The sequence below is a fragment of the Micromonospora sp. NPDC047134 genome (assembly GCF_040643455.1).
GTDB lineage: Bacteria > Actinomycetota > Actinomycetes > Mycobacteriales > Micromonosporaceae > Micromonospora.
In genome coordinates, this window is the sequence record NZ_JBEYUI010000002.1 from 292078 (window position 1) to 349360 (window position 57283).

Annotated in this window: 50 protein-coding genes, 3 tRNA genes and 2 pseudogenes (2 of these 55 running past the window's edge); 28 read left to right on the forward strand and 27 right to left on the reverse strand. The window is 70.8% G+C overall.

The features are described 5' to 3' along the window. The 3 genes in view from ABZ795_RS04190 to rdgB are tightly spaced (at most 56 nt apart) and all read left to right on the forward strand, a layout consistent with a single transcriptional unit that may run on beyond the window. Positions 1-624, forward strand: partial view of an MBL fold metallo-hydrolase gene (locus tag ABZ795_RS04190; RefSeq protein WP_357528710.1) — the 3' portion only. 123 nt of this gene lie to the left of the window's left edge; 624 of the gene's 747 nt are visible here — the last part of the coding sequence; its start codon lies off the left edge, out of view; the stop codon is at positions 622-624. A gap of 56 nt (positions 625-680) precedes the next feature. Then, positions 681-1412, forward strand: coding sequence for a ribonuclease PH (gene rph / locus ABZ795_RS04195; RefSeq protein WP_327022470.1), 732 nt, complete (start codon positions 681-683; stop codon positions 1410-1412). A gap of 38 nt (positions 1413-1450) precedes the next feature. Continuing rightward, the gene (gene rdgB, locus ABZ795_RS04200) at positions 1451-2056 is read left to right on the forward strand and encodes an RdgB/HAM1 family non-canonical purine NTP pyrophosphatase (RefSeq protein ID WP_327022469.1); all 606 of its coding nucleotides are present in this window, start codon (positions 1451-1453) and stop codon (positions 2054-2056) included. A gap of 73 nt (positions 2057-2129) precedes the next feature. Here the strand turns inward: rdgB and hutH are convergent, their stop codons facing one another. The 6 genes from hutH to ABZ795_RS04230 all read right to left on the reverse strand — a co-directional run bounded on the left by hutH (position 2130) and on the right by ABZ795_RS04230 (position 10007). Continuing rightward, positions 2130-3665: a histidine ammonia-lyase gene (gene hutH / locus ABZ795_RS04205; protein WP_357528713.1), complete on the reverse strand. Its 1536-nt coding sequence runs from the start codon at positions 3663-3665 to the stop codon at positions 2130-2132. Further along, positions 3662-4855: an imidazolonepropionase gene (gene hutI / locus ABZ795_RS04210; protein ID WP_357529016.1), complete on the reverse strand. Its 1194-nt coding sequence runs from the start codon at positions 4853-4855 to the stop codon at positions 3662-3664. Before hutI ends, hutH begins: the two co-directional genes overlap by 4 nt. Before the next feature lie 65 nt (positions 4856-4920). Continuing rightward, positions 4921-6273: a formimidoylglutamate deiminase gene (locus ABZ795_RS04215; RefSeq protein WP_357529018.1), complete on the reverse strand. Its 1353-nt coding sequence runs from the start codon at positions 6271-6273 to the stop codon at positions 4921-4923. After that, positions 6270-7490: an allantoate amidohydrolase gene (locus ABZ795_RS04220; RefSeq protein WP_357528715.1), complete on the reverse strand. Its 1221-nt coding sequence runs from the start codon at positions 7488-7490 to the stop codon at positions 6270-6272. Before ABZ795_RS04220 ends, ABZ795_RS04215 begins: the two co-directional genes overlap by 4 nt. An 11-nt stretch (positions 7491-7501) precedes the next feature. Beyond that, the gene (hutU, locus tag ABZ795_RS04225; protein WP_357528717.1) at positions 7502-9145 is read right to left on the reverse strand and encodes a urocanate hydratase; all 1644 of its coding nucleotides are present in this window, start codon (positions 9143-9145) and stop codon (positions 7502-7504) included. Between the two features lie 13 nt (positions 9146-9158). Next, complete coding sequence (locus ABZ795_RS04230) at positions 9159-10007, reverse strand: MurR/RpiR family transcriptional regulator (RefSeq protein ID WP_327022464.1); 849 nt, start codon at positions 10005-10007, stop codon at positions 9159-9161. Positions 10008-10171: 164 nt separating this feature from the next. Here ABZ795_RS04230 and ABZ795_RS04235 point away from each other — a divergent pair, with 164 nt between their 5' ends. Beyond that, entirely contained in the window at positions 10172-12103 is a 1932-nt protein-coding gene (locus ABZ795_RS04235; RefSeq protein ID WP_357528719.1) for a trypsin-like peptidase domain-containing protein, read from the forward strand. A 71-nt stretch (positions 12104-12174) separates the two neighbouring features. Here ABZ795_RS04235 and ABZ795_RS04240 read toward each other — a convergent pair whose 3' ends face one another. The 7 genes from ABZ795_RS04240 to ABZ795_RS04270 form a co-directional block, all read right to left on the reverse strand. Next, a complete protein-coding gene (locus ABZ795_RS04240; RefSeq protein ID WP_357528721.1) occupies positions 12175-14259 on the reverse strand; it encodes an acyltransferase family protein in 2085 nt (694 codons plus the stop codon). After that, entirely contained in the window at positions 14249-15550 is a 1302-nt protein-coding gene (locus ABZ795_RS04245; protein ID WP_357528723.1) for an O-antigen ligase family protein, read from the reverse strand. The genes ABZ795_RS04240 and ABZ795_RS04245 overlap by 11 nt, the downstream gene beginning before the upstream one ends. 1 nt (position 15551) lies before the next feature. After that, positions 15552-16886: a lipopolysaccharide biosynthesis protein gene (locus ABZ795_RS04250; protein WP_357528725.1), complete on the reverse strand. Its 1335-nt coding sequence runs from the start codon at positions 16884-16886 to the stop codon at positions 15552-15554. Continuing rightward, positions 16883-17947 (reverse strand): glycosyltransferase, encoded by a 1065-nt coding sequence (locus ABZ795_RS04255; RefSeq protein WP_327022459.1) that lies wholly within the window; start codon positions 17945-17947, stop codon positions 16883-16885. Before ABZ795_RS04255 ends, ABZ795_RS04250 begins: the two co-directional genes overlap by 4 nt. After that, entirely contained in the window at positions 17947-18909 is a 963-nt protein-coding gene (locus ABZ795_RS04260) for a glycosyltransferase (protein ID WP_327022458.1), read from the reverse strand. Before ABZ795_RS04260 ends, ABZ795_RS04255 begins: the two co-directional genes overlap by 1 nt. Before the next feature lie 115 nt (positions 18910-19024). Then, on the reverse strand, positions 19025-20572 hold the full coding sequence (locus ABZ795_RS04265) for a sugar transferase (RefSeq protein WP_357528728.1): 1548 nt from the start codon (positions 20570-20572) through the stop codon (positions 19025-19027). 115 nt (positions 20573-20687) lie between these two features. Further along, positions 20688-21755, reverse strand: coding sequence for an LCP family protein (locus ABZ795_RS04270; protein ID WP_357528730.1), 1068 nt, complete (start codon positions 21753-21755; stop codon positions 20688-20690). Positions 21756-21869: 114 nt separating this feature from the next. On the opposite strand from ABZ795_RS04270, the gene ABZ795_RS04275 reads away from it, so the two are divergent. After that, entirely contained in the window at positions 21870-22703 is an 834-nt protein-coding gene (locus tag ABZ795_RS04275) for a class I SAM-dependent methyltransferase (protein WP_357528732.1), read from the forward strand. 4 nt (positions 22704-22707) lie between these two features. Continuing rightward, positions 22708-23526, forward strand: a complete 819-nt coding sequence (locus ABZ795_RS04280) for an MOSC N-terminal beta barrel domain-containing protein (protein WP_357528734.1) — start codon at positions 22708-22710, stop codon at positions 23524-23526. A 135-nt stretch (positions 23527-23661) separates the two neighbouring features. On the opposite strand, the pseudogene ABZ795_RS04285 reads toward ABZ795_RS04280, so the two are convergent. From ABZ795_RS04285 to bcp, 3 genes and pseudogenes are all read right to left on the reverse strand, one after another. Beyond that, positions 23662-24177 (reverse strand): annotated as a pseudogene (locus tag ABZ795_RS04285) (GNAT family N-acetyltransferase); the annotation flags it as partial. Positions 24178-24248: 71 nt separating this feature from the next. After that, positions 24249-24334: transfer RNA gene (locus ABZ795_RS04290), tRNA-Leu, on the reverse strand. 64 nt (positions 24335-24398) lie between these two features. After that, positions 24399-24875: a thioredoxin-dependent thiol peroxidase gene (gene bcp, locus ABZ795_RS04295; RefSeq protein WP_357528736.1), complete on the reverse strand. Its 477-nt coding sequence runs from the start codon at positions 24873-24875 to the stop codon at positions 24399-24401. A gap of 169 nt (positions 24876-25044) precedes the next feature. Between bcp and ABZ795_RS04300 the strand changes: the two genes are divergently transcribed. The 4 genes from ABZ795_RS04300 to ABZ795_RS04315 are packed head-to-tail and all read left to right on the forward strand — an operon-like array spanning position 25045 to position 27715. Beyond that, positions 25045-25761, forward strand: a complete 717-nt coding sequence (locus ABZ795_RS04300) for an energy-coupling factor ABC transporter permease (protein ID WP_357528738.1) — start codon at positions 25045-25047, stop codon at positions 25759-25761. Next, on the forward strand, positions 25758-26177 hold the full coding sequence (locus ABZ795_RS04305) for a PDGLE domain-containing protein (RefSeq protein WP_357528740.1): 420 nt from the start codon (positions 25758-25760) through the stop codon (positions 26175-26177). Before ABZ795_RS04300 ends, ABZ795_RS04305 begins: the two co-directional genes overlap by 4 nt. 3 nt (positions 26178-26180) lie before the next feature. Then, positions 26181-26954, forward strand: a complete 774-nt coding sequence (gene cbiQ, locus ABZ795_RS04310; protein WP_357528742.1) for a cobalt ECF transporter T component CbiQ — start codon at positions 26181-26183, stop codon at positions 26952-26954. Beyond that, complete coding sequence (locus ABZ795_RS04315) at positions 26954-27715, forward strand: ABC transporter ATP-binding protein (protein WP_357529020.1); 762 nt, start codon at positions 26954-26956, stop codon at positions 27713-27715. Before cbiQ ends, ABZ795_RS04315 begins: the two co-directional genes overlap by 1 nt. Here the strand turns inward: ABZ795_RS04315 and ABZ795_RS04320 are convergent. Genes ABZ795_RS04320 through ABZ795_RS04335 form a run of 4 tightly spaced genes read right to left on the reverse strand, consistent with a single transcriptional unit; the run spans position 27696 to position 30652 of the window. Beyond that, positions 27696-28856: a hypothetical protein gene (locus ABZ795_RS04320; protein WP_357528744.1), complete on the reverse strand. Its 1161-nt coding sequence runs from the start codon at positions 28854-28856 to the stop codon at positions 27696-27698. The genes ABZ795_RS04315 and ABZ795_RS04320 overlap by 20 nt on opposite strands. Next, the gene (locus ABZ795_RS04325; protein ID WP_327022448.1) at positions 28853-29569 is read right to left on the reverse strand and encodes a thioredoxin domain-containing protein; all 717 of its coding nucleotides are present in this window, start codon (positions 29567-29569) and stop codon (positions 28853-28855) included. The genes ABZ795_RS04320 and ABZ795_RS04325 overlap by 4 nt, the downstream gene beginning before the upstream one ends. Further along, the gene (locus tag ABZ795_RS04330) at positions 29562-30050 is read right to left on the reverse strand and encodes a MauE/DoxX family redox-associated membrane protein (protein ID WP_327022447.1); all 489 of its coding nucleotides are present in this window, start codon (positions 30048-30050) and stop codon (positions 29562-29564) included. The genes ABZ795_RS04325 and ABZ795_RS04330 overlap by 8 nt, the downstream gene beginning before the upstream one ends. Next, on the reverse strand, positions 30047-30652 hold the full coding sequence (locus tag ABZ795_RS04335; protein ID WP_327022446.1) for a sigma-70 family RNA polymerase sigma factor: 606 nt from the start codon (positions 30650-30652) through the stop codon (positions 30047-30049). Before ABZ795_RS04335 ends, ABZ795_RS04330 begins: the two co-directional genes overlap by 4 nt. Before the next feature lie 144 nt (positions 30653-30796). Between ABZ795_RS04335 and ABZ795_RS04340 the strand changes: the two genes are divergently transcribed. The 3 genes and pseudogenes from ABZ795_RS04340 to ABZ795_RS04350 all read left to right on the forward strand — a co-directional run. Further along, positions 30797-32452, forward strand: a complete 1656-nt coding sequence (locus ABZ795_RS04340) for a copper resistance protein CopC (protein WP_357528748.1) — start codon at positions 30797-30799, stop codon at positions 32450-32452. 14 nt (positions 32453-32466) lie between these two features. After that, positions 32467-33246 (forward strand): YcnI family protein, encoded by a 780-nt coding sequence (locus ABZ795_RS04345; RefSeq protein ID WP_357528750.1) that lies wholly within the window; start codon positions 32467-32469, stop codon positions 33244-33246. Between the two features lie 656 nt (positions 33247-33902). Beyond that, positions 33903-34142, forward strand: a pseudogene (locus ABZ795_RS04350) (hypothetical protein); the annotation flags it as partial. 80 nt (positions 34143-34222) lie between these two features. Here ABZ795_RS04350 and ABZ795_RS04355 read toward each other — a convergent pair. Further along, positions 34223-35533 carry a glycosyltransferase 87 family protein gene (locus ABZ795_RS04355; protein WP_357528752.1) on the reverse strand — a complete coding sequence of 437 codons (1311 nt, stop codon included), beginning with the start codon at positions 35531-35533 and terminating at the stop codon, positions 34223-34225. 66 nt (positions 35534-35599) lie between these two features. On the opposite strand from ABZ795_RS04355, the gene orn reads away from it, so the two are divergent. The 12 genes from orn (at position 35600) to ABZ795_RS04415 (ending at position 47487) form a co-directional block, all read left to right on the forward strand. Next, the gene (gene orn, locus ABZ795_RS04360; protein WP_357528755.1) at positions 35600-36196 is read left to right on the forward strand and encodes an oligoribonuclease; all 597 of its coding nucleotides are present in this window, start codon (positions 35600-35602) and stop codon (positions 36194-36196) included. An 83-nt stretch (positions 36197-36279) separates the two neighbouring features. After that, positions 36280-36355: transfer RNA gene (locus ABZ795_RS04365), tRNA-His, on the forward strand. Positions 36356-36666: 311 nt separating this feature from the next. Continuing rightward, positions 36667-37869 carry a membrane dipeptidase gene (locus ABZ795_RS04370; protein WP_327022441.1) on the forward strand — a complete coding sequence of 401 codons (1203 nt, stop codon included), beginning with the start codon at positions 36667-36669 and terminating at the stop codon, positions 37867-37869. 2 nt (positions 37870-37871) lie between these two features. After that, complete coding sequence (locus tag ABZ795_RS04375) at positions 37872-39494, forward strand: ABC transporter substrate-binding protein (protein WP_357529022.1); 1623 nt, start codon at positions 37872-37874, stop codon at positions 39492-39494. Positions 39495-39525: 31 nt separating this feature from the next. Continuing rightward, a complete protein-coding gene (locus ABZ795_RS04380) occupies positions 39526-40479 on the forward strand; it encodes an ABC transporter permease (protein ID WP_327022440.1) in 954 nt (317 codons plus the stop codon). Between the two features lie 91 nt (positions 40480-40570). Continuing rightward, positions 40571-41452 (forward strand): ABC transporter permease, encoded by an 882-nt coding sequence (locus tag ABZ795_RS04385; protein WP_357528758.1) that lies wholly within the window; start codon positions 40571-40573, stop codon positions 41450-41452. 3 nt (positions 41453-41455) lie between these two features. Further along, positions 41456-42637, forward strand: coding sequence for a Xaa-Pro peptidase family protein (locus tag ABZ795_RS04390; RefSeq protein WP_357528760.1), 1182 nt, complete (start codon positions 41456-41458; stop codon positions 42635-42637). Further along, complete coding sequence (locus ABZ795_RS04395) at positions 42634-43470, forward strand: alpha/beta hydrolase (RefSeq protein WP_327022437.1); 837 nt, start codon at positions 42634-42636, stop codon at positions 43468-43470. The genes ABZ795_RS04390 and ABZ795_RS04395 overlap by 4 nt, the downstream gene beginning before the upstream one ends. Continuing rightward, on the forward strand, positions 43467-44450 hold the full coding sequence (locus ABZ795_RS04400) for an ABC transporter ATP-binding protein (RefSeq protein WP_327022436.1): 984 nt from the start codon (positions 43467-43469) through the stop codon (positions 44448-44450). Before ABZ795_RS04395 ends, ABZ795_RS04400 begins: the two co-directional genes overlap by 4 nt. Further along, the gene (locus ABZ795_RS04405) at positions 44434-45423 is read left to right on the forward strand and encodes a dipeptide ABC transporter ATP-binding protein (RefSeq protein ID WP_327022435.1); all 990 of its coding nucleotides are present in this window, start codon (positions 44434-44436) and stop codon (positions 45421-45423) included. Before ABZ795_RS04400 ends, ABZ795_RS04405 begins: the two co-directional genes overlap by 17 nt. 33 nt (positions 45424-45456) lie before the next feature. Then, complete coding sequence (locus ABZ795_RS04410; protein WP_327022434.1) at positions 45457-46659, forward strand: membrane dipeptidase; 1203 nt, start codon at positions 45457-45459, stop codon at positions 46657-46659. Positions 46660-46740: 81 nt separating this feature from the next. Further along, positions 46741-47487, forward strand: coding sequence for a GntR family transcriptional regulator (locus ABZ795_RS04415; protein WP_327022433.1), 747 nt, complete (start codon positions 46741-46743; stop codon positions 47485-47487). Between the two features lie 48 nt (positions 47488-47535). Here ABZ795_RS04415 and ABZ795_RS04420 read toward each other — a convergent pair whose 3' ends face one another. Both ABZ795_RS04420 and ABZ795_RS04425 read right to left on the reverse strand, forming a co-directional pair. Then, positions 47536-48810 (reverse strand): Ig-like domain-containing protein, encoded by a 1275-nt coding sequence (locus ABZ795_RS04420; protein ID WP_357528763.1) that lies wholly within the window; start codon positions 48808-48810, stop codon positions 47536-47538. Positions 48811-48935: 125 nt separating this feature from the next. Continuing rightward, complete coding sequence (locus ABZ795_RS04425; RefSeq protein ID WP_357529024.1) at positions 48936-49964, reverse strand: Ig-like domain-containing protein; 1029 nt, start codon at positions 49962-49964, stop codon at positions 48936-48938. On the opposite strand from ABZ795_RS04425, the gene ABZ795_RS04430 reads away from it, so the two are divergent. Next, positions 49930-50076 carry a hypothetical protein gene (locus ABZ795_RS04430; protein ID WP_327027477.1) on the forward strand — a complete coding sequence of 49 codons (147 nt, stop codon included), beginning with the start codon at positions 49930-49932 and terminating at the stop codon, positions 50074-50076. The two genes, ABZ795_RS04425 and ABZ795_RS04430, sit on opposite strands and share 35 nt — an antisense overlap. A gap of 299 nt (positions 50077-50375) precedes the next feature. Beyond that, positions 50376-50451: transfer RNA gene (locus ABZ795_RS04435), tRNA-Lys, on the forward strand. Positions 50452-50675: 224 nt separating this feature from the next. Here ABZ795_RS04435 and ABZ795_RS04440 read toward each other — a convergent pair. Genes ABZ795_RS04440 through ABZ795_RS04455 form a run of 4 tightly spaced genes read right to left on the reverse strand, consistent with a single transcriptional unit; the run spans position 50676 to position 55127 of the window. Further along, complete coding sequence (locus tag ABZ795_RS04440; protein WP_357528765.1) at positions 50676-53132, reverse strand: NB-ARC domain-containing protein; 2457 nt, start codon at positions 53130-53132, stop codon at positions 50676-50678. Between the two features lie 2 nt (positions 53133-53134). Next, positions 53135-54271 carry a hypothetical protein gene (locus tag ABZ795_RS04445; protein ID WP_357528767.1) on the reverse strand — a complete coding sequence of 379 codons (1137 nt, stop codon included), beginning with the start codon at positions 54269-54271 and terminating at the stop codon, positions 53135-53137. Further along, positions 54265-54957: a TauD/TfdA family dioxygenase gene (locus tag ABZ795_RS04450; RefSeq protein ID WP_357528769.1), complete on the reverse strand. Its 693-nt coding sequence runs from the start codon at positions 54955-54957 to the stop codon at positions 54265-54267. Before ABZ795_RS04450 ends, ABZ795_RS04445 begins: the two co-directional genes overlap by 7 nt. Next, positions 54957-55127, reverse strand: coding sequence for a hypothetical protein (locus ABZ795_RS04455; protein ID WP_357528771.1), 171 nt, complete (start codon positions 55125-55127; stop codon positions 54957-54959). The genes ABZ795_RS04450 and ABZ795_RS04455 overlap by 1 nt, the downstream gene beginning before the upstream one ends. Positions 55128-55265: 138 nt before the next feature. Here ABZ795_RS04455 and ABZ795_RS04460 point away from each other — a divergent pair, with 138 nt between their 5' ends. Beyond that, a protein-coding gene (locus ABZ795_RS04460; RefSeq protein WP_357528773.1) for a TIR domain-containing protein crosses the window boundary here: on the forward strand, positions 55266-57283 show its 5' portion. 868 nt of this gene lie beyond the right edge of the window; the window shows 2018 of its 2886 coding nt (coding positions 1-2018); the start codon lies at positions 55266-55268; its stop codon lies off the right edge, out of view.

The following is a 57283-nucleotide window of genomic DNA, read 5'->3' on the forward strand; positions in this document are numbered from 1 at the left end:
ACCCTGCAGCGTTACGCCGGGCTGCACGCCCCCGACGCGATCCTGCTGTCCCACCTGCACTGCGATCACATCCTCGACGCCGCCTCCTACGTGGTGGTCCGCCGGTACGCCCCGGACGGCCCCTACCCGCCGTTGCCGGTGTACGCCCCGGCCGGTGCCCCGGAGCGGCTGGCCGCCGCGTACGGGCAGGGGGACGGCGCGGTGGAGGACGTCTACCAGTTCTACGCCCTGGAACCCGGCACCTTCCCGATCGGCCCCTTCACGGTCACGGTCGACCGGGTGCAGCACCCCATCGAGACCTACGGGGTACGGCTGGAGCACGAGGGCAAGGTGCTGTGCTACTCCGGGGACACCGCCCCCTGCGAGACCCTGGTGCGGCTGGCCCAGAACGCGGACACCTTCCTCTGCGAGGCCAGCTACCTGGACGGGGTGGACAACCCACCGGATCTGCACCTCACCGGCCGGGAGGCCGGCGAGGCGGCGGCCAAGGCGGGGGTCGGGCGGCTGCTGCTGACCCATCTGGTGGCCGCCTGGGGCAGCGAGGCACACACCGTGGCCGCCGCCGCTGGCGCCTACTCCGGGCCGCTGGAAGTGGTCCGCCCGGGCGCCACGTACGACATCTGAGCCGTCGGGCGGGCACCCGGGGACGCTTCGATCACGACACCGCATAGGGTGCAGGGATGGCGCGACCTGATGGGCGGCAGCCCGACCAACTCCGTCCGGTGACCCTCACCCGAGGCTGGAGCACCCACCCCGAGGGATCGGTGCTGGTGGAGTTCGGTGCCACCCGGGTGCTCTGCACGGCCAGCGTCACCGAGGGGGTGCCCCGCTGGCGGCGCGGTTCCGGGCTGGGCTGGGTCACCGCGGAGTACGCGATGCTGCCCCGGGCCACCAACACCCGCTCGGACCGGGAGAGCATCAAGGGCAAGGTCGGTGGGCGCACCCACGAGATCTCCCGACTGATCGGTCGCAGTCTGCGGGCGGCCATCGACCTCAAGGCCCTCGGCGAGAACTCCATCGTGCTCGACTGCGACGTGCTCCAGGCCGACGGGGGCACCCGGACCGCCGCGATCACCGGGGCGTACGTGGCCCTGCACGACGCGGTCAGTTGGCTGGCCGCGCGCAAGGCCCTGACCGGCACCCCGGAGAAGGTGATGCACCGGTCGGTGGCCGCGATCAGTGTCGGGATCATCGGCGGCGAGCCCCGGCTGGATCTGTGCTACGAGGAGGATGTGGCCGCCGAGGTCGACATGAACGTGGTCTGCACCGGCACCGGGGACTTCGTCGAGGTGCAGGGCACCGGTGAGGCCGGTGTGTTCGCCCGAGACCAGTTGGACGCCCTGCTAGACCTGGCCGTCCTCGGCTGCCTGGACCTGGCCGAAGCCCAGCGGAAGGCTCTGTCCCTCCTGTGAAGCTTGCGAGCCCCGCAGTCGCGAACGAAAGGTGACTCATGAACAAGGTGCTGCTCGCCACCCGGAACCGTAAGAAGCTCATCGAGTTGCAGCGCATCCTCGACGGTGCCCTGGGCGCCCACCGGATCGCCCTGATCGGGCTGGACGACGTCGAGGCGTACCCGGAGTTGCCGGAGACCGGGCTGACCTTCGGGGAGAACGCGCTGATCAAGGCGAGGGAGGGGTGCCGCCGTACCGGCCTGCCGACGATCGCGGACGACTCCGGGCTGGCGGTGGACGCCCTGAACGGGATGCCGGGGGTGTTCAGCGCCCGCTGGGCCGGTCGGCACGGCAACGACGAGGCCAACCTGCAACTGGTGCTGGACCAGGTAGCCGACGTGCCGGACGAGCACCGGGGGGCCTCCTTCGTGTGCACGGTGGCCCTGGTGCTGCCCGGTGGCAAGGAGCATCTGGTGGACGGCCGGCAGCAGGGTCGGCTGCTGCGTGCCCCGCGCGGCGACGGTGGCTTCGGGTACGACCCGATCTTCCTGGGCGACGGCCAGGACCGCACCAACGCCGAGCTGACCCCGCAGGAGAAGGACGCCATCAGCCACCGCGGCAAGGCCCTGCGCGAGCTGGCCGCCCTGGTGGCCAAGGTCCTCTGACCCCGCTGAGCACCGAGATCTTGGTACGAACCCGCCCCCGGAAGGGCGCTTTCGTACCAAGATCCAGCTCGGGCTAGTCGAGGTCGCCGATCTCGCGCTCGATGGTGGTGCGGAGGGCGGGGGTGGCGACCACCTCGCGGGCGGCCTCCATCACCGGCGCGAGGAAGACGTCCGGGCCGGGCGGGCCGGCGATCTCGCCCAGGGCGGCGATGGCCGCCCGGCCGGCGGGCGAGGGGGTCAGCGGGGCCCGCAGTTGCAGTCCGCGTACGGCGGCCAGCAGTTCCACCGCCAGCAGGCTGGTCAGGTTGTCCAGCACGGTACGCAGCTTCTTGGCCGCCGCCCAGCCCATCGAGACGTGGTCCTCCTGCATCCCACTGGTGGGCAGGGAGTCCACCGAGGCCGGTGCGGCCAGTCGACGGTTCTCCGCGACGATCCCGGCCGCGGTGTACTGGGCGATCATCAGCCCGGAGTTCACCCCGGCATCGGGGGACAGGAAGGCCGGCAGGTCACGGGAGCGGGTCACGTCCAGCAGCCGGTCCACCCGGCGTTCGGCGATCGCACCGACCTCGGCGGCGGCGATGGCCAGGAAGTCCGCAGCGAAGCCGAGCGGGGCGCCGTGGAAGTTGCCGGTCGACTCGACCCGGCCGTCCGGCAGCACCACCGGGTTGTCCACCACCGACAGCAGTTCCCGGGCAGCCACCGTACGCGCGAAGTCCAGGGTGTCCCGGGCCGCGCCGGCCACCTGCGGGGCGCACCGCATCGAGTAGGCGTCCTGCACCGCGTGGGTCACGTCGGCGCGGTGCGAGTCCATCACCGCCGAGTCCTGCAACAACCGGTGGATGTTGGCCGCGGAGAGGCCCTGCCCGGGGTGCGGGCGGATGGTGTGCAGTTCCGGCAGGAAGGGCCGGTCCGAGCCGAGCATCGCCTCGATGGCCAGCGCGGCGGTCACGTCGGCCATGGTGAACAGGTGGGCCGCGTCGTGGATGGCCAGCAGCAGCATGCCGAGCATGCCGTCGGTGCCGTTGATCAGCGCCAGCCCTTCCTTGGCGGCCAGCTCGATCGGGGCCAGCCCGGCCCGGCGCAGGGCCTCGGCGGCGGGCTGCCGCTGACCCTCCGGACCCAGCACCCAGCCCTCGCCGAGCAGCACCAGCGCGCAGTGCGCCAGGGGGGCCAGGTCACCGGAGGCGCCCAGCGAACCGTGCTCCGGCACCCAGGGGGTGACCTCGTGGTTGAGCAGGTCCACCAGGGCGGAGGCGACCAGCGGGCGGACCCCGGAGTGCCCCAGGGCCAGCGAGCGGACCCGCAGCAGCATCATCGCCCGCACCACCTCCCGGGGCATGGGTTCGCCGATGCCGGCGGCGTGCGAGCGGATCAGGGCGTGCTGCAACTCGGCCCGCCGTTCGGGGGCCACGAAGGTGTTGGCCAACGCCCCGAAGCCGGTGGAGACGCCGTACACCGGGCGGCCGGCGGCCTCGATGCCGTCCACGATGGACCGGCTGGTGGCCATGGCCGCCAGGGTGGCCGGGTCGAGGACGACCTTGGCGGTGCCCCGGGCCACGGCGAGCACGTCGGCGGGAGAGATCCCGGTGGGCTGAATGGTCACGGTCATCGCGGTACTCCGTTGTGCAGGACCTGGCGGATCAGAGGCACCCCTGGCCGGTAGGCCAGGTGCAGGTGGGACGGGGCGTCGAGAATGATCAGGTCGGCTCGGGCGCCGGGCCGCAGCACCCCGATGTCGTCGCGGCGCAGGGCCCGCGCGCCACCGGCGGTCGCCGCCCACACCGCCTCCGCCGGGATCATCCCCATCTCCCGTACGGCCAGCGCGATGCAGAACGGCATCGAGGAGGTGTACGACGAACCGGGGTTGCAGTCGGTGGCCAGCGCCACCGTGACCCCGGCGTCGAGGAGTCGACGGGCGTCCGGGTAGGGCGACCGGGTGGAGAACTCGGCACCCGGCAGCAGGGTCGCGACGGTGGTGGTGTGTCCGCCGTCGTGGCACATGCAGTCGAACCGGGTCGAGGCCAGGGCCTCGATGTCGGCGTCGGTCAGGTGGGTGCAGTGGTCCACACTGGCCGCTCCGAGCTCCACCCCCAGCCGTACCCCCGGGCCGGGACCCAGCTGGTTGGCGTGCACCCGTACGCCGAGTCCCAGAGCCTGTCCACAGGCGAGGATCGCCCGGGCGTGGTCGGCGTCGAAGGCGCCCCGCTCGCAGAACACGTCGATCCAGCGGGCGTACGGCGCGGCGGCGGTCAGCATCGGCCCGCACACCAGCCCGACGTACTCGTCGGGGCGGTCGGCGTACTCGGTCGGCACCACGTGCGCGCCGAGGAAGGTGGTCTCCTCGCTGAACTCGGCGGCGATCCGCAGGGAGCGGGCCTCGTCGGCGACGGTCAGGCCGTACCCACTCTTGATCTCGATCGTGGTGGTGCCCTGCCGCAGCGCCTCGGCGTGCAGCCGGCGCACGGTGGCGCGCAGTTCCTCGTCGGAGGCGGCGCGGGTGGCGCCCACCGTGGTGCGGATGCCCCCGCCGGTGTACGGCTGCCCGGCCATCCGGGCGGCGAACTCGGCGGCCCGGTCCCCGGCGAAAACCAGGTGGGCGTGGCTGTCCACGAACCCGGGCAGCACGGCGGCACCCCCGGCGTCGATCCGCCGGTCGGCGTTCGGGGCGTCGCCGTCGGGCCCCACCCAGACGATCTCCCCCTGCTCGATGAGCACGGCCGCCCGCCGCCGCAGCCCCAGCGGCCCGCCCTCACCGGTGCCGGCCACATTGGTGACCAGCTCACCGATGTTGTGGACCAGCAGGCTGCCTGGGCTGTGCCTGCCTCTGTTCGCGACTGCGGGGCTCGCAAGCTCACTCCTCGCGCTCACGGTGTCACCTCCGCTATGGCGTCGGCCAGTTCCTGCGGTACGTCGACCGTCAGGTGGCGGCCGTCGCGGACCACTACCCGCCCCTCCACCACCACCTGCGTGATGTCGGCTGCCCCGGCGGCGAACCAGACCCCGGCCGGAGCCACCCCGGCGGTGCGTACGCTGTCCAGCCGTACGGTGACCAGGTCGGCGCGGTCACCGACCGCGATCCGCCCGGCGTCGGTCCAGCCCAGTGCGGCATGTCCGGCCGCACTCGCGGCGTGCATCAGCTCCGCCGGGGTGAAATGCCCCCGCTTGCGGGTCCGCAGCCGCTCGTCCAACTCGACCGCGCGGGCCTCCTCGAAGAGGTCGATCACGGCATGGCTGTCGCTGCCCAGGCTCAGCGGGGTGCCGGCGTCGGCCATCCGGCGGGCCGGGCCGATGCCGTCGGCCAGGTCCCGTTCCGTGGTCGGGCAGAGGCAGACCCCGGTCCGGCTCTCCCCGAGCAGGCTCACATCGCCGCTGGTCGGATGGGTGGCGTGCACCGCCGTGGTGGCCGGACCGAGGATCCCGTGGTCGGCCAGCAGCCCGGTCGGGGTACGCCCGTGCACCGCCCGGCAGGCGTCGTTCTCAGCCGGCTGCTCCGACAGGTGCACATGCAGCGGCGCGTCCCGCCGGTGCGCCCAACCGGCCACGGTGGCCAGCTGCTCGGCGGGTACCGCCCGCACCGAGTGGATCGCCGCCCCGAGCCGGGCGTGCTCCCCCTCGGGGGTGAAGGCGGTGACCCGGTCGGCCCAGCGCAGCGCGTCCCCGTCGCCGAAGCGCAGCTGGGCCCCGGTCAACGGCCGGCCGTCCACCGAGGCGGTCAGGTAGCAGGTGTCCAGCAGGGTCAGCCGGATCCCGGCGTGCGCCGCCGCCTCGACCAGCGCCGCGCTCATCGCGTTCGGGTCCTCGTACGGGGTGCCCCCGGGGCCGTGGTGCAGGTAGTGGAACTCCCCGACGCAGGTGATCCCGGCCAGGGCCATCTCGGCGTAGACCGCCCGGGCCAGGGCCAGGTAGGAGTCCGGGTTCAGGCGGGTGGTCACCGCGTACATCCGGTCCCGCCAGCTCCAGAAGTCGCCCCGCCCACCGTGGGTGTGCCCGCGCAGGGCCCGGTGGAAGGCGTGCGAGTGGGCGTTGGCCAGGCCGGGCAGGGTCAGCCCGGGCAGCCGTACCGCGTCGGCCAGCACGTCCACCCCGGCGTGCGGCGGGCCGCCCGGCGACAGCGGGGTGACCCCGGTGATCCGACCCTTCACGGTCTCGATCAGCACCTCCGGGGTGGGTTCGGCCTGCTCGGGCAGCCAGGCGTACTCCGCCAGCCAGCGCATCACCGACATGCCAGCTCCTGCAACACCCGGGCCAGGGCGACCACCCCGGCGGCGCAGTCGGGGTCGTCGGCCGACTCGGCGGGGGAGTGCGAGACCCCGGTGGGGTTGCGGACGAAGAGCATCGCGGTCGGCACCTGGGCCGCCAGCACCCCGGCGTCGTGGCCCGCTCCGGTGGGCAGCACCGGGGCCTCCAGCAGCCGGGCCAGCCGGTCGGTCAGCCCGTGGTCGAAGGCCACCAGGGGGGTGGCCGACTCCTCGGTCAGGGCCACCTCGGTCCCGTCGCGGCGGGCCCGCTCGACGGCCTTGGCCCGGACCGCCTCCACCAGACCGGTTAGGGTCTGCGGCTCGGCGGCGCGGGCGTCCAGCCAGCCGGTCACCCGGGAGGGGATGGCGTTGGTGGCGTTCGGTTCGACGGTCACCCGGCCCACGGTGGCGTGGGCGTCGCGCAGCCGGGCCTCCTTGTTGGCGGCCAGCACCGTGAAGGCGTACGTCAGCATGGGGTCGCGGCGGTCGGCCATCCGGGTCGTACCGGCGTGGTTTCCCTCGCCGGTGAAGTCGAAGCGCCAGCGGCCGTGCGGCCAGATGGCGCTGGCCACCCCCACCGGGGCGTCCTGCTCGACCAGGGCCCGGCCCTGCTCCACGTGCAGCTCCACGAAGGCGGCGAAGCGACCCACCAGGGCCGGGTCGGCGCCCGCTGGGCGGGCCCCCAGCGCCTCGGCGAAGCTCACCCCGGCCGCGTCCCGCAAGGCAGCCGCCCGCTCCACGTCGATCTGCCCGGTGAGCAGCCGGGACCCCAGGCAGGGTACGCCGAATCGGGCCCCCTCCTCCTCGACGAAGGCGGCGACGACCAGCGGCCGGTCCGGGGTGACCCCGGCGGCCCGCAGCTCGTCCACGGCCAGCCAGGCGCTGACGATGCCCAGTGGCCCGTCGTAGCCCCCGCCGTGCGGCACGGAGTCGAAGTGGCTGCCGGTCAGCACGGCCTCGCTGCCGTCGGGATCCCCCCACCAGGCGAACAGGTTGCCGTTGCCGTCCTCGGCGACCGGCATGCCCCGCTGGTCGGCCTGGGCCCGGAACCACTCCCGCAGCCGCAGCTCCGGCTCGGCCAGGGCGTAGCGCAGGTAACCCCCGCTGCGCGGGTCGCGGCCGATCGGCGCGATCTCGTCCCACAGCCTGCGGAACCTGTTAAGAAGGGGCCCTTCCTCTACCGTATGCGTTAACAAGGGGCCCTTCCTTACTCCGCCATCGGGATGCGGACGTCGGTGTGCGGGGTGGGGTAACCGGCGTCGACGTGCCGGATCACCCCCATCGCCGGGTCGTTGGTCAGCACCCGCTCGATCTTCTGCCCGGCCAGGGCGGTGCCGTCGGCCACACAGACCTGACCGGCGTGGATGGAGCGGCCGATGCCCACCCCGCCGCCGTGGTGGATGGACACCCAGGAGGCGCCGCTGGCGGTGTTGACCAGCGCGTTGAGCAGGGGCCAGTCGGCGATCGCGTCCGAGCCGTCGGCCATCGCCTCGGTCTCCCGGTAGGGGCTGGCCACACTGCCGCAGTCCAGGTGGTCCCGGCCGATCACCACGGGGGCGCTCAGCTCACCCGAGGCGACCATCTCGTTGAACCGGACCCCGGCCTTGTCACGCTCGCCGTAGCCCAGCCAGCAGATCCGGGCCGGCAGGCCCTGGAAGGCCACCCGTTCGCCGGCCATCCGGATCCACCGGGCCAGGGACTCGTTCTCCGGGAACAGGTCCAGGATGGCCCGGTCGGTGGCGGCGATGTCCGCCGGGTCGCCGGAGAGGGCCGCCCACCGGAAGGGGCCCTTGCCCTCGCAGAACAACGGCCGGATGTACGCCGGCACGAAGCCGGGGAAGTCGAAGGCCCGCTCGTACCCGCCCAGCCGGGCCTCGCCCCGGATGGAGTTGCCGTAGTCGAAGACCTCCGCACCGGCGTCGAGGAAGCCCACCATCGCCTCGACGTGCCGGGCCATCGACTCCCGGGCCCGGTCGGTGAACTCGGCCGGCTTGGCCGCCGCGTAGTCCCGCGCCTCGGCCGGTTCCACCCCCACCGGCAGGTACGACAGGGGGTCGTGGGCGCTGGTCTGGTCGGTGACGATGTCGATGGCCACCCCACGGCGCAGCAGCTCCGGGAAGACCGTGGCGGCGTTGCCGACCACCCCGACGCTGAGCGCCCGGCGGTCCCGCTTAGCGGCCAGGACCCGCTCGACCGCGTCGTCCAGGTCGTCGGCGACCTCGTCCAGGTAGCGGTCGTGCACCCGGCGGTCCAGCCGGCTGCGGTCGACGTCCACGATCAGGCAGGCACCGCCGTTCATGGTCACCGCCAGGGGCTGGGCCCCGCCCATCCCGCCGCAGCCGCCGGTCAGGGTCAGGGTGCCGGCCAGGGTGCCCCCGAAGCGCTTCTCCGCCACGGCCGCGAAGGTCTCGTAGGTGCCCTGGAGGATGCCCTGGGTGCCGATGTAGATCCACGATCCGGCGGTCATCTGCCCGTACATGGTCAGCCCCAACTGCTCCAGGCGGCGGAACTCCGGCCAGGTGGCCCAGTCACCGACCAGGTTGGAGTTGGCCAGCAGCACCCGGGGGGCCCACTCGTGGGTGCGCATCACCCCGACCGGTCGGCCCGACTGCACCAGCATGGTCTCGTCGTCGCGCAGGTCCGTCAGGGTGCGGACCAGGGCGTGGTAGGAGGGCCAGTCCCGCGCGGCCTTCCCGGTGCCCCCGTAGACCACCAGGTCGTCCGGGCGTTCCGCGACCTCCGGGTCGAGGTTGTTCATCAGCATCCGCAGGGCGGCCTCCTGCGGCCACCCTCGGGCGGTGCGTTCCGGGCCTCGGGCGGCCCGGATAGGGCCGGGGGCTACGTGGGTCATGGTGTGTCTCCTCCTAACCGAGGAACAACTGGCGACGAGCGGCGGAGGCTTCGAAGGCCTCCAACCGCCGCTGGGTCTCGGCCGGGGCGGCGTCGCAGATCGCCTGGAGCAGCACCATGGCCAGGGTCATCGGAGCGGTGTGCAGGTCGAACACGAGCTGGGTGCCGACCGCCGCCGGCAACACCACATCGGCCAGTTCGGCGGCCGGGCTGACCGGGGAGTCGGTGATCGCGACCACGGTGAGCCCGGCGGCGCGGGCCTCCCGCAGGGCCTCCAGGGTCTCCCGGGGATAGCGGGGCAGCACCAGGGCCAGCAGGGCGCTCGCCCCGGCCTCGGCGGCCTGCTCCAGGCGGTCGGTGAGCAGGCTGCCCCCGTCGTCGAGCACCCGCACGTCCGGGTGCACCTTCGCGGCGAAGTACGCGAAGTAGGCGGCCAGGGGAGCGGCGGCCCGCAGCCCCAGCACCGGCAGGGGACGGCTGGCCGCCAGCAGCCGGCCGGTCTCGGCCAGCCGCTCCCGGTCGCTCAGCTGCTCGGCCAGCCGGTCCAGGTTGCCGATCTCGGCGCGTACCGCCTGCTGGAGTTCGTTGCCGGCGGTGGCCGGACCGGGCGCGGCGGCGGTCAGTTCCCGCAGCCGTCGCCGCAGCGCGGGATAACCGTCGTGGCCCAGGGCCACCGCGAAGCGGGTGACCGAGGGCTGGCTGACCCCGGCCAGTTCGGCTACCTCGGCGGCGGAGAGGTAGCCCACCGCGGGGGCGTGCTGCACCAGGCAGTGCGCGATGCGCCGCTGGGTCGGGGTGAGTCGGACGCCGTCGAACAGGCCGACGACCCGTTCGGTCGGCGCCTTGGTATCCCCGTCATTCATCCTTTGACTCTATGCATCAAAACTTTCAGCAGGCAAGTGGTCAACCTCATTGACCGTTCTGACCAGCGAATTCACGAGGATGAGGCGATGCGGGCCGACCGGCGGGCAGGGCTAGGTGCGGTGGCTCGGTAGGATCCGCACGGCGGTTGAGCAGAGGAGTTGCCATGCAGCCGGAAGGCCCCTACCGGTACACCCATCTGCTGGGGGGTTCACCGGTCGGCAAGGCATGGGCAGCCCTCGATCAGCAGGGCCGGTTCGTGACCGTGGCCGTCCTGGACGCTACTGTGGCCGCCGCCCCGGGCTGGCGGGAGGCCTTCGCCGGGATCGTCAACAACCTGGCCCAGGGGCCCGCCGGAACCCCCTTTGTGTACGCCGACTTCTCGGCGGCCGCCCCCTGGGTCGCGTACGGCCCGGAGGCCGGCCCGGCTGCGGAGAAGCTGTTCCGGGCGCTCGGTGTGGAGTACCAACCCGTACCCTCCTCGGCCCCGCCGCCGGTTTCCCCACCCGTCTCCGGCCCACCCCAGCCGATCTCCGGCCCCCCGCAGCCGGTCTCCGGAATGCCGCAACCTGTGTCTGGGATGCCCCAGCCGGTGTCCGGGATGCCCCAGCCGATCTCGGGGATGCCGCAACCGGTGCCCGGGATGCCGCAGCCGGTTTCCGGGGCGGCGCAGTCGGCGGGGCCGGTACCCACCCAGCCGGTCTACCCGGATCCGGTCTCGGGCACCCCGGCCTCGCCCGGCTTCGGCCCGGCCCCGGACGACCCGCTGCGGCACGACCCCTTCAGCTCTCCGGCCCGGCGGATCCAACCCTCCACCGCGCCGAAACGGCAGGGTGGCCTGTGGGTGGCGATCGCCGCGCTGCTGCTGGTCGCCGCCGTCGGTGGGGGTGCCGGCATCTGGGCCATCTCGGCCAGTGACGGACAGAACCCGCCGGCGGTCACCGCGCCTACCGCGCCCCCGCCCCCGCCGGGGCTCAAGCCCTGGGCCGAGGCCGCGCCGCGCAGCCCGCAGGAGCACGCCCTGGCCAAGGTGGCACCCGCGATGGTCTTCCTGGAGGCCATCTACACCGGGTACGTCCGCAACAAGCAGGACGGTGCCTTGCTGCACCCCGATCCCTTCACCTTCAGCCGCCGCTGCACCGGGGTGGTGGTCAACCACGACGGGCATCTGCTCACCAACGGGCAGTGCGTCGCCCCCACCTCGGAGATCCTGCTCGAACACGCGCTCGGCTCGCTGGCCGACACCCTGGTGGCCCGGGGCACCCTCAAGGCCGGGGAGGTCGGCGGCTACGTCAAGGGTCGACTGCCCAGCAGTGCCTTCACCGGCCCCGAGCGGGACACCGACCCCGCGGTCGTGCTGCACGGCCAGATGAACGTGGCCAAGGGTGACCTCAAGGCCAGCCCGGCGATCCCCGGCACGGTCGTCAAGGTGCTCCCCCTGGAGGAGGGCAACCTGGCCCTGGTCAAGCTCGACCAGGCCAACCTGCCCACCGCCGAACTGAACACCTCCGCCACGATCGCCCCGGGAACGGCACTGAACGTGCTCGGCTACGCCACCACCGATGCGGAGTACCGCTCCGCCACCTACACGGTGAGCACCAAGGCCGCCGAGGTGACCGAAGTGGACCCGGAGACCTCCTTCTACCGGGTCAGTGAGGATGTCGGCGCCTACTCCCGGGGCGGCATCGCGATCGACCCCCAGGGCCAGGTGGTCGGGATGCTGGACAACGACCCGCTGGCCCCCAAGCGACCCAACCGCCTCGTGGTACCGGTGGCCCGGCTGACCGGACTGCTGGACTCCGCCGACGTCGACAACAAACTCGGCGAGACGGACGCTCTCTACCGCAGCGCCCTCGAGGCGTACTTCACCGGGGACGAGGGGAAGGCCGCCGCACAGTTCGCCCAGGTCGTCGAGCAGGCCCCCGCGAACGCCCTGGCCCTGGCGTACCGCGACACGGCGGTCGCCTTCGGCGGTAAGCCGGAACCGGACCGGCCCGCCTGGGCGGTGCCGGTGCTCATCGGCGCCGGTGTCGCCCTGGTCGCCGGGCTCGGCGTGCTGCTCTGGTCTCGGCTCCGCGGACCAGGTAGTCGCCGGTAGCTGCTGGCCGGTGGTCGTCAGCCGGCGGCGCGGCTACCGGCACGCCGGTGCTGGCCAGCCTGGCGTGCGGGTCAGTCCGAGGGGCCGCGTAGGACCGGGGTCAGGGCCTCGTCGAACATCGGGGCCAGCTTGCGGGCGTACTCGGCCGTGACATGGTTGCCGTCGCGGCGGACGATGACCCCTCCGACGAAGATCGGGCACTGTCCGCCCTGGCAGAACCAGTCCGTGGTGGCCACATGCCAGGCCCGCTTACCACTCCAGACCCGTCCGTCCACCTCGGCGTAGGAACGGTACTCGTCGTCCAGTTGGGAGACGCAGTCCTGCGGGGCGGAGAAGCGGGTGATGCAGCTCTTCGGATCCGGGCCCAGGGGCGGGGGTTGCAGGGCGACGATCTTCCCGGCGGGGGCCAGCCAGTTCTCCCGGGCGGTGCCGGCGGCCCGCTCCCATTCGGCCAGCGCCGACCGGCCGCCGGTGTCGGTGAACCGCTGACGGTAGGCGTTGCTCACGATCACCAGGTCCGGCCGGTTCTCCTCGATGATGCGCCGGACGATCTGCTGGTGACCGGGACAGGACCGGGTGATGGAGTTGATCGGCGAGGTCGTGCCCGAGGCCAGGAAGGGGCAGCCGGCGTAGGTCAGGTCCCGTACCGCCCAGCCCTGGGGCTCCAGGACCCCGCGGACCAGCGGCAGCCAGGCGGTGGCGATGGAGTCCCCGACGACCACGGCCAGCCGGGCGGGGCGGGGTGACCCGATGACACAGTCGTTGCCGTCCGGGATCGCCGGCCGGCAACCCTGCCCGTGCCCCTGAGTGAAGCCTCGGCGGCCCAGTTCACCGGGGGCCGGGGTCAACACCGGCCAGTCCTTGGCCGCCAGCGCCGTACCGATCTGGGCGCTCAGGTCGCTCTGTGAGGTGACCGCCGCCGTCTCGGCCGGGGCCTGCGGCGGCGGGATCAGCACCGCCACCGTGGCCGCCACCACCGTGGTGGCCACCGCCGCCACGGTGGCGTACCGGCTGATCCGGGCGACCCTGCTCTCCGGTGGTCTTCCCGGCGCGCGCGGCTCCAACCAGGAGGATCGACGGATCGGATCCTCCACCAGGTGGTAGCTGAGCATCGAGAGCAGCACCGTGCCGACCAGGGTGAGCACCGCCACGGTGGGTCCACTGTCGGGCAACGCCGCGCCGAGCAGGATCAGCAGCGGGAAGTGCCACAGGTAGAGCGAGTACGAGATGTCGCCGAGGTACCGGACCGGCCGGTTGGTCAGGGGCAGCATCAGATGCTGCCCGCCGACCCCTCCGGCGATGACCAGGGCGGTCGAGATCACCGCCAGGAAGGCCCCGGGCACCGGGAAGGGGGACTGGGCGGTGATGGCCAGCACGGAGACCAACAGACCGATCAGACCCGCCCACTGGTACGCCGGCCGGGCCGGAGCCGGTATCCGGGCCAGCAGGGGTGCCGCCAGGGCCAGCAGGGCACCCACCCCCAGCTCCCAGGCCCGGGAGAAGGTCGAGAAGTAGGCGACCGTGGGGCGGTGGCTGACCTCCCAGAGGGCGAACAGGATGGACCCCGCCACGACCGCACCGAGGACCAGCCCCACCGCCCAGCGGGCGCTGCCGCCGTACCGGCCCCGCCGGGCGGCCAGGCTCAGCACGACCACCAGCAGCACCGGCCAGACCAGGTAGAACTGCTCCTCGACGGCCAGGGACCAGTAGTGCTGCAACGGGGAGACCGGGCTGTCGGTCTGCCAGTAGTCCGTGCCGGTGAAGGCGAACCGCCAGTTGGCCCCGAACAGGGCGGCCCACAGGGTGTCCCAGGCCGTCGATCGCGCCCGATCCCCGAGGAAGAGCAGCGCGGAGGCCAGGTAGGTGAGCACCAGCACCAGGATCGCCAGCGGCAGGATGCGTCGGGCCCGGCGGCGGTAGAAGTCCGCGAAGGAGATCCGGCCCCGCCGGTCGTACTCGGTGAGCAGCAGGCCGGTGATCAGGAAGCCGGAGATGACGAAGAAGACGTCGACCCCGACGAATCCGCCCGCCGGCCAGCCGAGGACATGGTCCAGGATGACCACCACGACGGCGAAGGCGCGCAGGCCCTGGATGTCCGGGCGGAACCCGAGACCCGGGGGCGGCGGTCGCCGGACGGTGGCCTGGTCAACCGGCATCGTGCGGGAGCCTGACGACATCACCGGTGGTCACCGAGGTGTCCACCTGGTTGCCATCGGTCGATCCTAGCGTGCATGCGGTAACCACCAGCAGAGCGAAGATCCAGGTCAGCCCGTCGGCCGAGAGGGGGTTCCAGACCACCTCGGTGAAGGAGTAGATGATGAACAGGGCCACCGGCGCCTTGGCGGAGAAGGCCCGGCCGTCGATCACCGGTGCCCGCAGCAGGGTGGCGATCAGCAGGCCCCACAGGGTCAACGCGATGAACCCTCCGGAGAAGATGGCCAGCACGTAGCCGGAGTGGAAGAAGTGGTGCGGGGCATCGCCCTGGTCCCGCAGCAGGTACCACTTCGAGACGCCGACCCCGGTGGCCTCCGAACCCGCGATGTACTCCCGGGCGTGGATCCAGATGTTGCCCCGGTTGCTCAGGGTGTTCTTCGCCGCACTCCAGGTCAGATAGGTGGCCGTCGCCAGCGCCCCGATGACCACTGACACGCAGAGGGCGAAGTTGATCTGCTGGTACGGCCTACGCCACTCCAGCAGCATGGCCCCGAGCACCCAGCAGGCCACCGCGGCCAGGGCCAGGTAGCTGGTCCGGGAGCCGGTGGCCACGATGACCAGCAGACCGAAGGCCACCACCGCCCACCGTTGCGCCCTCCGCAGCGCGCAGACCGCGGCCACCAGGGTGAAGGAGGTGATCAGGGCGATGTAGTTCTCGGAGTCGTAGAAGCTCTTGAACAGCCCACCCGCCAGCGAACACTTCTCCAGTTGCCCGCCGGTGCAGGCCCGCCAGGCCTGTCCGTAGAAGGCGGTCGGGATGGTCAGCAGGGACAGCACGGCCAGCCCGGTGTAGGCCATCGCGGCCAGGCTGATCGGGGCACCGGCCGCCAGCAACCACACCGCCACCAGCAGCAGACCCGCGGCGGCGTACGCCGGCATCCGCGACCCGTACACCCCCTCGCCGGTGAGCAGGTCTACCGCGACGCACCAGAGGAGCAGGGCGGCGGCCAGGCACAGGCAGATCCGACGCCAGATGTCCGCAGGACCGGCCAGACCACCATGGCGTACGTAGAACAACCAGGCGACCAGGGCGAACACCAGCAGGCCGATGAGCGCGGAGGAGTTGTCCCCGGCGAGCACCGGCGCGGCGTTGGCCAGGACGGCGAATCCGATCAGCCCGATCGCGATCCTCCCACCGCCGAAGGCGGCGGCCACCGTCCGGCGCTGGTGGATCAGCCACCCGGCTACCGCGAGACCTCCCGCAGTCAGCAGGACACCGAAGAGTGTGGTCACCTCAGACCCTTTCCATGGAACGTGGCTGTGCGGGTGCGTCGCCCGGGTCGCGGCGGACGGCGGCGGCCAGGCTTCCCCAGAGCAGTACGGCCAGCAGCGCGTCGCAGAACAGGCTGGAGGCGATGGCCCCCTGCCAACCGTAGGCCGGGATCAGCCACAGGTTGAGTAGCACGTTGAGCACCCCGACGCCGATCTGGCAGACCGTCCGCCGGCCCTGCATCCGGGCACCGGAGAGCGCGTCGGCGGCCAGGTAGTGCAGCGATTTGAGCACCAGCAGGGCGCTGAGCCCCTGCAGGGCCGGTATGGCCGCCTCGAAGTCGGCCCCGAACACCAGCGGCATCATCCAGGCGAAGGCCACCAGCAGCAGGCTCACCGGCACACTGAAGGCCAGGAAGCGTGGCAGCAGGCCACGGGCCATCCGCATGGCCTGGCGGGGACCGTGCCGTCCCGCCTCGAAGAACCGGGGGTAGGCGATCGCGCTCATCGACCGGGCCGGGGTGTACGCGAGGTCGACCACCCGGTACGCCGCGGCGTAGATGGCGGCGCCCTCCGGGGTGCCGAGCCGGGACAACATGACCTTGTCGACATCGTTGTAGATCGACTGGGCCGCCAGCCCCACGGCGAAGAGCATCCCGGTGCGGGCCTGCCGGACCGCGCCCCGGAGACCGATCCCGCCCCGGCCGCCACCGAGCAGGCCACCGGCGATCACGGGCAGGCAGACCAGGGTGGACAGCACCGCCGAGGTCACCGCCCAGTCGTGCAGGGTGACCGGCCCGTCGGCGGCGGCCAGCACGACCGCACCGGCCAACCGGCAGAGGTGCAGTAGGGCGGGGATCAAAGCGGCGAGCATGATCCGACCACGGACCTGGATGGACGCCGCCACGGCCTCGATGAGTCGCCAGGCCACCAGGTCGGCGAAGGCCAGACAGAGCAGGTCGACCAGCGGGACGTCCGCACCCCAGATGGCCAGGCCGGCGGCGGTCACCAGCACGGTGGCGGCGGTGCCGAAGATGGTGGAGAGGAACAGCCCGCGGACGAGGTGCCGGAGCCAGTCGCCCGGGGCGTCCGCGTAGTTCTGCATGATCAGGCTGGGCGCCCCGGCCGACGCGAAGGGCGAGATCACCGCGATCAGGGCGGTGACCCCGACGAACAGGCCGTACGTGCTGAGCGGCATCTCCCGCGCCAGCAGCACGAACAACGCCCCCTGGGCGAGGGTACGCAGCAGGGTGCCGGCGAAGAACTTGCCGGACTTGCGGAGGAAGCCGTCACCTCGCCCGACCCCGGCCGACGAGCCGGCCGGCTGCTCGGCCATCGGCCGCTCGGGGACCGCCGTCATGTCAGGGCCTCCACCCACCGGGCGCTGACCGTGGCCGGGTCGAGTTCGGTGCAGCGGGCGTGCCAGGCCTTCTCGAAGTCCGCCACCCCGGGGCGCCCCTCGCCGGTCAGGGTAACGATCGCCTGGGCCAGGGCCGCCGGGGAGGTGTCCGCCGCCAGGGCGCCCGGTACGAAGGTCGGGATCATCTCGTCCAGGGCGGGAACCGGCAGGGCGGCCACCGGCAGACCGGCCTCGGCAGCCTCCACGAGACTGAAGCCGAAGGTCTCGGCCCGGGAGGGGTGCACCAGCACGTCGGACTCCGCCAGCAGCCGGGCCACCCCGGGCACCCGGCCCAGGAAGGTCACCCGGTCGGTGAGCCCCAACTGGCGGGTCCGCTCGTGCAGCAGGTCCCGCTCCTCGCCGTTCCCGGCCAGGGTCAGGTGATGGTTCGGCGGCAGCAGGGCCAGCGCCTCCAGCGCGCAGGAGTGGTTCTTGTACGGGCGGAAGGCCGCCGTGGTGAGCAGCCTGATCCGCTGCCGGTCGGCCACCGGACGCGGGGCTACGAAGGCCCTGGGCGGCATCGGGTTGGTGATCGTCACCACCGGCTGGCCGGGGGCGAGTCCCCGGACGGTGCGGGCCACCCCCTCGGAGACGGCCACGACCAGGCTGGGGCGCAGCCCGCGAACCCGGGCCAGCCGGGCCAGGGTGCGGACCCGGCGGTCGATGCGCAGCCGCTCCGGCAGCAGCGAATGCTCCCAGGCGACGTAGTCCCGGCCGGTGCCGGCCAGGGCGGTGCCGACCGGCACGCTGCCCCACAGCCCGCTGGCCACGATCCGTACCTCTGCCGGCAGCCGGTGCAGTCGGCGTCGCAGCGGCGGCACCGCCTCCGCCAGCCGGGTGATCCGAGTGCCCAGCCCCAGGGTGTCGATGGCCAGGTCACCCAGGGTGGGCGGGACCTTTCCGGACAGCACCGTAGCGGAGACCTCGACCCCCTGGTCGTGCAGACCCCGCAGGAGCAGCGCTGCGGCCAGTTCCATGCCGTACAGCGGATCCAACTGGGGGAGTACGAAGTGCAGCCGCATCAGCGGCCCCCGCCCGTGGGCAGGGCACCGTTGTCACCGGTGCTGCGGGAGCCGCGCATCGCCACCCGCTCAAGAGCCGACCGGGGCACCAGCCCCAGGGCCGCCAGGACGGCGTTGCGGGCCGAGGGGGCCCGGTTGCGGCGGATGGCGCGCACCATCTCGCGTACCCCCTCGCGGTCGCGGGCCTGCACGGCGTAGCGCAGGGTCTGGGCGGCGATGAAGTCGGAGAAGGTCTCCGGGGCCCACACCCCCTCCCAGCGCCGGGCCCAGTCCCAGGAGGTACGCCAGTCGGCCCCGGCCGAGATCGATCCCGGGCTGCCGACGGTGTAGACCGCGGTGGCCTGCTCGATCTGCACGATCTTCGCTCGCGGGAGCCGGGCCGCCCGCACCAGCCAGTCCCAGTCCTGGTGCCGGGGCAGGGACTCGTCCCACGGGCACTGCCGGGCCAGTTCGGCCGTGGTCAGCAGGGTCGAGGTGGGCAGGGACTGCCGACCCACCCCGAGGTGCCGTCGACGGAAGAGGTAGTCCTCCGGCAGGGTGCCCTCGGTGATCAGGGCGGTCGGTACGGGGGTCGGCAGCGCGGCGCCCCCCGCCTTGCGTTGCAGGGTGCGGGAGGATACCACCGGCAGCCAGCCCTGGCCGGCCAGGCCTTCCAGGACGGGCAGTTGGGCGGCGAGCTTGCCGGGTAGCCAGGCGTCGTCGTCGTCCAGGAAGGCGATGTGGCTGCCCGGGGCGGCATGGCGTACCCCCAGGTTGCGGGCGTACGAGCCGCGCCGTCCCCCGCCGGTGCAGACGATCTCGTCGATCTGGTCCCGCAGTCGGGCGACGCCGGGCGGCACCTCGGCCAGGTCACACACGACGACCACGTGTACGGACACGCCCTGCTGGTCGCGGGCGGTGGCGACCGCCTCCGCGAGGCTGGGCCGGCCCGTGGTCGGGATGACTACCGAAACATCCGGCATCGGTTACTCCAAGCAGTTCGGCTGAGGGGTTCCCCGGGCTAGCCGGCGGTGGGGGAACGGCGGTGAGGGGCGGTGCCGGCGGAACCGGTCCGGTGACGGACCTGGCGCAGGTCGCTCAGCGACCACCACCACGGAACACCTCGGCCACGGTCCGCAGGAGCACCTTGGCGTCCAGCCACAGTGACCAGTTCTCGATGTAGTAGTTGTCGAACCGGGCCCGATCGGAGATCGGGGTGTCCCCGCGCAGGCCGCTGACCTGGGCCAGCCCGGTCAGCCCTACCGGCACCCGGTGCCGCATGGCGTAGCTCGGGTACTCGGCGGAGAACTTCTCGACGAAGTACGGCCGCTCGGGGCGGGGGCCGACCACACTCATGTCGCCCCGCAGGATGTTCCACAGTTGGGGCAACTCGTCCAGGGAGGTCCGGCGCAGGAAACGACCGATGGGCGACACCCGCCGGTCGTGCGCGATGGACCAGTTGGTCTGGGACTCGTGCTCGTTGACCGGGCGCATGGTGCGGAACTTGATGATGTCGAAGGGCTTGCCGTGCCGGCCGATGCGCTCCTGCCGGAAGAAGATGCCCCGGCCCCCGTCCAGGAAGGCCAGCCCCGCGCAGAGCAGCAGGATCGGGCTGAGCAGCAGCAGGGCCACCGCGGCGAAGACCACGTCGGAGGCCCGCTTGAGGGCCCAGTGCGGCCCGGACAGGGTGGTGTCCCCGACCTTGACGATCGGGATGGCGCCGATGTGGTCGCCGTGCGACCTGGAGCCCCAGAGCCGGGGGGCGGCCCACAGGTCGCAGGTGGCGACCTTCGGCTGGCGGAGGATCTCCATCAGCACCAGTTCGGGGCACTCCGGGTCGGCGATGATCAGCACGTCGCACTCGGTCAGCCGGACCAGGTGTTCGAGCTGGTCCAGGGGGCCGATCAGGGGGGTGGTGGCCGAGGCCGTCGGCGGGGGAGTGTCCACATGCCCGACGAACCGCAGCCCGTACCGGGGATAGCGGCGCAGCAGCCGGGCCAGTTCCACCGCGGTCGGACCGCTGCCGATGATGATGGCGTTGTGTTCCACCCACCGTTGCCGCCGGGCCAGGGTGGCGATCTCCCGGGTCAGCAGGCGACCGGCGAGCACCAGGATGGCGGCGATGGCCAGGCCGCGGATGAACTCGACCAGGTACTCCGCGGAGTCGTGACGCAGGGCGGCGATGATGACCACGATGGCGGAGGAGGCCAGCAGTCGGCCGCAGAGGCTGGGCAGCTCATCGAGGATGCTCACGTGCCGACGGGCCTGATAGAGCCCGCCGGCGGCGAAGACGGCCACCGTCAGGACCGTCATGACCAGGGTGCCGCGCCAGTACCGTTGATCCAGCAGCAGGGGGGAGAGCAGGGCGGCCACATCGACCGGCGCGGTCAACATCCAGGCGCGCAGCCCCCGGGTACGGGTGGAGGTGCGGGAACCGGGGTAGGGCAGGACCGCGGTGGCGTCCAGCCCCGGGCGGGTGTCCTCGCCGCCCGTCGGGGTGGACTCCGCCCCGGCGGTGGTCTGTGGGTTCGGAGGCTCCGCCTCCTCCTCGGACTCCGCTGACCGGGAACGCTGCGTCGGAGCCGATACCTCACCCTCGTCGGGCACATTGGTGGCCGGGTAACCCATGACAGGTTGCCTCGACATCTGCTGTTCCTCCCCCGTGGAGTGACATCCAGTGACGCTGCCAAAGCCACCGGAGCGAACGCAGGATACGGTGGCCCTGGCGACAGCCGCCAGAGCCACCGGGACAATTCATGCCCTACTTTCCTGCGCTGAGCACTTCCTTGACCGCGTCCCGGCGAAGGGCGTCGTAGAACTTCGAGGCCTTCTCCGGGTCATCGAAGACGACACTCTCGCTGCCCACCCGGCCGGTGCCCTTGGTCGGGTTGGTCATGAAGGTCAGGTCGTTGCCGCGCAGGCCGCGAAGCTCCATCGCCATGTCCACCAGGGACATCTTCTTGTCGACCGATACGGCATTCGAGGTGGCTCGGACGAAGGAATTGAGCTTGGTGGGACTTGTCAGAATTCCGCCGGAGGTGGCTCTGTCCAGAATGGCCTTGATGACCTGCTGCTGATGTTTGATCCGGGTGAAGTCGCCGTCGGCGAACTGCTTGCGTTGCCGCGAGAAGTCCAGTGCGGTGGCCCCGTCCATCTTCTGCCGACCCCGCTCGAAGGTGCGGAAGGGGGGATGGATCGAGGTGAACCGCTTCTCCGAGTTGACCTCGATGCCGCCCAGGGCGTCGATGATCTCGGTGAACCCGGCGAAGTCCACCATCAGCACGTGATCGATCCGGATCTTGGTGTACTGCTCCACGGTCTGCACCATCAGCGGCAGGCCACCCCAGGCGTACGCTGCGTTGATCTTCGCCTCGCGGCCCCCACGGCCCTCCTTGGTGCGGGGGATCGCCACCCAGGTGTCCCGGGGTATCGAGACGAGTTGCGCGCCGGAGCGGTCCTTCGACACATGCGCCAGGATGATGGTGTCCGCCCGCGAACCCCCGGTGCTCTCCGGATCCCGCGAGTCGCTGCCGAGGATCAGCATGTTCAACGCGCCCTTGGCGACGACCTCCGGCCGGCTCTCCTCGGGTATGCCCTCGAAAGCGTCAAGGCGCTCGATGTCGGACTCGACCGACTTGAGATAGAAGCCGGCCCCTACCGCGCCGCCCACCCCGATCAGGGCCAGCACCAACACGCTGATCAGCGTGATCCGCAGCCACCGTCGGCGTGGTCTTCTCGCCGGGGCCGCCGTTGTCTCCGACCCGTCGGTGTCCCCCGCCGGCAGTGTCTGCTCCGGAACGGTCGTCCCGGCCTGCTCTCCACTCGACATGGCGCGATGCTACTTAACCCCACCCACGAGCAGGGTCCCGGCGGGCCGGGAACCGGCCAGATCAATCTTCATCGTGTTTCCCCAATGTTTCGGTCCGTCTGATAGAACCCACGGGTGGACGCCGTCAAGCTGCGTCGGGCCATCGCCCGCACCCGCCTAGCCCCCGTCGCCGCCTTCCCCAAGCGGCTGGTAACGGTGGCCCGCCATGACGTCAAGGTGCTGCGCACCTCGGCCCGATGGCTGCTCGCCTCCCGCGAACACCACAACTACACCTACGAGCTGACCAAGCTCAGCCGCAGCCACCTGGCCTGGTTCGTCAGCGTGGTGTGTGACCTGCCGGTGACGCAGGTCCGCAGCTATCTGGAGGAGATCGAGTCGGACGAGGCCCTGCGCCAGCACATCGCCTCGGCCACCGGCAGCGCCGCCCGCCGGGGCCTGGCCGACAAGCAGGTCCGCTACGCCCGGCGCATCGGGTGGTACGCCATCGTGCGCGCCCGTCGACCCGGCCACATCGTGGAGACCGGTGTGGACAAGGGGCTGGGCAGCTGCGTACTGGCCGCCGCCCTGTTGCGCAACGCCGCCGAGGGCCACCCCGGCCGGGTCAGCTCCATCGACATCAACCCCGAGGCCGGTTACCTGGCCCGGACCGCCCCCTGGTCCGAGGTGATCGACCTGGTCATCGGAGACTCGGTCGAGTCGATAACCGCCCTGGACCGGCCGGTCGACCTGTTCCTGCACGACAGCGACCACAGTCGAGCGTACGAGAAGCGGGAGTTCGAGGCCGTCGAGCCGAAGCTGGCCCCCGGGGCGATGCTGCTCACCGACAACGTCACCCACACCAACGTGCTGGCCCGGCACGCCGAACGCACCGGCCGGAAGTTCCTCGCCTACCGGGAAACCCCGGCGAACCACTGGTACCCCGGGGACGGCATCGGCGTGGCATGGTGACCGGGTGCGGGTCAGCGAGATCAACACCTATCCGGTCAAGGGTTGTCGCGGCCTCAACCACTCCGAGGCCGAGGTACGACCCTGGGGGCTGGACGGCGACCGGCGGTGGATGCTCGTCGACCCCGAGGGGGTGGGGATCACCCAGCGGGAGACGACCGCCCTGGTCCGGGTGCACGCCCACCCCGAGACCGGTGGCCTGTGGCTACGCGCCGCCGACCGACCCGACCTGTGGGTACCGCAACCGTCCGAGGTCACCCCGGTGCAGGTGCGTACCTTCCGGCGCCGGGCACTGCGGGTAGCGGCCCTGCCCGCCGGTCCGGCCGCGGACACCTGGCTCAGTCAGTTGCTCGACCGGCCGGTGCGCCTGGTCTGGCTGGCCGAGCCGGCCCGGCACATCGAGGCGGGCCGCAAAAAGCACGACCCGGGCGATCAGGTCAGCTTCGCCGACGCGTACCCCGTCCTGCTGACCAGCACCGCCTCCCTGGCCGCCCTCGGCGACTGGCTGACCGAGGCCGGTGCGGACCCGGTCCCGATGAGCCGGTTTCGGCCCAACCTGGTCATCGAGGGGGCACCCGCCTGGGCCGAGGACGACTGGGAAGGGCGCAGCATGCGCATCGGCGGGGTGGCCTTCCGGGCCGCCGGGCCCTCGGCCCGTTGCCTGGTCACCACCACGGACCAGCAGACCGGGGTACGCGGCCGGGAGCCGCTGCGCACCCTGGCCCGGCATCGCAATGTCGACCGGCAACTGCTGTTCGGGCTCAACCTCGTACCGCTGGAGTCCGGCCGGGTACGCCTGGGTGACCCCGTCTTAGCTTTCGCTTAGGTCGCTTGTCCGGCTCGGCCGTCGTCCGGCAGCATCGGTGCGCGTGACCGACGGAACCGATGGCCCCGCCGCACGGACAACAGCCCGGCGTCCCTCCCCAGGGGTAGCCGGCTGGCTGGCGGGGCCGTGGTCCTCGGTCAGTCCGAGCCACATCAGGATCTCGTCCCGGTCGTCGCCGGGGGCCACCCGGATGGCGCCGGGCCAGCGGCCTACCTCGCGGTATCCGAGTCGCCGGTAGAACCGGTCCAGCCCCAGCCCGTCGCGTACGGTCACGTGCAGCGCCGACAGGCCCAGGTCCCGCCCGATCTGGGCGGCCGTACGCATCAGCGCCTCACCGACCCCGCGTCCCTGGGTGTCCGGGTGGACCATCACCCGGGTGAGGGTCCGCAGGTGCGGCTTCAGGTGGAACCGGGGATCGGTGAAGATCGCCATGGCGACCAGTCGGTCGTCGTCGTAGCCGAGCAGCAGTCGGTCGGGGCCCTCGGCGATGCCGGCCAGGGTCGGGTCGGCGATCGTCCGTACCTTCTCGGCCGTTACCGGTGCCACGAAGCCGACCGCGCCGCCCGCGTTGGTGACCTCCACCCAGAGGGCGACGATGTCGGCGCGCAGCTCAGGGGTCAGTTCGGGATCGAGGAGGAAGCGCAGGGTCACCCGGACATCCTGCGCCGGGCCGCCCGCCGGATGCCCGTGATCGTGATGGGCCCGACAGGGGAACAGGGTGTTGGTGCGGGAGGGGGGATTCGAACCCCCACGTCCTTTCGGACAATAGGACCTAAACCTACCGCGGCTGCCATTACGCCACTCCCGCCGGCCCTGAAGAGTCTAGGGTGTCGCCCCGGCCCGCTGTCGAGGCCTCCGACGATCACATCTGGTCAGTCCAGCCCGAGGTCTCGGCGCAGCTTGGCGACATGGCCGGTGGCCTTGACGTTGTAGAGCGCCCGCTCGATCTTGCCGTTCTCGTCGATCACGAAGGTCGAACGGATCACCCCGGTGACCGTGCGCCCGTACGACTGCTTCTCGCCGTACGCCCCGTAGGCGGTCAGCACGGCCTTGTCGGTGTCGGCGACCAGCGGAAAGGTGATCGCGTCGCGCTCGCGGAACTTGGCCAGCTTCTCCGGCTTGTCCGGGGAGATGCCGATCACCTCGTAACCGGCGGCCTGGAGGGAGCCGAGCGAGTCGCGGAAGTCGCAGGCCTGCTTGGTGCAGCCGGGGGTCATCGCCGCCGGGTAGGCGTACAGGATGACCTTGCGGCCGCGCAGGTCGGCCAGGGTGACCTGCCCGCCGGTGTCGGTGGGCAGGGTGAACTCGGGCGCCGGGTCACCGGGAGAGAGACGAGCGGGTGCGGTCATGGGCCGACCATACCGGCGTGCCAGCGACCATGACGGCGGGCTCCGGAGGGTGTCCGATGTGTCGGCAGGCGGCAGGAATTTGCTGTTGCCAGATATTGGCAACAGCAGGGGCCGGGAAATACGCTCACCCTGCCGGCGAGCGCGGGCCCGCCGTCACGTGGGAGGTCACGTGGAAAACCTGGCCATGCACATCTCCAACGGCATCATCGACGGTCCGGTCGCCGCGATCTTCGCGGTGATCGCTCTGGCGGCTATGGCACTAGCCGTCCGCCGGGCACGGCAGGACCTGGACGACCGACTCGCCCCGATGGCCGGCCTGGTCGCCGCCTTCATCTTCGCCGTGCAGATGCTCAACTTCCCGATCTTCACCGCCGGGGTCAGTGGCCACCTGCTCGGTGGGGCCCTGGCCGCCATGCTGGTCGGCCCCTGGGTCGGCGCACTGTGCATCGCGGTGGTGCTGGTGGTGCAGGCCCTGGTCTTCGGCGACGGTGGGGTGGCCATGCTCGGGCTCAGCATCACCAACATGGGTGTGATCGCGGTCGGGGTGGCGTACCTGCTGATCGCGTTGCTGCTGCGGGTGCTGCCGCGTACCCCGGCCGGGTTGGCTGTCACCGCGTTCGTCGCCGCGCTGGTCAGCGTGGTGGTCGCGGCGATGGGCTTCGTGTTGCAGTACTGGCTGGGCGGCACCGCCGACCTCGGCGGCAACCTGGCCGGGCTGGCCGGGACGATGGCGGTGTCCCACCTGTTCATCGGTATCGGCGAGGGCCTGATCACGGCCGTCACGGTGGTCACCGTGGCTAAGGTCAGACCCGATCTGGTGTACGCGCTACGCGCCCTCAAGCCGGTCGCCCCGGCGGCCGTCGCCCCCCTCGGGGGTGTCCGGTGAAGCGCCTCTGGGGTTTCCTGGTCGGTGGTCTGCTGGTGGCCCTGCTGCTGGCCGGTGTGGTCAGCAACTTCGCCTCGCCCCATCCCGACGGGCTGGACTCCTCGCTACGCGAGGGCTGCACCTTCGACGCCGAAGGCGAGATCACCGGGGGCAGTTGCCCGGCTCAGCAGGAGAAGGACCATGAGATCGGCGGGCCCCTGGCCGACTACGGCATCGCCGGCATCGACAACGACTTCCTCTCCACCGGCCTGTCCGGGGTGCTGGGTGTCCTGCTGACCTTCGCGGTGGCCGGCGGGGTGTTCTGGCTGGCCCGTCGGCGTGACGCGGGACCGACCCCACCAGCCGACCGCTCGGACCCGCCCGCACCCAGCCAGGAGGCCGAGCAGTCGGGCACATCCGCGTCGAGCCAGGGGTAGCCGGTGGGCGCCGGGCACGCCCATGTGCTCTACCGGGAGTCCGACTCACCGGTGCACCGGCTGCCGCCGGAGGTGAAGATCGCGGCGATGGTGGCCTTCACGATCGCCGTGGTCGCCACCCCCCGGACGGCCTTCTGGGCCTTCGGCGCGTACGCCCTGTTGGTCGCGGGGGTGGCGGTGCTGGCCCGGGTGAGCCCCGGCTGGCTGCTGGCCCGCACGGTGATCGAGGTGCCCTTCGTGCTGTTCGCCTTCGCCCTGCCGGTCATCGGCGCGGGCGAGCGGGTCGAGGTGCTCGGGCTGGGCCTGTCCGTCGAAGGGCTGCACGGTGCCTGGAACATCCTGGCCAAGGGCACCCTGGGGGTCTGGGCCTCGCTGCTGCTGGCCGCGACCACCACCACCCGTGACCTGATCGTCGGGCTGGACCGGCTGCGCTGCCCCCAGGTCATCACCCAGATCGCCACCTTCATGCTGCGCTACCTGGACGTGCTGGTCGACGAGGCCCGTCGGATGCGGGTGGCCCGCATCTCCCGGGGCGACGACCCCCGCTTCCTGTGGCAGTTGCGGGGCTTCGCCGCCGGTGTCGGGACCCTGTTCCTGCGCGCCTTCGAGCGCGGCGAACGGGTCTACCTGGCGATGTTGTCACGGGGCTACACCGGCCGGCTGCCGACGGTGTGGCAGGGCGCGGGTGCGGCCGCCACCACCGGGCAGTGGCTGGTTGCGGCGACCCTGCCGCTGCTGGCCGGCACGGTCGCCGCCACCGCCGTACTGCTGGCATGATGCACCTCGTGCCACCCACCGCACCCAGCCTGGAGGTCCGGGGCGTCCGGTACGCATACCCCGACGGCCACCTGGCCCTGCACGGGGTGGACCTGACGGTGGCCCGGGGCGAACGGGTGGCCCTGCTAGGCCCCAACGGTGCCGGCAAGACCACCCTGGTGCTGCACCTCAACGGCATCCTCACCCCCGCCGAGGGCCACATCAGTGTGGGTGGGCTGCCGGTGACCACCGACCGGGCTCGGCTGGCCGAGATCCGGCGGCGGGTCGGCATCGTCTTCCAGGACCCGGACGATCAACTCTTCCTGCCCACGGTCGCCGAGGATGTCGCCTTCGGACCGGCCAACCTGGGGCTGCGCGGAGCGGAACTGGCCGCCCGGGTGGATGAGGCCCTGGCCGCGGTGGGCATGTCCGAGCATCGCGAACGGGCCCCGCACCACCTGTCCTTCGGTCAGCGGCGCCGGGTGGCGGTCGCCACCGTACTGGCAATGCGACCGGAGATCCTGGTGCTCGACGAGCCCTCGTCGAACCTCGACCCGGCCGCCCGCCGGGAACTGGCCACCATCCTGCGGGCCCTGCCGGTGACCCTGCTGATGGTCACCCACGACCTGCCGTACGCCTTCGAACTCTGCGACCGGTCGGTGATCCTGGACGGTGGGCGGATTGTGGCCGACCGGCCCACCGCCGACCTGCTCGGCGACACCGACCTGCTGGCCCGGCACCGCCTGGAACTGCCGTTCCCGTTCAGTCCCGCTCGGAAGTGACCGCATCCGCTGATGCGCCGACCCCGTCACCACCGGCGGCAGTCCGGCCGGAGGCAGCCGTGCGTCCGGCGGCGGCCCGGCTGGCCGTGCGTCCGGCGGCGTGCAGTCGCAGCACGGCGGCGGCCAGGGCCCCCGCCCCGGCTCCCACGGCCAGCACCACCAGCACCCGGGCCAGGGTCGGTGGCCAGGGCACCGGCACGACCGACCGGGCCAGCAGGGCAGCATTGGTCACCCCGGCGAACAGGGCCAGGCAGGCCCCTGCCAGGGCCACCGGAAAGTCGACCCCGGCCCTGCGGCGCAGCACCCACCAGGCGGCGGCGATCGCGCCGAACCCGGCCAGCAGGGTCCACACCGGCCCGGTCAGCAACCCGACCAGCACCCCGCCGACCCCGGTCGCCCCGGCGTCCAGCACCCGACCGACCGCGAGCAGTACGGCGGCCAGCCCGCCGAGGGCCAGCACCCCACCGACCCCGGCCAGGGCCCGACGCCCCGCGACGGTGGCCGCCGGGAGCAACCCCAGGGCACCCACCGCCAGGGTGCCGAGGACGGCCGCCACCCACCAGGGGTACGCGTCCGGCGGCGGCACCCAGTGCAGGGTGCCCCGGATCTCCGCCGACCCGTTCGGATCGCGCAGCGGCACCACCCAGTCGCGTACCCGGTGCTCCCGGTCGGGGGCGGCGCGGACCTGGGCGGGCGGACCGGCCTCCCGCCACAGCGCCCGCTGGTCGTGCCAGCGGGCGGTCGAACCCGACTCGACCCGACGCCACTGCGGGGCGGCGGCCGGATCCGCCTCCGGCGGCAGGCGGGTCTCCCCGGCGATGGTGCGATTCAGGTACGTCGCGGGGGAGCGGGTGTTCTCGAAGACCCCGTCCGGGCCGACCCGCAGGTACGGCTCACCCGAGTAGCCGATCACCTCCACCGGCTGGTCACCGGTGTTGGTCAACTCCAACCGGGCACCCGCCTCGATCACCCGTACCCGAAGCTGCGGGCGGTCCGGGGTCACGGCGGTGACCTCCACCCGGTAGTCCGTCCCGTTCGGGGCGTCGGCGCCGTGCGCCACCGCGGGAGCGGCGGTGGCGGTCAGCGTGGTGACCATGCCGGCTAGCAGCAGCCCGGCCCGGGTCAGCAGGGCACGGCTCACCGCCCGGCCGCCTCCACCGCGGCGGTGATGTTCTCCGGGGTCCACTCCCGCACCTGCTCACCGTTGACCAGGACGGTCGGGGTGCCGGTGACGTTGGCCTTGGTCGCCTCCTGGCTGACGTGCGAGGTCCACGGCTTGTACTTGCCGTCGCGCACGCAACTGCCGAAGCTGTCGCGGTTCAGGCCGACCTCGGCCCCGATGTCGATCAGCTCGTCGTTGCTCAGCTGCGCACCGTTCTCCGGCGGCTGCTTGTCGAACAAAGCCTTGCTGAACTCGGTGAACTTGCCCCCCTCGGCGGCACAGCCGGCGGCGGCCGAGGAGCGGGTCGAGTACTCCGTGCTGGAGAAACGGTTCAGGAAGGCCACCGGGTGGTACACCACCCGGGCCTTGCCGTCACTGACCAGCTGCTCCAGGGTGGGGCCGCTGGTCTGCTCGAACTGCTTGCAGGCCGGGCAGAGGTAGTCCTCGTACACGTCGATCGTCACCGGCCCGCTGCCGACCGCGATGCCGGTGCCGTCCTGGGTCGCGCCCGGCGGGGCGGTGAACTCCCCGGAATCCTGGCTGGACCAGACACCCCAGCCGATCAGACCCGCGATCACCAGCACGGACACCGCGCCGATCGAGGTCCAGAGGGTCCGCTTGCGCCGCCGTTCCCGGGCCAACTGCTCCCGGACCACGCGGGCCGCGTCTTTGCGCCCCTTGCGACTACTCATCTTCGTCCTCCACCGGTTCGCCCGTCAGCGCGCCGTCCACCGAGACGGCCGTGCGGGGCCAGATCAGTAGGAACCCGGCCAATGCCAGGAAACCCAGGTCCCGGAGGATCTCCGGGAAATAGCTCGGACTCTCCCCGGCCGGCAACTCACCGCCGGTGCCGAAGCAGCCGCAGTCGATCGCCAGGCCCCGCGACCAGGCCGAGATGATGCCGGCGATGAAGACCACCAGCAGCGCCGCGGAGACCCCGGCGGAGAGCCGGGTGGCCAACCCGAGCAGCAGCAGTACGCCGAGGGCCAGCTCGACGAAGGGCAGCACCGCCCCGACGACCATGGAGACCTCGTACGGCAGCACCTGGTAGGCGTGCACCGCCCGGCCGGAGCCGGCCAGGTCACCGACCTTCGTGGCGCCCGCGTACAGCCAGACGGCGGCCAGTCCGAGCCGGACGGCCAGCCCGATCCAGGGCAGCAGTTTCCTGTTCATCCGGCTTGCGCCTGTCCGACGGCCTCGACCAGTTCGCTGCGCGCCCGGGCCACCCGGGACCGGATGGTGCCCACCGGCACCCCCTCCACGGCGGCGGCCTCCGCGTACGACAGGCCCAGCAGTTGGGTGAGCACGAAGGCGCCGCGCCGCTCGGTCGGCAGCCGGCGGACCAGGTCGGCCGCGCCGAACTGCCCGGCCGGGTCGGGGTGCGGCACATCGGTGTACGCGTCCGCGGTGAGTCGTTGGGCCAGCCGGCGGCGCCGGACCACCGTACGCAGATGGTCGGCGCAGGTCCGCCGGGCGATGCCGAGCAGCCAGGTACGGGCGGTGGAACGCCCCTCGAAGGCCGGCAGGGCCCGAAAAGCCCGGAGATAGGTCTCCTGGGTCAGGTCGTCGGCGCTGTCCGGATCGACCAGGGCTGCCGCGAATCGCCACACCTCGGCCTGGGTGGCCCGGACGAAGTCGGCCTGGGCGGCGGGGTCGCCGTCCCGTGCGGCCAAGGCGGCGAGGGTGGCGGGATCGGCCGACGCCGGGCAGTCTTGACCACGGTCGTCGGCCGCTTGGGGGTGAGCGGCGGCGATGTCGCGCGGGGCGGGGATCACGACAACCCAGGTTACGCGGCGGCGTGCTGAGCAGCAGGGTCCTTCGGCCCTTCCAATGCAATGCGCCACGCCGGGAACTTTTTTACCTCAGCGTCCGACTATCCGAGCATGACTCCCGGCCCCGAATCGGCGAGCATGGCCAGCATGACTGCCGCCCCTCGCCGCCGATTCGCGCGGCTGACCGCCGCCGCCGGTCTGCTGGTGACCGTCGTCGCGCTGCTGCTCGCCCCGGCGAGCCCGGCCGCGGCGCACGCCGTGCTCTCCAGTTCCAGTCCCGCCGCCTCCTCCGTGGTGCCGAACGCACCGACCGAGGTGGTGCTCACCTTCAGCGAGCCGGTCCGCAAGGTGCCGGACAAGATCCGAGTGATCGCCCCGGACGGCTCACGGGTCGACCGGGGTGAACCCACCTTCGCCGACAGCCTGGTGAGCATCCCGGTCGACACCTCCGGTGGCAACGGCACCTACCTGGTCACCTACCGGGTGATCTCCGCCGACAGCCACCCGGTCTCCGGGGCGTTCACCTACTCCGTCGGCGCCCCCTCCGAGCCGCCGGTGGACTCCGGCGACGACAGCCGGGCCGACCCGGTGGTCAGCAACGCGGTCAAGGTCATCAAGTTCGTCGGGTACGCCGGACTGCTGCTCCTGGTCGGCGCGAGCCTGGTGCTGGCCGTGCTCTGGCCGCGTCGCCTGCCCCGCACCGGCCCGACCCGGCTGGCCTGGACCGGTCTGGGACTGGTCGCCCTGGCCACGGTCGCGACGACCCTGTTGCAGGTGCCCTACACCAACGGTGGTGGCCCCTTCGACATCACCGGGGCCGGCCTGGGCCTGGTCCTGGGCAGCACCTTCGGCGCCGCCCACCTGGTCCGGCTGGGGCTGCTGGCCGCCGCAGCCGTGCTGCTGCGGCCCCTGTTCGCCGGGTCGGCGGGCCGTACCGACCTGATCATCCTGGGTGTGCTCGGCGGGGCGGCACTGCTCACCTGGCCGTTGTCCGGGCACCCGGCGGCCTCCCCCGCCCCGGCCGTGTCGGTGCTCGTCGACGCGGTGCACCTGGGCAGCATGGCCGTCTGGCTGGGCGGCCTGGTGATGCTCGTGGTGTTCCTGCTGCCCCGGGCCGACGAGCGGGAGTTGGGGGCGATCCTGCCGATCTGGTCGCGGTGGGCGGCCCTGGCGGTCTCCGCGCTGCTGCTCGCCGGCATCGTCCAGGCCCTGATCGAGGTGGCCACCCCGGCGGCCCTGGTGAACACCACCTACGGCCGGTTGGTGCTGGCCAAGGTCGGGTTGTTCGCGCTGGTGATCGGGGTGGCCGCGTACTCACGGCACCTGGTCCGCAAGCGGATCGCGGCCAGCCGACCGGCACCGATGCGCCGGGCGGTCTGGGTCGAGCTGGCCGTCACCGCGGTCGTGCTGGCGGTGACCTCGGTGCTGGTGCAGACCCCGCCGGCCCGTACCGCCGGGGCCGATGTGGCCGGGGCCGAGAGCGGCTACTTCACCACCACGGTGCAGAGCAGCCTGTTCTCCATGCAGATCGAGATGGCCCCCGCCCAACGGGGCAACAACTCGGTCCACTTCTACGCCTACACCCTGGACAACCAGCCGCTTCCGATCGAGGAGTGGAAGGCCACGGTCGCGCTGCCGTCGGCCGGCATCGAGGCGATCGACGTACCCCTGCTGCCGTTGACCGACAACCACGCCACCGGTGAGATCAACCTGCCGTCGGCGGGGGAGTGGGAACTGCGGGTGACCGCTCGTACCACCGAGATCGACCAGGCCACGGTGACCGCCACCGTGGAAATCCGTTAGAGAGGGTTCCATCGATGATCCGTCACCGGCGTACCGTGGGTGCCGTCCTGGCCCTGACGCTCGGCACCGTGGCCACGGCCGTGTTCGGTTTCGCGGCTCCCGCGTCGGCGCACGTGTCGATCAGCCCCAGCGAGGCGAAGCAGGGCGGCTACGGCCGTTTCGCCTTCCGGGTGCCGAACGAGAGCGACGAGGCCTCGACCACCAAGCTGGAGATCTTCCTGCCGGAGAACGCCCCGGTCGGTTCGGTGTCGACCATGCCGGTGCCGGGTTGGCAGGTGGCGGTGGAGAAGCGTCGGGTGGACCCGCCGGTGCAGGTGCACGGCGCCGAGATCTCCGAGGTGATCTCCAAGATCACCTGGACGGCGGACGGTGCCGCGGCGGCCATCGCCCCGGGCACCTTCCAGGAGTTCCCGGTCTCCATGGGACCGCTGCCCGAGGTGGACCAGATGGTCTTCAAGGCCCTCCAGACCTACTCCGACGGCGGCGTGGTGCGCTGGATCGACGAGCCGCAGCCCGGTGGTGAGGAGCCGGCCACCCCGGCCCCGGTGCTCACCCTGACCGCGGCCACCGACACCCCGACCGGGACGCCGGCCGAATCACCCGCCGCCGAGGCACCCGGCACGGCCGCCGGGGCGACCGAGGACGACGACGAGGACGGCAACGGGCTGGCGGTCGGGCTGGGGGTCGCCGGGCTGGTGGCCGGGCTGGCCGGACTGGTGCTGGGCGGCCTGGCGTTCGCCCGTACCGGCCGGTCCGCCGCAGGCCGGAGCGGCGAGGCGACGCCCACCTCCTGACCCCCGATCACCACGAGACCCGCCGGAGCCACTCCGGCGGGTCTCGCCTTTCCTGGGCGGTCTTGTCCGGGTGCCTGCCGGATATCCGCTGATCAGCCCGGTCTCCTCGGTAAGGTCGGCCGGGTGTCTAGCTACGGAGAGAGATGGTGCGGATGCGTTTAGCGCACAGATTGGCCGGGATGCTGCTGCTGGCCGTCGGCATGACCGCGCTGATCGGCGCCGCCGCGCTGGGTCTGCTGACCGGACGGGCCGACCCGGGCGGTGGATACGCGGCCCGCTTCGAGACGGTGCAGACCGACGGACACGCCGTGGTGGTGACCGACCTGGCGGCACTGGTACGCGAGGAGGTGCCCCTGGTCCATCTGGGCGAGACCCGGATGCGGCTGGAGGCCCACACCCCGGAGGGTCCGGCCTTCATCGGGCTGGCCCCGGTCGGCGAGGTACGCCACTGGCTGGCTCCCGCGCCGTACGCCGTCGTCGAGCGGATGGCGTTGACCCGAGGGCCCTTGCCGGTCCGACTGGCGCAGGTCACCCCGCCCGACGGTCAGCTGGCCAGCCTGCCGACCGCACCGGCCGCGCAGACCTTCTGGACCCGCACCGGCACCGGAACCCTGGAGTGGACCCCGGAGGAGTTGAGTGGGCTCAGCCTGGTGCTGATGGGTGTCGACGGCCGCGCCGACCTGACCCTGCAACTGCGGGCCGAACTGCGGCCCGGCTGGCTGGCCCCGGCCACCTGGGGCTCACTGACCGCCGGCACCCTGCTGGTCACCGTCGCCGGGGTGCTCCTGTTGCGCCCCCTCCACCCCCGCGAGGTCGTCTTCGTGGTCGAACCGGACCAGGTCCCGGTCCTGGCCGGCCGCCTAGGCATCAGCTCCCTGACCGGCCTGGGCACCCCCACCCCCCGCCAACCCCTAGCCATAGCCCCCACCCACCCCACTAGCCCCGGTTGATCATGAGGTTGGCGGCAGTCTGAAGATCATCGACTGCCGCCAACCTCATGATCAACGGAGCGGAGCGGGGGAGGGAGGGGGAGGGGGGAAGGGAGCGGGGGTGGGGTGGGGGTGCGGATGGGGAGGGTGGACAGGAGGAGCAGGCAGAGGAGGACGTAGGCGTTGCGGCCCAGGAACTCCCAGGGGGTGTCCGTCGGTACGGGGGCGATGCCCCAGTCGTAGAAGGACACCACGCCGTACACGATGATCATGCAGGTGCCGAGGGCTACGGCGCCCAGTCGACGGCGGCGGCGGGCCCCCTCGGCGGTGTACGGGTCGGCGCGCAGGATCGCGTCGACCAGGAGCACCACCGCCGGAATGAACCAGTAGATGTGGTGGGTCCAGGTGATCGGGCTGATCAACGCCGCCACCAGGCCGGTCAGGGTCAGGCCGGTCAGGGCGTCACCGGCCTGGGAGGCGCGTACCGCCCGCCACAGTCCGTACCCGACGATGGCCGCGACCAACGGCAGCCAGATCAGTCGGCTCGGGTCCTCCGGTGCGGTGAGTCGGCTCAGCAGCCCGAACAGGGACTGGTTGCCGGTGTAGTCGGTGCGGCCCACCCGGTCGGTGGCCCACAGTTCGTGGGTCCAGAACCGCCACGAGTCCGCCGGTGCGACCGCGGCGGCCAGCAGGGTCGCCCCGGCGGCGGTCGCGGTCGCCACCCCTGCCGCCCGCCACCGCCGAGTGGCCAGCAGGTAGACCACGAAGATGCCGGGGAACAGCTTGAGCGCCGCGGCCAGCCCGATGCCCACTCCGGCCCACCGGCTGTCCCGGGGTACGGCGAACAGCAGGTCGGCCAGGATCAGCACCACCAGCAGCATGTTGATCTGACCGAAGGTGATGGTCTCCCGGGTGCTCTCCACCCCGAGTACGAACAGCGCCCCCACCGCCAGGGTGAACAGGTACGGCAGCCGGTGCCGGCGGATCACCGGATCGAGCAGCCACTTCGTGGTGACCAGCACCCCCATCAGGGTCAGCCCGGTGAAGATCGCCACGGTGGCGCCGAGCTTGAGGTGACCGAAGGGCAGCAGCAGGAGGGCGGCGAACGGGGGATAGGTGAAGTACAGCTCGCCCTGCACCCGATCGGGCTGCACGTAGTCGTAGAGGGGATTGCCGGCGGCCCACCAGTCCATTGCCGACATGTAGATCTTCAGATCGAAGAAGTTGTGCGTCCTGCCGGGCAGGTAAAGCGCAGGTAGCGCCGCCGCCAGCACCAGCGCCCCGAGGACCCGGCGGGCCCGGCGGGCACCAGGGTCGGTCACATCGACGGTACGGGGTTCGGCGGGATCGGCGGGCACGGGGAAACCCTAGCGGTCGGTGGCCGCGACGGCGTGCAGCCACGAGCCTTGGGCTGCGCGTAGGCTGTGCCGGTGGCTGATCTTCTCGTCTGGATTGACTGTGAGATGACCGGGCTGGACCTCGGCAGCGACAAGCTGATCGAGGTCGCCGCGTTGGTCACCGATCCCGATCTCAACGTGCTCGGTGACGGGGTGGACGTGGTGATCCACGCCGACGAGGAGGCGCTGGCGGCGATGCCGGAGATCGTCCGGACGATGCACGCCAAGTCCGGGCTCACCGAGGAGGTACGCCGCTCCACGGTGACCCTGGCCGAGGCGGAGGACATGGTGCTCGACTACATCAGCCGGTACGTCAAGGATCCGCGTACCGCGCCGCTGTGCGGCAACTCGATCGCCACCGACCGGGGCTTCATCGCCCGGGACATGCGGCGCCTCGACGCCCACCTGCACTACCGCATGATCGACGTGTCCTCGATCAAGGAGCTGTGCCGGCGCTGGTACCCCCGGGTGTACTTCGGTCAGCCGCAGAAGGGTCTGGCCCACCGGGCCCTGGCCGACATCCGGGAGAGCATCCGGGAGTTGGAGTACTACCGGCGGACCATCTTCGTGCCGCTGCCCGGCCCGGACGTGGACACCGCCAAGGGCATCGCGGCCGGCCTCTGAACCACCCCGCAACCCGCTGGACGCGTTCGACCGTGGTGGGGGTATGATTTCCTCGCACCGCCCGCAGTACGGGCGAGCGCATGGTGGCTGTAGCTCAGTTGGCAGAGCACCGGGTTGTGGTCCCGGTTGTCGTGGGTTCAATTCCCATCAGTCACCCCACCAGAAGTAGGCCCCTTTCGCAGGGGGCCTACTTTTTTGTGTCACTCCATCCGAAATTGGTCTGACCACCTACCTATGCCTGCCGGTCTGGTCGGTCGGCTCGGCTGTTCGTACAGCTGCCCTGAGGTGTTCGGTGCCGGGACGGCTCAGTCGACCGTGCAGCCGTCCTGGCCTGCGGGAATGTTGCCGGTTTCGGATAACGAACAGGTCACGAGGTCTTACCTGACGCGAGCTTTCCTCGGTATGTTGCCGCAAGGCATGAGGTCGGACCTCATTCCTCGTGCCGCTTAGCTGACGAGGTGAGTTGACGAGTGCAGGAACCAGCCCCCCGCTACGCCGGATACCGGTCCTTCGACTATTTGACGCCGCACGTTGACTACAAGGTCTTCGAGCTGGCTCCCGAGATCGGCCGTGTGCCGGAGCACGACCTGGGTCTCAACGCCGAGCAGCACGCCCGGGTGGCCCGGCTGCTGCGCGAGCACATGGCCATCTCGCTGCACGAGCACCCGAAGATCCTGCCGGCCGATGTGACGCAGCTGCGCGACTACAACCGCACCGGCCGCAACTCGTTCGGCTTCGAGGGTCTGGCCCGCTCCGGCATGACCGCGGTCTTCGACAACTTCATGAACGGCACCGGCTGCGTGACCAGTGAGCACGCCTGGAAGTGGGACGACGTCATCTACGACATCGGTCTGCGCTTCGCCGACGTCGCCAAGCAGGACCACGTGGTGGTGGCGACCACGTTGGAACAGATCTTCGAGGCCAAGCGCAACGGCCAGATCGCCCTGGTGGCGGGTCTGGAAGCGGCCACGATGATCGAGAACGAGCTGGACCGGATCGACATCCTCTACGGCTTCGGCGTACGCCAGATGGGCATCGCCTACAGCCAGGCGAACATGCTCGGATCCGGCCTGTCCGAGGACCGCGACGGCGGGCTGACCCACTTCGGGCGGCGCGCGGTGGACCGGATGAACAAGCTCGGTATCGCCATCGACATCTCGCACTCCGGCGACCAGACCTCGCTGGATGTGATCGAGGCCAGTCGGGTGCCGGTGTTCATCACCCATGCCGGTGCCCGTTCGGTCTGGAACACCCCTCGGATGAAGCCGGACGAGGTGATCCGGGCCTGCGCCGAACGGGGTGGCGTGATCGGCATCGAGGCCGCTCCGCACACCACCCTCTCGGCGGGCCACCCGCACCATTCCATCGAGTCGGTCATGGACCACTTCACCTACTGCGTGGAGTTGGTCGGCATCGACCACGTCGCGTTCGGCCCGGACACCAACTTCGGTGACCACGTCGGCCTGCACGACAGCTTTACCCAGCACCTGGCGATCGGTAAGGCCCACGGGGTGGTGGACCACCCGCGGGTTCCGTACGTGAGCGGCATGGAGAACCCGGCGGAGTGCTTCAGCAACATCGTCGGGTGGTTGGTCACGCACGGTTACTCCGACGACGAGATCGCCAAGGTCATCGGCGGCAACATCATCCGGGTTCTTCAGGAGGTTTGGTGAAAATGGCAGTGAAGGGTCGTTGGCGGCTCGCTGTCGCGCTCGGCGTGGTGGCCACGCTGGGTCTGTCCGGCTGCGGTCTGAACGAGGACAACAACTCGTCCTCCAGCAACTCGTCCTCGGAGGCGGTGCTGCGTATCGGCACCACCACCGACGTCAGCAACTTCAACCCGCTCCAGTCGCTCAGCAAGACCGACTCGTGGATTCTCAACGCGATGTACCCGCACCTGCTGCGGATCGACGAGAACGCGAAGAAGGCCCCGGAGCTGGCCAAGGAGTACCGCTACGAGGACGACGGCAAGACCGCCGTCTTCGAGCTGCGGGACGACTTCAAGTGGTCCGACGGCAAGCCGGTCGTCGCCGACGACGTCAAGTTCAGCGCCGAGAAGATCATGGAGTACAAGCTCGGCAACGTCGCGGCCAAGCTGACCTGGGTCGAGTCGATCGAGGCGCCGGATCCGACCACGGTCAAGTTCAAGCTCTCCCAGCCGTACGCGCCGTTCGCCGAGGGCGTCGGCTTCTGGATGGCGATCGTGCCGAAGCACATCTTCGAGCCGGCCGGTGACCTCTCCAAGTTCGCCAACGACTCGAACTGGGTCGGTGCCGGGCCGTTCGTCCTGGACAGCGTGACCAAGGGTCAGCGCTACGTGATGAAGCGCAACGAGCACTACCCCCTCGCGCCGGGCGGTAAGGCCGCGGTCAGCCAGGTCGAGTACCGGGTCTACCCGGACGTGAACACGATGATGCTGGCGCTGCGCAACGGTGACATCGACCTGATGGGTACGCCGGTGCCGGTCTCGGCGGCGAAGACCTTCGAGGGCGACGACAAGATCAAGCTGGAGAAGGTCGGCGCGCTCGGCTTCGCGCACCTGACCTACAACATGAAGAACAAGTACCTGGCCGACCAGGAGGTCCGGCAGGCGCTGTCGATGGCGATCGACACCAAGGCGATCATCTCCGCGGTGCTTCAGGGTGACGGCCAGCAGATGGCCGGGCCGATCTCGCCGATCTTCTCGGAGTACGACAACACCGAGCTCCAGCCGTACCCGTTCGACCCGGAGGGTGCGAAGGCCAAGCTGAGCGCGGCGGGTTACCAGGACGGCAACAACGACGGCCTCTTCGACGAGCTGTCCTTCGGCGTGGCCTGCGACCAGTCCAACGCCAACATCACCCGGGTGGTGCAGCTCTTCCGGGAGAGCGCGGCGAAGGCCGGCATCAAGCTGGAGAACGAGTGCGTCGAGCGGAACACCTTCCTCACCCGCACCAAGAACGGTGAGTACGACATCGACGCCTCCCAGTGGGGTGTGTTCGACAACCCGATGGACCAGCTGCGCAGCACCTACCTGTCCAGCAACCCGGGTGGCATCAACTACAACCTGCTCGAGTCGGCCGAGATGGACGCGCTGATCAACGACGCGGCCGGCACCACCGACCCCGAAGAGTTCAAGACCAAGATCAAGAACATCGACAAGGTCGTGCACGAGCAGGCGTACCTGACCCCGCTGTACGTGGAGAACTTCCAGTTCGCCTACAACGCCAGCAAGTTCACCGGCTTCGTCCCGTCGCCGTCTGACCTGCTCGGCATGGTGACCGCGTACTCGCTGGCCCAGGTCACTCCGGTCAAGTAACCCCCAACCAGAGGGAAAGGAGGGGTCCCCCGTGCTGCGTTTCGTGCTCAGCCGAGCACTGAAGGCCGTCCTGACCGTGTGGATCGCGATCACCTCGACGTTCTTCCTGCTCCGGCTGCTGCCGGGGGACCCCACGACCCTGATGGTCGAGGGCGACATGACCCCGGAGATGCAGGCGGCACTGCTCAAGACGTACGGCCTGGACCGTCCGTTGTGGGAGCAGTACGTGTCGTACCTGCGCGAGTTGGTCCAGGGCAACCTGGGCATCTCGTTCCGACAGATCCAACCGGTCACCGACATCATCGTCGACCGGCTGCCCTGGACCCTGCTGCTGGCCGGTTGCGCCTTCGTGCTGACCGTCGCGGTGGGTATCCCGATCGGGGTGACCGCCGCGGTCAACCGGGGCAAGTGGCTCGACCGTGCCCTGCAGGGCTTCGGCATCAGCGCCAACGCCCTCTTCGTGCCCAGCGTCGCCATCCTGCTGCTGGTCTTCTTCGGGGCCCAGCTCGGCTGGTTCCCGATCGGTGGGGCGATCGACCCGGACACCCGGGGGGTGGGGGCCTACCTGAGCCTGGCCCACCACCTGGTGCTGCCGGTGCTCTCCCTGGTCCTGGTGCAACTCGGCCCGTACGCGTTGACCCTGCGGACCAACATGATCGAGGTCCTCGGTGAGGACTACATCCGGGCCGCCCAGGCCCGGGGCCTGTCGGCTCGGCGCCGGGTCTGGAAGCACGGCCTGCGCAACGCCATCCTGCCGGCACTGACCCTGATGGGCCTGCAACTGGGCACCCTGGTCGGCGGCGCGGTGCTGACCGAGACGGTCTTCGCCTACCCCGGGGTCGGCCGCCTGATCTACGAGGCGGTGGGTCAGCAGGACTACCCGGTGATCCAGGGGGCGTTCATCATGCTCGCCGTCACGGTGGTGTTCGCCAACGCCCTGACCGACATGCTCTACGCCGTCCTCAACCCCCGGATCCGCCTGTGAGCGCGAGGAGTGCAGCGCAGCGGAGCCCCGCAGCCGCGAACCACATTCGACCTGTGCGTGTCCCCGCCACCGTGAACGAAGGGAGGGTGCCGTGAGTGCCCCTGTGCTGACCGAGCCGGCACCGCCGTCGGCACCGACGGTGTCCAAGCGGTCCTCCTGGCTGGGTTACCTGCGGCAGCCCACCGTGGCGCTGTCGGTGCTGGTGCTGCTGGTGATGGTGGTGATGGCGGTCTTCGCGCCGCTGATCGCCGACGAGCCCAGCGGCGCCGGGCCGGATGTGCTGCAGCCGCCCTCCGGGGCGCACTGGTTCGGCACCGACGACCTGGGGCAGGACGTCTTCGCCCAGGTGGTCTGGGGCACCCGGACCAGTCTGGTGATCGGCCTGGCCGCCTCGCTGATCGCGATCGTGCTGGGCACCACGATCGGTCTGGCGGCGGCGTACTTCCGTCCGATCGACGCGGTCGCCACCGTGATCACCGACGTGATGCTGGCGCTGCCCACCCTGCCCCTGATGATCATGTTGGCGGCGGTGGTCAGCCCCAGCGTGGTCACCCTGACCCTGATCATCGGGTTCTTCGCCTGGCCCGAGGTGGCCCGGCTGATCCGCTCGCAGGGGCTGGTGATCAGCGCTATGCCGTACATCGACGGGGCCCGGGTGCTCGGCGCCACCGGCTGGCGGATCGTCACCCGCGAGATCCTGCCAGCGGTCGTCTCCCTGATGGTGGTCAGCGTGCTGCTCACCGCCTCCCGGGCGGTGATCTCCGAGGCCGGCCTGAGCTTCCTGGGCCTCGGCGACCCGGACGCCTGGTCCTGGGGGCGGATCCTGCTCAACGCCCAGCGCAGCGGCACCATCGCGATCGCCTGGTGGCAGACCCTCTTCCCGTCCCTGGCGATCCTGCTGCTGGTGCTCGCCGCGACCCTCGCCGGGATGCGGTTCAACGACTCCCGTGACCCCCGCCGCAACGGAGGCTGACCAGTGCGACTTCCCGACAGCTTCTACACCAGCGTCCGTACCCGACTCAGCGAGGCGCTCGACGAGCGCGGCCTGGACGGCTACCTGGCCACCTCGCCGCCGGAGGTCGCCTTCCTCAGCGGCTTCTTCTACATCGCCACCGAGCGACCGGTCTACCTGTGGATGCCCCGCGTGGGGGAGCCCCTGCTGGTCATCCCCCGTCTGGACGAGGAGTACGCCGCGCAGCAGGGGGTGACCCTGCCGACGGTCAGCTACTTCGAGTACCCCGGGGTGGTCAGCGCCGAGGAGACCCTGGCCGCCGCCCTGTCCCGGCCCGGTGGGGCGGGACGCCGCATCGGGGTGAGCGCCGGGGTGTCCGTGGCCGCCTTCCGGGCGTTGTCCGGGGCCATCGGCGGCGCGGAACTGGTCACCACGGACGCGGTGGCGAAGCTGCGCCTGTGCAAGTTCCCCGAGGAGATCCCGTTCCACGAGGCCGCCGCCCGGATCTGCGACGAGATGCTCGCCGCCGGGCGCGCTCTGATCGAGGAGGCGTTGGCCTCCGGGGGCCCGCTGCCCCGGGAGGACGAGATCGCCCGGCATGTGATCGGTTACGGCACCGATCAGATGTACGCCAACTACGACCTGGTCGTCTACACCACCAAGCTGGCCGGGGGACTGGTCTACGCCGGTCCCAACTCGGCGCTGCCGCACGGCCTGCCGACCCGTCGACGGGTACAGCCGGGGGACACCCTGATCCTCTCCCTGGGCGCGGCGGTGGCCAGCCGCTTCGTGGAGAGTGAGCGGACCTTCATCATCGGTGAGCCCACTGCCGAGCAGGTGCGCTACTACGAGGCCGACCGGCTGGCGCAGGAGGTCGGCACCCAGGCGATGGTCGCCGGCCGGACCTGCGCCGAGGTCAACAAGATCTGCCTGGACGTGCTGCGGGACCAGGGGCTGGGTGACTACATCCGGCACCGGCAGGGGCACGGCATCGGGCTGCAGAACCACGAGGCGCCGTGGGTCGAGGACGGCGATCACACCGTGCTCGCCCCCGGGATGCTGCTTTCCAGCGAACCCGGTGTCTACGTGCCCGGCCACGCCGGCTACCGCATCTCCGACACGGTCCTGGTGCAGCAGGACGGTCCGCGCCGGCTCACCGGCTACCCGCGCGACCTGGCGTCCAACATCATCGAGGGGGTCCGATGAAAATCAATGGAGCGGAACTGGTCGTCGAGGCCTTCGGCCCCGAGGACGGCCCGGCGATGATCGTGCACCACGGTGCGCCGGGGCTGGGCTCGCGCAGCGAGCCGAAGCGTTCCTTCGGCCCCTTCTCGGACCGGTTGCGGGTCATCGTCTTCGACGCCCGGGGCTCCGGGGAGTCCAGCGACGACGAGCCCTTCACCCACGAGCAGTGGGTGGCCGACGTGGACGCCATCCGGGAGCACTTCGGCTACGAGAAGATCGTCATGGCCGGCGGGTCGTACGGCGGGTTCATCGCGATGGAGTACGCCATCGCCCACCCCGACCGGGTCTCCGCCCTGGTGCTGCGGGACACCGCGGCGGACACCGCACACGACCACCTGGCGGTGGAACGGGCCCGCAACACCGACCGCTCGGTCATCCCGGAGTGGGTCATCGACCGCATCGGCACCGGCCGGTTCGAGAGCAACGAGCAGCTGCGCGAGTACTGGCGGGCCATCCTGCCGCTCTACGACCACCAGCACGACCCGGCCAAGGACGAGGCGCGGCTTAACGCCACCCGGTTCCACTACCGGACCCACAACGCGGCCTTCGGGCAGAACATGCCCCGGTACGACCTCAAGCCGAAGCTGCCCTCGATCACCTGCCCGACCCTGGTGACCGTGGGCCGGCACGACTGGCGTACCCCGGTGGAGGCCTCCCAGGTCATCGCGGACCTGGTGCCCAACGGGGAACTGGTCGTCTTCGAGAACTCCGGCCACTCCCCGCAGCTGGAGGAGCCGGAGCTGTTCCAGCAGGTCGTGCGGGACTTCCTGCGCCGAGCCGGGGTGTTGCGATGACCCTGTTGGAGATCGCCGACCTGCGGGTCGCGTTCCCCGGCCACAGCGGGCCGGTCAACGCGGTCAACGGGGTGTCGCTGGAGGTCGACTCCGGACGGACGTTGGCCATCCTCGGCGAGTCCGGCTCCGGCAAGAGCGTCACCGCCCAGGCGGTGATGGGCATCCTCGACGTACCGCCGGCCACCGTCAGCGGGTCGGTCCGGTTGCAGGGCCGGGAGCTGCTCGGCCTGCCGCGCAAGCAGCGGGAGCGGATCAGCGGCGAGGAGATCGGCATGGTGTTCCAGGACGCCATGGCCGCCCTCAACCCGGTCTTCACCATCGGCCACCAGATCATGGAGGTGCTGCGGGTACGCCGGGGCATGTCCCGCGCCGACGCCCGCCGCCGGGCCATCGAACTGATCGACCGGGTACGCATCCCGGCCGCCAAGGACCGGCTGCGCGACTACCCGCACCAGTTCTCCGGGGGTATGCGCCAGCGCATCATGATCGCCCTGGCCATCTCTCTGGAACCGGACCTGCTGATCGCCGACGAACCCACCACCGCCCTGGACGTGACCGTGCAGGCCCAGGTGATGGAGCTGCTGGCGGAGATCCAGCGGGACAGCGGCATGGGTCTGCTGCTGATCACCCACGACCTGGGTGTGGTGGCCGAGGTCGCCGACGAGGTGGCGGTGATGTACGCCGGCCGGATCGTCGAACGCGGCACGGTCGAGCAGATCTTCGCCGGGCCGGCGCACCCGTACACCGAAGGGCTGCTCGCCTCGATGCCCCGGGTGGACCGGCGCGACGAACAGCTCTACGCCATCCCGGGCGCCCCGCCCAACCCGGCCCGGCTGCCCACCGGTTGCCCCTTCCACCTGCGTTGCCCCCGGGCCACCGAGGAGTGCCTGGTGACCCTGCCGCCGTTGCAGCTGCTGCCCGCCCAGCGGGCCAGCGCCTGCCACCACCACGAGGAGGTGCTCGGTGCCACCCAGCGATGACGTGGTGCTACGGGTCGAGAACCTGGTCAAGCACTTCCCCGTCAAGGGACGGGTCCCCTTCGTCTCCGGCGGGGTGGTCAAGGCCGTCGACGGGGTCTCCTTCGACCTGCGCCGGGGGGAGACCCTCGGTGTGGTCGGGGAGTCCGGCTGCGGCAAGAGCACCCTGGCCCGGATGCTCGTCGGGCTGGAGCAGCCCACCTCCGGGGCGGTGCGCTTCGGCAAGTCCGTGGTGCACCAGGCCAAGGGGCGGGAGCTGCGGGCCCTGCGCCGCCGGATCCAGATCGTGCTCCAGGACCCGTACACCTCGCTGAACCCCCGGCGCACCATCCGGGAGATCCTGCTCCAGCCCTTCGAGATCCACCCCGACGTGCTGGACCGGCGTCGCCGCATCGAGCGGATCAAGGAGCTGTTGGAGCTGGTCGGTCTGGACGCCAGCCTGCACCTGGACCGCTACCCGCACCAGTTCTCCGGCGGGCAGCGTCAACGGATCGGCATCGCCCGGGCCCTGGCCCTGAACCCGGACGTGATCGTCTGCGACGAGCCGGTCTCCGCACTGGACGTCTCCGTCCAGGCCCAGGTGGTCAACCTGCTGGAACGCATCCAGGAGGAACTGGGTGTGGCGTACGTCTTCATCGCCCACGACCTGTCGGTGGTGCGGCACATCTCCGACCGGGTCGCCGTGATGTACCTCGGCAAGCTGGTGGAGACCGGTCCGGAGATCGACCTGTACGACTCGCCCCGGCACCCGTACACCAGGGCCCTGCTCTCCGCGGTGCCGGTGCCCGACCCGGCCGGTCGTCAGCAGCGGCAGCGGATCCTGCTGGCCGGCGACCCGCCCAGCCCGGTCAACCCGCCCTCGGGTTGCCGGTTCCGGACCCGCTGCTGGCAGGCGACCGACACCTGCGCCACCACCGAACCCCCGCTGGCCGCCGGTAACCACCCGGTCGCCTGTCACTATCCGCTGGCCGCGTGACGGCCGGCCATCCGTCCTGACAAGGAGAAGGTCTTGCTGCTAGATCCCGCCCCCCGATACCAGGGCCACAGGTCGTACTCCTACCTGGAGCCGCACTCGGACTACCGGGTGTTCACACTGGCCAAGGAAGTCGGTCGGGTGCCGGAGCACGACCTCGGCCTGACCGACACCCAGCGTGCCCGGGTGACCCGGCTGCTCACCGAGCACACCGCCATCTCGCTGCACGAGCACCCGGTGATCCTGCCCGAGGACGTCCGCGAGCTGCGGGCCTACAACCGGACCGCCCGCCAGCGCACCGGCTACGAGGGCCTGGCCCGGTCCGGCCTGACCGCGGTCTTCGACAACTTCATGGCCGGTGCCTCCTGCGTGACCAGCGAGAACGGCTGGAAGTGGAACGACCTCATCTACGCCCTCGGGATGCGGATGAGTGACCTCTACAAGCAGGACCACGTCTTCCTGGCCACCTCGCTGGCCGACATCCACGCGGCCAAGCGGGACGGCCGGCTGGCCCTGGTCGCCGGCCTGGAGTGCAGCAGCCCGATCGAGAACGAACTGGACCGCATCGACATCCTGTACGGCTTCGGGGTCCGCCAGCTCGGCATCGCCTACAGCCAGGCGAACATGCTCGGCGGGGGCCTGTCGGAGAAGCACGACGGCGGCCTGACCCACTTCGGGCGGCGCGCGGTGGACCGGATGAACAAGCTCGGTATCGCCATCGACATCTCGCACTCCGGCGACCAGACCTGCCTGGACGTCATCGAGGCCAGCCGGGTGCCGGTGTTCATCACCCACGCCGGTGCCCGGGCGGTGTGGGACACCTCCCGGATGAAGCCGGACGAGGTGATCCGGGCCTGCGCCGAGCGGGGTGGGGTGATCGGCATCGAGGCCGCCCCGCACACCACCCTGTCCGAGGCGCACAAGCACCACTCGATCGAGTCCGTGATGGACCACTTCACCTACTGCGTCGACCTGGTCGGCATCGACCATGTCACCTTCGGCCCGGACACCATGTTCGGCGACCATGTAGGGGTGCACAACACCTACGCCGGCAACTACGCCCACGACGCCGGCAACCGGCCGGAACACCCGCGGGTGGAGTACGTGTCCGGACTGGAGAACCCCGGCGAGGCCTTCGGCAACATCGTCGGCTGGCTGGTCAAGCACGACTACTCCGACGACGAGATCGCCAAGGTGATCGGTGGCAACACCATGCGGGTGCTCGAACAGGTCTGGTGACCTGTCGGCCGATCGGCCCGGCGGGCCCGGACGAACTACACTCCCTAGGCCGTTGACGGCGAAACGATGAGGTGAGGGCGGATGGCTCGGCGCGAGACCGCGCTACAGGCTGCGCACGGCCGACTCCGGGAGTTGATCGGCAGCGAGTTCCACTCGGGCGACAAGCTGCCCAACGAGCGGGACCTGGCCGAACGTTTGGAGGTCAGCCGGGCCACCGTGCGCGAGGTGCTGGGCCAGCTAGCCGCCGAGGGAGTGGTGACCCGTACCTGGGGGATCGGCACCTTCGTGCACGACGGTGCCGACCGGGTGCCGGTGTCCATCAGCGACGTCACCGCCCTGCGGGACCGGATCACCGCCTCCGGCCACCGACCCACCCTGCAAGATGCCGCAGTCAGCCGGGCCACCTGCCCGGCTGACTGCGCCAAGGTGCTCGGGTTGGCGCCGGAGGCACCGGTGTGGCGGGTCGACCGCCTCTTCGCGGTGGACGGCGCACCGGCCGCCTGGATCCGTGACCACCTGCCGCTGAGCTTCGACGGCCGGGACCTGGACCCCTCCGGCCTGGTCAGCATCGACCTGGACATGTTCGAGTTCCTGGCCAGCGCCACCGGCATGCCGGTGTGCCGGGCCGAGATCGAACTAGCCGCCGTCCTGGCCGACGAGGAGGCGACCGCCCGGCTCGGCGTGGCGCTCGGCCATCCGCTGATCACCGCCACCCAGATCGGGTACGGCAGCAACGGCGCCGCCCTCTTCCACGGGCACTTCACGGTCCGCACGGACGTGCTGACCCTCAAGATCAGCCGAGGCGGAGACCCGCAGCCCAACCGGTGACCGGCCGACCGCCCCCTGGCAGGCTCAGGGGGCGGTGCTGGCCTGGCCTCAGGGGGCGGTGCTGGTCGAGACCTCCGGGTCGGGCTCCTCGGTCGGCACGTCCGCGGCCGGCTCGTACGGCAGGGCACTGCCCTTGACGTACTCCTCCCAGCTGACGTTCCAGTCCGTCCAGCCGTTGCCGAGCTGAAGCTTGCGCTCGGTGCCCTTGACGACGATCGGGTCACCGACCCTGGTGTTGTTGAACAGCCAGGCACCGTTGGCCATCGAGACGTTCACGCAGCCGTGGGAGACGTTCGTGGTGCCCTGCTGCCCCTCCGACCAGGGGGCGGCGTGGATGAACTCGCCACCCCAGGTCAGCCGCTGGGCGTAGTCGATCTTCGTGCGGTACCCCTCCTCCGGACCCAACTCGTCGAAGGTGTCGAAGACCGTCTTGCGCAGCTTCTCCATCACCACCATCGTGCCGCTGGAGGAGGGGGTGCTCTTCTTGCCCAGGCTCACCGGGATCGTCTTGATCTTCTCGCCGTCGCGGGTCACCACCATCCGCTTGGTGCTGTTGTCCACCGTCATCACCAGCTTAGGGCCGATCTTGATGTCGACGGTCAGATCCGCCCGGCCGTACCAGCCGTCGCCCAGCGGCAACCCACCGGCCTGCACCCGGTACGACACCTTGCTCCCGGCCTGCCAGAACTCCTTGGGCCGGTAGCGGACCTCCGTGGGGCTGACCCAGTGCCAGATGCCCTCCTGGGCCGGCGTGGAGGTCACCGTCATCCGCCGCTGCAACTCGGCCCGGTGCTTCTCCGGAATGGCCCGACCGAACTTCACGATCAGGGGCATGGCCACCCCGACGGTCTGGTCGTCGCCGAGGAAACTGGTGATCCGGACCTGCTTGCTCGGCTGCTTCATCACCGTGAAGGCGCTGGTGGCGGTCACCGGCACCCCGTCGTCCCCGGTGGCGGTGACCGTGGCGGTGTACGACTCGCCGTACGACAACGCCTTCGACGGCAGCCAGCTCCTACCGTCCTGCGCCAGGGTGCCCTTGACCTTCTTCCCGGCGGAGTCGGTCAACTCCACCGAGGTCTCTTCGGCCTGCTCGGCGGCGAAGGTGATGGCCGTGGAGGCCGGCACGTTCTTCGCCTCGGCGGCCGGCTCGCTGATGGTCACCGACGCCTTGGCAGCCGGCTGATCGGCTCCGCCCTGCCAGCCCGGCGCCGTGCCGCCGCCCTTACCGCCGCCCGTGCAGGCGGAGGTCAGCGCCAACGCCACGGCGAGCATCCCCGCAGCGAGGCTCGCCCGTCGCCAGTTGCGTTGGTCCCGAACTCGCATGGTGTCCTCACAGTCGTGGTCCGCTGCCCGTCCCCTTCACTGACGCATCAGCTCACGTACCCGTTGCAGAGGGTGAACCGAAACACGTGAAGCGGGATGTCCGGATAGTGACACATCTGGCCCGGTCAGACCGCCGGACCAGCACCACCCTCCGGCACCGGCAGGGCGCTGCCCTTGACGAACTCCGCCCAGCTCAGGTCCCACGCGGTCCACCCGTTGCCGGGCGCCAACTGACGCTCCGTGCCGGTGATGGTGATCGGATCGCCGATCTTCGTACGCTCGAAAAGCCACCTGGCGTTGGCCATGGAGACGTTCACGCAGCCGTGGGAGACATTCTGCCGCCCCTGCACATGCTCAGACCAGGGGGCGGCGTGGATGTACTCGCCACCCCAGGTCAGCCGCTGGGCGAACTGGATGTCGGTGACGTACCGGTTCTCCGGGTCGGGGTCGTCCATGGTGTCGAAGACCGTGGCCTCCTTCTTCTCCATCACCACCAGGGTGCCGCTGGAGGAGGGAGTCTTCTTCTTGCCGAGACTCACCGGCAAGGTCTTGATCAGCTTGCCGTTCTCGTACACCCGCATCTGCTTGTCGGAGTTCGTCACCTTCATCTCGAAGGCGGAGCCGATCTTGGCGGTGGCGCTCCGGTCGACATTGCCGTACCGGCCGTTGCTCAGGGGGATGCCGGCCAGGGCGATGCGTACGGAGATCTTCGTGCCCGGCTTCCAGAACTCCGGGGCCCGGTAGTACGCCTGGGTGCCGTTGCTGACCCAGTGCCAGGCACCCGGCTGCGGCGGATCCGTCTGCACGAACATCCGCTTCTGCACCTTCGCCCGGTCCTTCTTCGCGATGCCCGGGTGGAACTCCGCCACCACCGGCATCGCCACCCCGTAGGTCCGGTCGTCGAACAGGTACAACCCGGAGTTGATCACCGAGGCGGGCTTGGCCATCGTGGTGAAGGTGCTGGTGCCCTCGCTGACCGACCCGTCCGGCTGGGTGGCGGTGACCGTGGCGGTGTAGCGGGTGGACCACTTCAACGGCGCCGACGGCACCCAGGAGGAGCCGTCCGTACGCAGCTTGCCCTTGACCTTTTTGCCGTTCTCCGTGGTCAAGGTCACCTGCGTGACCTTGCCCCCCTCCGGCAGCTTCGCCCCGATCTCCGCGCTGACCGGACGGTCCTTCGCGCCGTCGGCCGGGCTCACCGTCAACGGCGGCCCACTGGACACCTCCGGAGTGCCCGGCGCCGCCGAACCGGTAGCTGTCGGCTGACTGCCCTCCACGAACTGGGCACCGCTGGAATCGCCACTACAACCCGACAGTGCCAGCGACGCCACCAGGCCAAGAGCGCCCAGTAACCCCCCGGCCCGCGCGAACCTGCCCATCCCCACCCCTGTCTCACGCACCTGGCGGACATCGTGCCGTACCCGAGCCATCCGGCATCAGCCCGTCCCAAGCCTTGTGCGTAGTTGGCACCAAATGTCACCGGAAGGTCGGCCGAAGGGACGACCCGGGGATCGGATTGGAACCCCGCTCACGGGCCATGCTAGTGTTCTCCCCGTTGCCAACGAGCGCCGCTAGCTCAACTGGCAGAGCAGCGGACTCTTAATCCGCGGGTTCGGGGTTCGAGTCCCTGGCGGCGCACCAACGAGCAAGGCCCTGACCTGGCAGATCTCTGCCGGTCGGGGCCTTTTTCGCGTACGCCGGTGGCGGGTGGTCGCTCGCCGGGTGCTCGGGAGCCGTTGGACCGACCCGGCGTCGGTGGGACGCGGTGCGACGCCCGTGAAGGGACTGCGATGGAGGCGGAATCTACTCCCTGCGAGGTTCATCAAGCATCGGGAACGCGCCGGGCGCCTGTTGAAAGGCTATCGTCAACCCTTCAGGCGATCCGCTAGCCGCTTCCGCAACTGAGCCGCCTGAGGTGCGTCCAGTGCCTCGAAGATTTCGAGTGCGTTCGACCAGTGTCCGCGCGCGCCGCGTACGTCCCCTGTCAACGCCGTGATGTTTCCCAGGCGTTGGTGCGCCTGACCGCGCTCGTACTCGGTGCCGGCTGGCGTTGCCCGGTCGACGGCCTGCAGCAGCGCGTCCCGCGCTTCGGCGAGCCGACCGGCCACCTGGAAGGCCTCGCCGAGGCAGTTGAGGGTCATCACCTCGTCTAAGCGTAGGCCGAGCCGCGCGAAGGTTGCGCGCGCCGCGGTCAGGTGGGCGATTGCCTCCACCGACTCGCCCAGCCGGACCTGTGCCAGGGCGATGCCGCGTTCGGTGATGGCAGCGTTGCGGTCAGCGCCAACGGCGCGGTAGAAGGCCAGCGCCGTCAGGCTGGCCGACAGGAACCCGGCGTAGTCGCCCTCGTAGAAACTCAGCCAGGCCCGATTGGCCAGCGCCGTGTGTACGCCGTGCTCGTCGCCGACTGTGCGGAACAGCGTCAGCGCTTCCTCGTAGTGCCTCGCCGCCGCCTCGACGTTGCCCTGTTCGAGTTCGGCGAGGCCTAGGTTGTTGACGATCATGGCAGCTGCCCGCAGGTCGCCCGACCGCCGTGCCGCATCGAGGGCGGTGCGGTGGGTTGACTCCCACGGTGCCCAACGTTTGGTGATGAAGAAATAGCCGCGAAGGGTATACGCCAGCTGCCAGCATGTGGCGTCGTGGCCGGCAGCGGAACTTAATGTGCAGAGCCGTACCAGCCTTGACTCCATCTCGGACAGCCAGGCCAGTGCGCTCTCGTACACGGAGAGATCGGGAAGTTCCGCTGGTGGGTGGGCCAGCTTGAGCGGTTCACGGTGGCGGTGCGGGGTGATTGTTCGGTCTGCGCTGTCCGCGCTCGCCAGGTAGTAGTCGAGCAGCCGGCGCACTAGAACGCCGCGCTGCGGTGCGGCGATCTCGCGCGCTGCGGACCGTTGGCAGTAGGCCACCACGAGGTCATGCATCCGGTACTTGCCACGGCCCACCCGGCTGAGCAGATGCCGGGTGGTGAGCCGGTCGAGCGTCGCCCGCGTCTCGGCCAGCGAACGGCCGACCATGGCGGCAACTGCGTAGACGTCGATCTCGGCCTGAGGATCCACGCCCAACACGGTGAACAGGCTACGATCGTCGTCGGTTAGTGCCGCGTGCGATAGAGTCAACGCCGCAGCGATGCTGCGCTCCCCGTCGTCGAACTCGTCGACACCGGCTGGCCAGGCCGACAGTCGAGCGGCCAACTCATCGGGCGTGAACGTGTCATCCGCCCGCCAACGTGCGGCCAGGATGCGCAGCGCCAGTGGGAGTCCGCCGCATGCATCTGCGATGCGGTCGACAGCCTTGTTCGTGTCGGGCGCACGTTGTCCGATGACCGACCGGAACAGCCGTCGCGCGTCGACCTGGCCCAGCACGTCCAGCCGTACCAGCCGGGCCTCGTCCAGCGCGACCAACCGGTGCCGGCTGGTGACTAGCGTCGTGCACTGAGCGTTCGCAGGAATCAGTGGACGGACCTGCGCCGCATCTCGCGCATTGTCGAGGATCAGCAGCAGCCGACGGGCTGCCATCTGGTCGCGGTAGAGCGCCACCCGGTCGTCGGTGGAGTGCGGGATCTGGTCGCCGGGCACGCCGAGCCGGCGCAGCAACCGGTCGAGGACCTCGCCGACGTCGAGCGGGTCGGTGCCCGGCGTGAAGCCGTGGAGATCAAGGAACAAACACCCATCGAGATATCGTTCCGAAACGATCCGCGCTGCCCGGACCGCCAGTGCCGTCTTGCCGACCCCGGCCATCCCGTGCAGTGCGCAGATCACGGGGACGTTGTCTGCGGGAACGACGGAGAGCGCGGCCACGATGTCAGCGAGCTCCGCCGAGCGGCCCTCAAGATGGGCGATCTCCGGTGGCAACCCGAGGATCGCGGGTGGGTGGGGTATCCGGGGCTGGTTCTGCATTGGCGTTGACCGGACCGCAGCCGGCTCAATGTCCGCCTGGTTGACACGGTCCAGGATCAGTTCCGTCACGTGGTTCACGATCATGTGTTCGTAGCTCTTGCGGAAGCGATCGGCGGTCACGCCGTACGCTTCGGCCGCCCGGCGGCGGCGGTCCTGGCCGGGCCAGTCCCGGGTGCCGGGGATAAGCCCAAACGTGTAGCGTGCGGCCGTGCCCAGCCGACCCTCCTCGATTTCGGCCAGCACGGCGGTCAACAGCGCCACGACCGGTGCCGACGATCGTGCGTCCTCGCCGAAGCCGCACCTGGCGGCGCAGTGCCGTAGGCCGGTCAACCTCATGCCGCGGAGGTTCACCAGCCCGGCCTGCCGCACCAGGCGGAGCTCTTCGGCCAGTTCATGGTCGCTGGGTTGACGTTCACCCACCTGGGACATGCTCAACGGCTCCCTTCGTCCAGGGTGGACGGGTTTGCTCTCTCCGAAGCGGTTTCAGTATCCGAGCCCCAGCCAACTGCGGCGGCCTCGGCGAGTGCCAGCGCGGCCGGGAAGGCGGTGGTGGCTGCGTGCCACCGACGCCCGAGGTCGTGCTGAAGCTGAGGCGGCAGCATGGTGGTACGTCCCGCGAGCAGTCGCAGCGGCCCCACGACGTAGTTGTCGGCCAGCGTCGGGAGACCAGCGAAACGCGACGATCCGGTGGCGAGCATGGCCCGCAGCGAGGCGGACGGCCAGCCGCGAGCGGCCCGCTCCGCTATCCCACCCGGCAGGCGACCGACCCGCTCCACCAGGCCGGCGCGGAGCATCGCGGTGAGCTTGGCCTCGCCCCGCGCGGCGCACTCGGCCGCCGCGAGGATCTCGACCGCCATCGCGTAACTCTCCGCCGCCAGCAGGCCGACACCGCACTCGATCGGGTTCGGGGCGGCCAGTAGGTGGTCCAGGTGGGCCCCCTCATGAATGCCCGTACGCACGATCGCGGCCCGGTCGACGGGCCGCCGGGCCAGGTGGAGGGCGGCGGCCCCCTGCGGCAGCCGCATCCACATCCGGCCAGGCAGACCTGGATCGAGATCGCAGTCAACTACCCGGAACGCGTGCGCCGGGGACGGCCGGTATCGGCTGGCGTGGCGGATGAGTTCGCCGGTCGTGGCCGGCCAGGTCGCGTAACTGTCGGGCCCTTCGACGGCCGCGAGCGCATCGCAGAAGTCCGCGACTATTCGGCTGGCCCGCACCGTCTCCCACCGGTCGACGCCGTCGGCCTCGACCGGAGCCGACCCGCATTCCGGATACCACCTGGGCACCGGTCCCCACTGTCCGCGAAGCAGTCGCAACCGCTGGGCAAAGCGCCATCCATACGAGACGTCCGTCTCCCGTACGACGTCATCCAGGCCTACTACGGTCACTGCGGATCCCGCGACCGCACACCCGACGGCTACGTCAACCCAGCCCCGCACGATCCAGAGTTCCGCCTCGGCGCCCAACGCCGGGACATCGGCGGCGGCCCGCGCGGCAGCGACCGCCCAGCGGTAGTCGCGATCGAGGTCCGGCGGCGTGGTGGCGAGCGGTGCGACCCGGGTCAGCACGCCGCACGCACCCGTACGCGGTAGAGCATCCGCCGCGGGTCGGTGAACGCGGTACGGCCGTGCAGCATGCGCCGGTTGTCGAAGATCACTGCGTCGCCCGCAGCGAGCCGTAGCTGGACGATCTTCTCGGAGGCCGCGATCGCCGCCGCGAACCGCTCGGCAACCTCGTGCTGTCGCCGGTCGCACGCGACGAAGTTGTCCCGCCGCCAGCGGATAGTGCCGTCATCCGACAGGACCGGCGCGCGGAAGGGCGGCTGGGCGGCGAACTGGGCGGGCACCGACCAGCTCCACCGCGCTGCCCGCAGCGCCCGCAGGTCGCTGGCCCGAGCCACAGCGGCTGCGGCGTCCGCCGCGGCCAGGAGCAGGGTGTCGCCCCCATCCCGGGCTGGCCGTACGACGAAGAGTAGGACCAGATCCTCGGGGTCAGGCCGGTACTGGGCGTCGGTGTGCAGGGCAGCCGCACCGGCCCGCACGGAGAATGTCGAATCCGGATTGCCGATTCGGGGCGTCACCGGCCACAGCGCCCGTCCACCGTCACGGGTTGACGGGGAGCCGAAGGCAAGGGCGAGACGCAAGATGCCGTCGGCGTTGACCTCGCCCCTCTCGGTCAGCAGCGGTAGGCCCCGCAGGACCAGGTAGCCGGCGGCCGGCAATTGCGCGGCACGGACCAGTTCGAGACCGGACATCAGCAGCCCCCGATCTGGTCGTCGAACAGGCCGGTCAGTACCCGCAGCAGGAACCGGACAGCCTCGCCGGCCTGCTCTGTCTGCCACCACCGGTTGCGGTGGTCGTGGGTGGCCAGCGGCCGCAGGCCGGTGCGCTGGAGGACGGAGGGCCTGCTGGTGGGAAAGAGCATCGGAATCTCCTTGAGTCGCCCGTGTCTCCAGCCAATCGGCCCGGCCGGGCGATATCCGGGTCGCCGAGCGGCGGAGCCCGGGTACCTTCTGGGCATGTCCTGCCGCAGAGGCGGACCATTGCGCGAAGGCGAGGTCAGATGGGCGGCTACGACGTCTTCCTCTCGCTGGCCGGGCCCGATCGGGACGACGCCCTCCGACTTGCCGCAGCCCTTGAAGGCGAGGGCCTGCGGGTGTTCGTCGACGACAAGGAAATCCCGCTGTTCGAGTCGATCACAGCGGAGATCGAGGACGCCCTCAACGCGTCGAAGGTGCTCGTGGCCTACTTCTCGCGTAGCTTTCCCGGCCGGCCGGCCTGCGAGGTCGAGCTGACCGCGGCGTTCCTGTCCGGGCATCGTGAGGGCGATCCGACCCGGCGGGTGGTGGTGGTCAACCCGGAGCCGACGGTGGATCACCTGCACCCCGTGGAACTCGCCGACGCGCGCTTCGCCCTGATGACCGGGGACACCGACGAACGGTCACTGCGATCGCTCGCCAAACGGATCAAGAAACGGGTCGACGCCACCACGGGCGCCATCGGCGGAGCTGTCCTCGCCGATCAGCTGGTCTGGTTCGGCAGCGCGGGTCTGGGAACCTCCAACTTCGTCGGACGCTTTGCCGAGACCTGGGAGCTGCACTCAAAGCTGCACCGCGGCGACTTCACGCTCACGCAGGACATCCCCACCGGCGGCCTGGTCACCGTCGACGGCCTGCCCGGCAGCGGAAAGACGAGTCTTGTCGCCAGCTACGCCCGCCGGTTCGGTGCGCGATTCCCCGGCGGGGTCTACTGGACCAGCCTCTCCGGCGCCAGCCCCGATGACGTTCTCGGCGCGTACGGCGACGCGCTGCGGGCGCTGGCCGGCCGGACCGATTTGAGGATCGCGTCGGACAGCACAGTCGACCAACTGTGCGGCGCGTTCGCCAACCGGATCGCGGTAGGCAAGCTGCCCGCACTGTGGGTAGTTGACGATGTGCCCGCGGCTTTGGATCCGACATTGGCCCAGCGGTTGGCACCGAAAGTCGGCCCACTGTTGCGGACGGTTCTGATCGGTCACGAGCGTCCCGCGGACGAGCGTCTTCCGCATGTCTCCATCGCTGCGATGACGCCTCGTGACGCTGGTCAGCTCCTGCGGGCGTACCGCATGCCGGTCCTCGATCCGGTCGACAGACGCGCGTTCGACGAGCTTGTCGCCCGGCTTGGCGGTCACGCCATGGCGCTGACGGTGGTTGGACGACACCTGGAGGATCGGCAGGGATTCGAGTCCTATGCGGACTTCGTACGTCGGTTGGATGCCGGGCCGACCCCGCTGGACGCCGTCACCGCCGCCCTCGCGGAGGTCATGACCGGGCTCAGTACCGCCGCCCGTCAGATCCTCGACGTCTCGACGGTCTGCGCCGCCGCGCCTGTGCCGGTGACCCTGCTGCGCGAGGTGCTTGAGCGGACTGGAGCCGTTCGTCGTGATCCGTCGGCCACCATCGGTGACGGCCTGGTCGAGCTGCGGGAACGCCGGCTAGCGACCCCCGACGGTGCGAGCTGGCAGGTGCATTCCCTCATACGGGAGACCGCCAGCAGCCACCTCACCGCGGTCGTCGACCGGTCTGCGCTGGCCAGCCACGCGGCGTCGGCCGTGCTGGACGTCGCGAGACAGTTGCCGGCGGACGCCCGTGGGCAGTTGATGGCCCACGCCGTCCGGCTGCGTGCCGACCCACGCGTCGGTCCCGCAGACCAGGAAGCGTTGCTGCGGCTGCTCGCGGCGCACTACTCGACCTGGGGTCAGCCGCATGTCGCGGTGACCTACCTGGAGGAGATCGTCGGCCGAGGGTGGGCGACCGTCCCCGACCTCGTGGACACGGCCCGGGCCTGCCTCGACGCCGGCCAGGCCGAGCGGGCACTGCACCACCTGGCGAAGGTGCCGGCGGTGTCGTCCGCGCAACAGGTCGAGCTCATCACCGCTCAGGCCCGCGACGCACTCGGCGAGTTCGCCGCCGCAGACGATGTCTGGGCCGCTCTCGACGCCGCCCTGCACGCCACACCGCATAGCGCGGAGAGCGCCGCCGCACGGATCGCGTACGTCCGGAGCCGGGTGATCCGGGGTGAGATGGCCGAGGCTGCGGCTCG

Excerpts from the sequence above, each read along its gene's own strand:
- rph (WP_327022470.1), top strand. The coding sequence starts at position 681 with ATGGCGCGACCTGATGGGCGGCAGCCCGACCAACTCCGTCCGGTGACC.
- rdgB (WP_327022469.1), top strand. The coding sequence starts at position 1,451 with ATGAACAAGGTGCTGCTCGCCACCCGGAACCGTAAGAAGCTCATCGAG.
- hutH (WP_357528713.1), bottom strand. The coding sequence starts at position 3,665 with ATGACCGTGACCATTCAGCCCACCGGGATCTCTCCCGCCGACGTGCTC.
- hutU (WP_357528717.1), bottom strand. The coding sequence starts at position 9,145 with ATGACCCACGTAGCCCCCGGCCCTATCCGGGCCGCCCGAGGCCCGGAA.
- ABZ795_RS04230 (WP_327022464.1), bottom strand. The coding sequence starts at position 10,007 with ATGAATGACGGGGATACCAAGGCGCCGACCGAACGGGTCGTCGGCCTG.
- ABZ795_RS04235 (WP_357528719.1), top strand. The coding sequence starts at position 10,172 with ATGCAGCCGGAAGGCCCCTACCGGTACACCCATCTGCTGGGGGGTTCA.
- ABZ795_RS04240 (WP_357528721.1), bottom strand. The coding sequence starts at position 14,259 with ATGCCGGTTGACCAGGCCACCGTCCGGCGACCGCCGCCCCCGGGTCTC.
- ABZ795_RS04250 (WP_357528725.1), bottom strand. The coding sequence starts at position 16,886 with ATGACGGCGGTCCCCGAGCGGCCGATGGCCGAGCAGCCGGCCGGCTCG.
- ABZ795_RS04255 (WP_327022459.1), bottom strand. The coding sequence starts at position 17,947 with ATGCGGCTGCACTTCGTACTCCCCCAGTTGGATCCGCTGTACGGCATG.
- ABZ795_RS04260 (WP_327022458.1), bottom strand. The coding sequence starts at position 18,909 with ATGCCGGATGTTTCGGTAGTCATCCCGACCACGGGCCGGCCCAGCCTC.
- ABZ795_RS04265 (WP_357528728.1), bottom strand. The coding sequence starts at position 20,572 with ATGTCGAGGCAACCTGTCATGGGTTACCCGGCCACCAATGTGCCCGAC.
- ABZ795_RS04270 (WP_357528730.1), bottom strand. The coding sequence starts at position 21,755 with ATGTCGAGTGGAGAGCAGGCCGGGACGACCGTTCCGGAGCAGACACTG.
- bcp (WP_357528736.1), bottom strand. The coding sequence starts at position 24,875 with ATGACCGCACCCGCTCGTCTCTCTCCCGGTGACCCGGCGCCCGAGTTC.
- ABZ795_RS04315 (WP_357529020.1), top strand. The coding sequence starts at position 26,954 with ATGCACCTCGTGCCACCCACCGCACCCAGCCTGGAGGTCCGGGGCGTC.
- ABZ795_RS04325 (WP_327022448.1), bottom strand. The coding sequence starts at position 29,569 with ATGAGTAGTCGCAAGGGGCGCAAAGACGCGGCCCGCGTGGTCCGGGAG.
- ABZ795_RS04330 (WP_327022447.1), bottom strand. The coding sequence starts at position 30,050 with ATGAACAGGAAACTGCTGCCCTGGATCGGGCTGGCCGTCCGGCTCGGA.
- ABZ795_RS04340 (WP_357528748.1), top strand. The coding sequence starts at position 30,797 with ATGACTGCCGCCCCTCGCCGCCGATTCGCGCGGCTGACCGCCGCCGCC.
- ABZ795_RS04345 (WP_357528750.1), top strand. The coding sequence starts at position 32,467 with ATGATCCGTCACCGGCGTACCGTGGGTGCCGTCCTGGCCCTGACGCTC.
- ABZ795_RS04375 (WP_357529022.1), top strand. The coding sequence starts at position 37,872 with ATGGCAGTGAAGGGTCGTTGGCGGCTCGCTGTCGCGCTCGGCGTGGTG.
- ABZ795_RS04395 (WP_327022437.1), top strand. The coding sequence starts at position 42,634 with ATGAAAATCAATGGAGCGGAACTGGTCGTCGAGGCCTTCGGCCCCGAG.
- ABZ795_RS04400 (WP_327022436.1), top strand. The coding sequence starts at position 43,467 with ATGACCCTGTTGGAGATCGCCGACCTGCGGGTCGCGTTCCCCGGCCAC.
- ABZ795_RS04415 (WP_327022433.1), top strand. The coding sequence starts at position 46,741 with ATGGCTCGGCGCGAGACCGCGCTACAGGCTGCGCACGGCCGACTCCGG.
- ABZ795_RS04420 (WP_357528763.1), bottom strand. The coding sequence starts at position 48,810 with ATGCGAGTTCGGGACCAACGCAACTGGCGACGGGCGAGCCTCGCTGCG.
- ABZ795_RS04440 (WP_357528765.1), bottom strand. The coding sequence starts at position 53,132 with ATGTCCCAGGTGGGTGAACGTCAACCCAGCGACCATGAACTGGCCGAA.
- ABZ795_RS04450 (WP_357528769.1), bottom strand. The coding sequence starts at position 54,957 with ATGTCCGGTCTCGAACTGGTCCGTGCCGCGCAATTGCCGGCCGCCGGC.
- ABZ795_RS04455 (WP_357528771.1), bottom strand. The coding sequence starts at position 55,127 with ATGCTCTTTCCCACCAGCAGGCCCTCCGTCCTCCAGCGCACCGGCCTG.